This window comes from uncultured Bradyrhizobium sp., assembly GCF_947648125.1.
Classification (GTDB): domain Bacteria; phylum Pseudomonadota; class Alphaproteobacteria; order Rhizobiales; family Xanthobacteraceae; genus Bradyrhizobium.
The window spans coordinates 56278-113948 of the sequence record NZ_CANSMR010000015.1 but is presented as its reverse complement, the minus strand read 5'-3'; the positions used below and the strand labels follow the sequence as shown (position 1 = coordinate 113948).

Genomic DNA, 57671 nt, shown 5'->3' with positions numbered 1-57671 from the left:
CCGCAGCCGCATTCCAAATTATTTCTTGGTGGCGCTACGGGGCTTGATGGAGAGGCCAAGGCGCATCGCCATCTTTTTGATTCGCTCCGGTGAACGGCCGGTCGCCTTCACGACCTCCTCCAGCGACTTGGAGGAGCGCGCCAATTCCATCAGTCGTCGGTCCTCCTTGAACGACCACCGCGGCTTTCGGGCCATCTTGTTGGTATCCTTGTGCACTGCTGGGCAACAAAGCCGCCAGGCGGGGACGCCTGACGGCCTTGCCGGTGTGGGCCCGGACCTTGGGGAAATGTCCGGTGGATAAGCAATACTGCTTCCGGATAAGGTCGCAATTGAAACCGGAATTTAACCTAACCTATCAAGGTTACTTGCAAGATTTACTTGGATAGAGCGTGGCAGGAGGCCTTATGCGCAAGGTCGCCATTTTGAGTGCCGCAGCATTTTTACTGTCCGGTTGCTGGTCCGACCCGGAGGTCACGGGATCGACCAACAGCTGCGCGGCCAATCTTTATAGTCAGTACAATCCCAAGGTCATGGATCAGTGCGTCAACGCCTGCATCAAGTGTGACCACGGCAACGTCACGACCTGCACGACCTCCTGCACGCTGAAGGGCGCGCGGTAATCGATCACTGACGCGAACGGGGCCAGGCGGGTCGTATGCTCGCTCGCGTGGATCGCGTGGCGTCGCGATCTTGGCGCGCCTTGCGCGGCGTCGTGAACGCCGTTATCGCGTCTGGTCAGCGGCGCCATCGCAGCGCCGGAAACCAAGAGCGTGGAACAGAGCGCGATGAGCGGGCCTTCCTATGTCGCGGTCGATTGGGGCACCAGCAGCTTCCGGCTCTGGCTGATGGGCGCCGGCGGCGAGGTGTTCGGCGAACGCCGCAGCGACGAGGGCATGACGGGGGCCGCCAGGACCGGCTTTGCGCCCGTGCTGCAATCGCATCTCAACGCACTCGGCGCTGCGGCCAGCCTGCCGGTCGTGATCTGCGGCATGGCGGGCGCGCGGCAGGGCTGGATCGAGACCGGCTATGTCGACACGCCGGCGCATCTCTCCGAGATCCTCAAAGGCGCCGTCGTGGTCAGCGGGCAGCCGCGCGATATCCGCATCCTGCCCGGGATTGCGCAGCGCGATGCTGCTGCACCCGATGTGATGCGTGGCGAGGAAACCCTGTTGCTCGGCGCGCTCGGCCTGGATGCGCCGGGTGAGGCCCTCGTTTGCATGCCGGGAACGCATTCCAAATGGGTGCGCCTGCGCGGTGGAACCGTCGAACGCTTTGCGACCTTCATGACCGGCGAGTTGTTCAGCGTGGTTGCGCGCGACACCATCCTTTCACACGCCGTCGCCGGTGCGGAGGAGGCCGTTGATGCCGATGCGTTTCGCTTGGCCGTAGCTGAGGCGTTCGCCGTGCCGGCTCTATCCGCCAATTTGCTGTTTCGGGTGCGATCCCGGCAGTTGCTGTTCGGCGGCAGCGCGCAGGCGGCGCGTGAGACGATCTCGGGCACGTTGATCGGTGCCGAACTGGCGGCCGGCCTTGCAGAGCGGGAGCGCGCAACGCCGGTTACGCTGATTGCATCGGGTCGCCTGCAACGGCTCTACCAGATCGCGCTCGAAGGCCTTTCGATTCCGCTCAACGTGATGGATGCGGAGGAGGCGGTTCGCCGTGGCCTCGCGGGCGCCGCGGCGGCGATCTGGAACAATTGAGGGATCAACGCATGAGCATTCCGTTTCCTCCGATGAAGCGTCCGCTGGTCGCGATCCTGCGCGGCATCAAGCCGGACGAGGCCTTGAGCATCGTGAGCGCGCTGCTCGAGGCTGATATGACCGCGATCGAGATTCCGCTGAACTCCCCCGAGCCGTTCCGTTCGATCGAGATCGCGGCGAAGCGCGCGCCGACTGATGTCCTGATCGGCGCCGGCACGGTGCTGACCCCGGCAGACGTCGATCGTCTCCATGACGTCGGCGGGCGCCTGATGGTGTCGCCGAACGTCGATGTCGACGTGCTGGCGCGCGCCCGGCACCACGCGATGATCACGATGCCCGGTGTGTTCTCGCCGACGGAAGCGCTGCTCGCCGCACGCGCGGGCGCCTCGAGCCTGAAGTTCTTTCCGGCAAGCGTGCTCGGCGCTTCCGGCATCTCGGCGATCCGCGCCGTGCTGCCGCCGGATGTGATGCTCGCCGCCGTCGGCGGCGTCTCGGACCAGAATTTCGCGGAGTATGTGAAGGTGGGCATTCGCGCCTTCGGTCTCGGCAGCAGCCTCTACAAGCCGGGCATGACGGCCGCGGATGTTGCGGTCCGCGCCAAGGTGACAATCGAGGCGTATGACAGGGCCGTGCAGGGCGCGAGCTAGGCTCGGTCCGCAATTCCTGACCGTGGGCTAGTCGTCCCGCTTGCCGCCGTCGATCACTCTGAACAGCGGGGCTGCCTCGCGAGGATTCTCGAGCAGCTCTTCGACCATGGCGATCGCAGCCGCGACGTATTTCCCGGTCGCGGCGTCCAGCGGCCGTTCGGCTTCGTCTGCCAGCGCGAGCTTGGCGCCTTCGAGCAGCTTGCGGGTGCGGACGGCGGACTCGTCGCCGGAGGTGAGGGCGGCGCGCGCGATCGATCGCAGCACGAACAGCTCGCCCTCCAGCCGCAGCAGGCGGTCGTTCAGCTTGCTCAGCACAGTATTCAGGTTCCGCATGTCGTCCTCTCCGGGCGTTGGACCCGTCTTCCATACACGGTCATTCCTGACGAAATTCTTGTGCCGGCCGCACACCATTTGGTTCGTTGAACGGCGTCGCTGGTCTCTGCATGGTCCCGGCGACCCTGGCAGGCGCTGTCGTCCGGCGGAGCGATTTGTGGATCGCGGCGAAGAGCCCTAGTAGAATGGTGCCTGGGCCGGGCGCCATGCGCCCATCCGCTTCATTCAAGGAACGACGAAGGAACGCATATGAGGATTGCCGTCGAAACGATCGTTGTCGCGCCGATCGCCGATGTCTGGCGCGCCTACACCACGCCCGACGACATCAAGCAATGGAATGCGGCGTCCGACGATTGGCACACCACGGCCGCGACCGTGGACCTGCGCGCCGGTGGTGCATTCTCGTCGCGGATGGAAGCTAAGGACGGCAGCATGGGGTTCGATTTCGCCGGCACCTACACCAAGGTCGAGGCGCCCCGCCTGCTCGAATATTCGTTCGGCGACCGCAGCGCGCAGGTTGCGTTCACGCCCGAGGCCGGCGGCGTCAAGGTGCAGGTCAGCTTCGACGGCGAGGATACCCATTCGGTCGAGCAGCAGCGCGGCGGCTGGCAGGCGATCCTGGATAATTTCAAGCGCTACGTCGAGGCAAAGCGGCGGTCCTGATCCGGCTACTGGAGACGACGTAATCGATGTAGCAAAGGTCTGGCAGCTTGGCGTGATCGTTCTCTCGGCGCGGTCGCGATGGTCGTCAGGAGCAAATGCGATGCGTTGTGTCTTGGCACTTGGCCTGTTGGTCATCCTGTGCGTGTCTGCGAACGCCGCAACACGGCGTCACTCCCACACGCGCCAGCCCGCAACTGTTCGTTCACCCGCGGCTGCAACGCCGGCCGCGCGCTTCGCCGTTCCCGGCTGGAGCGACGAGTCGACGCGCCAATGGCTCGACCGTGCCTCGTCCTATGTGGGCCTGGGCGGTTAGTCGAGCAGGCGGCAGCGCCAAACTCAATCGTCGTCCGCTTCTTCAGTTCCCCGTGCGTTCGAAGCCGAGCGGCCACCGTACTGCCGGGGAACGCCCGCGGTCCTTCTCGTGCTCACGTCTTCGCTTTCGCGCAGTTCCTTGCGTGCGCGCCGCGCCGTTCGCATCGCGCGCTTGATGTTTGAATCATGCGAGTCCTCGTCGAAGAAGAGGACGATCTCGCAGCTCGGGCACTGGCGCGAGTAACCGTTCTGCAGCCGCTTGGCGCGATCACGAAAGACGTTCTTGCAGCGAGTGCAACGGATCTGGACGGAATCTTCCATATCGATCCCAAAATATCGACGAACAATGAGAGTGCTGGCAATCTCATTGAGGAACCAGTTCCAGATTAAGAAATCACGAAGCGCGCCGCCGAAGATCGCTGCGAGAATCGGAACCTGCAACGTGACGAACAGAATACGCTCGGCGTCTCAAGCGCCGTCGGAACTTTGTTCACGCACGGAGAACTACGGAAGCGTTTCGTGCGCTGAATGATAAAGAACAAGATGCTCTCTCAGAGCAGACCGTGAACATCAAAAAAGAATGGCCTCAGCGCGTGGGCCACGCTGAGGCCAAGTTGACACTTTGGTCGTGAGGCACCGTCACCAGTACCTCGGTGCTTAGCCTACCTTCGTTTCTCTGCAGCCAAATAGCCCATATGGGCCATGATCGTTGGCACAAAACGTGCAGACTTGGAGCTGTCAGGATTTTGCATCACCTTCCTGGGGCTAGGAGCAACGCCGTCCGCGTATATTTCAAGCGGGCGGCGTTGTGCATTTCGGCAGCCGGTACGCGGCTTCGATCAGCATCAGCGATCCATCGGCCGAATTTCCAGGCTCTCGATTTTGACCGGCGGAGTCGAGAAAGCATCCTCGTTCAACGGATGCAGCGTGATCGGCGTATTCGTGCCGCCGGTGAGGACGTTGTCGCCCGCGCCGCTTTCATGGGTGTAACTGCCGGCGAGTTGATCGGGCGCGAGCCACGGCACTGGCGCCATCACCTTCCAGGCCAGTGCGACTTCCTCGTCGCCGATGAAAATGCCGAGGTTGGGAATGGCTGCGACGTAGTGACCGTCCGGTGCGCTATCGGCGTGCAGCACGCAATCGAGATTGGTTACCGGGCCCAGGATGAAACCGGCATCGGGGCCGCCGCGACACGCGAGCGTTCCGGCCTGCACCTGTTGTGCCTCGGCGGTTGCGATGGGCGTGGCAAGAGCTGCCGCGCCACACACCGCAACGACGACCCAATAACCCGTTGTACGCATGGCGCTGTACAACGCGAATGGACGCGCAATCGGTCCACGCTCTCGCGGGCGGCCTGCGCTGTTGGTTAAGGGATTCTTAGAATTGGGGTCGCCAAAGAAACTACGCCGCCGGGCTCGAAATGAATTGTCCCGACGGCGGCTTGTTTCAAACTGGGCCCGCAATCCCAGTCATGTTCTGTCTGTGAGACCGGCGCCAAGGTTCGAGTAACCCGTATTCATACGGGCGTCAGCGTCTCGCGACAGTCTGGGGGTAGCTGCTGACCCTCTCGTGCCCCGGCGGAGGTCCGATTGTGACCCAGACCATCGCGGCAATCACCACCGCCGTCAGGATGGCGCCGACCAGGGGCTGATCGTTGTCCATGCTCCGCGCCCGTTCAGATGTGATGCTCCAGCTTCCGCATTTCCTGCAGGCGAGCCAGGCAGAAATCCCGATACAATTCGTTGATGAAATCCCACATGACCGAATCCCCTTTTGGTCCAATGTTGGGACGCTACCAGCGGTCTGTTTCCGGCCGGCTTCGCGGCTTCCGGAAAATGGTTTCATTGAGGGGGAGTGGAGTGGCGATCCCGGCAGAAGGGCCAGAACCAAGCTCGGTCAACGGGTTAGAGCGGCTAACGGGCTTAACGGCACCCAGCACGGCTAAAGGACATCCGAGCGCAGTGGCTAACGCGCGCGGGCAGGGAGGTCCGCCGCCGATGCCAGTACGGGCGCCCCCCAATGACTTTCGGCACTTCCGCGCCATTGAGATCGTGGATGACGTTGGACGGCCAGCGCGGTGGTAAGCGCGGTCTCGGCCGCCCCATGACTACCCCAGGTCGGGACCGCGCCCCCATGGCCGCCTCTCAGACCATCATTTGCGTGGACGGATGATTTGCGAGCAAGGCAATTTACTCTTTCGTCTGAAGTAGACGAACGATGCCGCGACGGCGCCGAACTTCCAGTGCCGCCCCCTGATGAACGGCCGACAACAGGATGTTCAGCATGGCTTCAAGGCCGGCAATCTAGAACGTTGGCGCAATCCTCATAGGAGGCGACAATGTCGTCGTTTAAGAAAGTCCTTTTCGGTGGTCTCTCTGCGCTCGCGGTAGCGGCGACGCTGTTCGCCGGCTCCGCGCCAGCCCAGGCACATGATGGCCGAAACGGTGCGCTGATCGGCGGCCTGATCGTCGGTGGTCTTATTGGCGGCGCACTGGCATCCGAGGCGCAGGTCTATCCCTCGTATCGCGGTTATAGCGAATATCCGACATATCGCCGCTACTACAGCGGCTATGACAACGGCTACTACGCTCCTCGATACCGATATCGCAATTGCGACGACGATTATCGCAGCGTGTCGGGTTGGGACGATGACGACGATTAGGGTGGAGCAACCGCATCAACCGAAGCGGCAACCTGACGCTGCGATCTCCGGACACCTGCGTCTGTCCTCAAGCACTTGTTAACTGATCACCGCAACAGTGTGCTCAACGCAGCGGGGGTGCGTAGCGCAAAACGCCCGCAAGCTTCTGGAAACTCACTCGCATGAGAAGCCGTCGCGCCGATCCTCAACCCGGCGCGACGGCGCTTTTATATTAGTGCACTTTCGACACGAAGGATCATCATGAACATTCTAAAGATCGCTGCCGTCGGCATGGTGGCCCTTGGCACATCACTTGCCGGTTGCGCGCAAACCCCGCAAGATCAACGCACATTGGCTGGCGCGGGCCTGGGCGCGGCCAGTGGGGCGTTGATTGGTCAAGCCATCGGCCGAAACACCGCCGGCACAGTTCTCGGCGCGGGTGCGGGTGCATTGCTCGGTATCGCCGTTGCCAATTCGACGCAGCAGCAACAGCAGTACGCCGGCCGCACCATGTGCCGCTATCGCGCTCCGGACGGAAGCATCTATGTCGCCGAGTGCGATGAGCGCTACTATCGTCACCAGTACTGAGGCCGACCGATCGGGGAGACAGAGAGGCCCGCTCCGGCGCGCCTCTTTGATTTTTCCTGGGGGGGGCCAAAGCAGAGACGTTCTAGACCCCGCCGCATCTCCGGCAACATCGGCCGGATCATTGTCGACCAGATCGAGTTCGGCGGCATCACCCCGAGGCGGAACGACTTCGCGTACCGCGCCGATCACATACTGGTCCAGCCGTCGACGCTGAAGGTCTACGGCAGTGGAATGCTCCTCCTAAAGGGCTTGACCAAATGCACGCACATGATGGAGCTGCGGCGCGTGCGCCACATCTCTGATTGGCGGCTGGTCCTGCGAAGGCCAGCCGCGCGGATTGGTCTCCTTTGGGGAATGGCTAGAGTTTCACCTATTTGAATTTGGCAAATCGTCAACTGAAATACAGAAATTCACCAGGCTGGTGAAATCGCGCGCGGCGCAAGCACACCAGCCAGTGGCTAACGCCACAAGTGCGGTCGCTAACATCGGCGCAAGTGATTGAAAAATAAAGGGACGATTCGGATTTGGCGATCCCGGCAGGATTCGAACCTGCAACCCGCGGAGTAGAAATCCGCTACTCTATCCAGTTGAGCTACGGGACCGTGGCCGCCTTGTAGCATCCGCAATATGAAAAATCCGCCTTTCCGCCAAGTCCGTCCGAACCGATTTTTGTGATCGGACGACAAAGGCGAGCAGGGGTCCCGCCCTGTGTTGGCCAGACCAGCCCGCCGGGCCGGCATCACGCTGCCGCCGGGGCCGGTCGAAGGAATGTCGGCAATGCAATCTGCGACGTTTTCGTCCATTCATGTCAGCGCCTTCACTCGGTCACCTTTTCGCGCATTTTTTAACCCCAACGCGGCGGTCGACCGCGGGGCGTTCAGGAGCTCCATCATGATCGGATTGGTTCGTGCGGTCGCAGTTTGCGCCACGCTGGCGCTCGGCCTGGTGAGCGCCCAGGCCGCCGACAAGGCCTTCAAGCGCGACGATCTCGCCGATTCCGCGATCAAGCTGGAGGCCCAGATCAAGAGCGAGGCGGGCGCCGTCAACAAGTCGGCCGCGACCTTGCGCACCGACGCGGACGCAGCCTTCAAGCGCAATGATTTCCGGGGCGGGCTCACGATCCTCGGCCAGATCGCGGCAACCGCGCCCGAGGACGGCGCCAACTGGCTGCGGCTTGCCAAAACCGTCTTCCAGATCCGGTCGGCCAGCTCCAGCGAACAGACCTTCCTGATGGAGCGCGCCTCCACCGCCGCCTACATCGCCTATCAGCGAGCCGGCAATGCGGGCGAGGAGGCCGATTCGCTGGCCGTGCTCGGCAAGGCGCTCGCGGAGCGCAAGCTGTGGCGTCCGGCGCTCGACGCGCTGCGGCTGTCGCTCGACCTGCGCGAGGTGGCCGATGTGCGGGGCCAGTATGAGAAGATGCGCGACGAGCACGGCTTCCGGCTGCTCGATTATACCGTCGATTCCGATGCAGCCTCGCCGCGGGCCTGCTTCCAGTTCTCCGAGGAACTCGCCAAGCGCGTCGACTTCGCGCCGTATCTCGCGCTGGCCGGCACCGACAAGCCGGCTTTGTCGGCGGAAGGCCAGCAGCTCTGCGTCGACGGGTTGAAGCACGGCGAGCGCTACAACATCAATCTGCGCGCCGGCCTGCCATCGACCGTCAAGGAGACCCTGCCGAAATCAGCCGAGTTCAACATCTATGTCCGCGACCGCAAGCCGTTGGTGCGGTTCACCGGGCGCGCCTATGTGCTGCCGCGGACCGGCCAGCGCGGTATCCCGGTGGTCAGCGTCAACACGCCGGCGGTCACGGTCAACGTGTTCCGGATCGGCGACCGCAACCTCATCAACACCGTGATCGACAGCGACTTCCAGAGCACGCTGAGCCGCTATCAGCTCTCCGATCTCGGCGACCAGCGCGGCGTCAAGGTGTGGTCCGGCGAGCTCGCCACCGCCACCACGCTGAACCAGGACGTCGTGACCGCATTTCCGGTCGACCAGGCGCTCGGCGACCTGCAGCCGGGTGTCTACGTCATGACCGCTGCGGCCAAGGGGCCGGGCAGCGACGACGATGGCACGCTGGCGACGCAATGGTTCATCGTCTCCGACATGGGCCTGTCGGCGTTCTCCGGCAACGACGGTATCCACGTCTTCGTCAACTCGCTGGCCTCGACCGAAGCGGTCGCCAATGCCGAAGTGAAGCTGGTCGCCCGCAACAACGAGATCCTGGCCACCCGCAAGACCGATGCGGCAGGCCATGTGCTGTTCGAGCAGGGGCTGGCGCGCGGCGAGGGCGGATTGTCGCCCGCGCTGCTGACGGTGACGGGCGAGAAGGCCGACTACGCCTTCCTGAGCCTGAAGACCAACGCTTTCGACCTCACCGACCGCGGCGTCGCAGGGCGGGCGACCCCGGCCGGCGCGGACGCCTTCGTCTACGCCGAGCGCGGCGTCTACCGCTCCAACGAGACCGTCTATTTGACCGCGCTGCTGCGCGACGGACAGGGCAACGCCCTGACCGGGACGCCGCTGACCATGGTGATCGAGCGACCCGACGGCGTCGAATTCCGCCGCACCGTGCTGCCCGACCAGGGTGCCGGCGGCCGAATGCTGGCGGTGGCGCTGAACTCCGCGGTGCCGACGGGGACCTGGCGGGCGCGCGTCTTTACCGACCCCAAGGGCTCGTCGGTCGGCGAGACCACCTTCATGGTCGAGGATTACATCCCGGAACGGATCGAATTCGACCTGACCAGCAAGGAGAAAGTGATCAAAGCTGAAGTTCCAGTGGAACTTCAGGTCTCCGGCCATTTCCTCTATGGCGCGCCGGCCTCGGGCCTGCAGCTCGAAGGCGACATGCTGGTCGCACCTAGCGCAGCCGGCCGGCCCGGCTACGCCGGCTACCAGTTCGGCGTCGACGACGAGCAGACCGCGAGCAACGAGCGGACCCCGATCGAGGACCTGCCGGAGGCCGATGCCAATGGCGCGGCCAGCTTCCCGGTCAAGCTCAACAAGGTCCCGGCTTCGACCCGGCCGCAGGAAGCCCAGATCTTCATCCGCATGGCGGAGACCGGCGGCCGTTCGGTCGAGCGCAAGATCGTGCTGCCGGTGGCCCCAGCGGCCTCGCTGATCGGCGTCAAGCCGCTCTTCGGCGACAAGAGCGTGGCCGAGGGCGACAAGGCCGAGTTCGACGTTGTGTTCGTCGCGCCCGACGGCAAGCAGCTGTCGCGCAACGGGCTGCGCTACGAGCTGTTGAAGCTGGAGTCGCGCTATCAATGGTATCGCCAGAACTCGTCCTGGCAGTATGAGCCGGTCAAGTCGACCCGCCGCGTCGCTGATGGCGACGTCAACCTCGCGGCCGACAAGCCGATGCGCCTGACCTTCCAGCCGCAGCCCGGCCGCTACCGGCTCGATGTGAAATCGACCGACGCCGACGGTCCGGTGACCTCGGTGCAGTTCGATGTCGGCTGGTATTCCGACGGCAGCGCAGACACGCCCGATCTGCTCGAAACCTCGATCGACAAGCCGGAATACCAGTCCGGCGACACCATGACGGTGTCGGTCAACGCGCGCACGGCCGGCAAGCTCACGGTCTACGTGCTGGGCGACCGCCTGCTGACGACCCAAAGCTTCGACGTCAAGGAGGGCACCCAGCAGGTCAAGCTTCCGGTCGGCAAGGACTGGGGCACCGGTGCGTATGTCATGACGACGCTGCGCCGTCCGCTCGATGCCGCCGCCGGGCGCATGCCGGGCCGCGCGATCGGGCTGAAATGGTTCGGCATCGACAAGAAGGCACGCACGCTTGCCGTCGAGCTTTCGCCGCTCGCATTGGTGCGGCCGGGCACGACGCTGAAGATCCCGGTCAAGCTCGGCGGGCTCAATCCCGGTGAGGACGCCAAGGTGGTGCTGGCCGCGGTCGATGTCGGCATTCTCAATTTGACCAACTACAAGCCGCCGGCGCCAGATGACTATTATCTCGGTCAGCGCCGCCTGACCGCCGAGATCCGTGATCTCTACGGCCAACTGATCGACGGGATGCAGGGCACGCGCGGCCAGATCCGCAGCGGTGGTGACGCCGCCGGTGCCGAGCTGCAGGGCTCACCGCCGACGCAGAAGCCGCTGGCGCTCTATTCCGGTATCGTCACGGTCGGTCCTGACGGCACCGCCGAGGTGAGCTTCGACATCCCCGAGTTCGCCGGCACGGCGCGGGTGATGGCGGTGGCGTGGAGCGCCACCAAGCTCGGCCGCGCCAACATCGACGTGATCGTGCGCGATCCTGTGGTGGTGACCGCGACGTTGCCGCGCTTCCTGCTGACCGGTGACAAGGGCACCATCAGCATGGATATCGACAACGTCGAAGGCGCCGCCGGCGATTATGCCGTCCGCGTCAAGGCGAGTGGGCCGATCAAGGCCTCCGGCAATCCGACCACGACCGTGAAGCTCGCCGCCAAGCAGCGCACCTCGCTGTCACTCGGCCTCGAGGCCGGCGGCGCGGGGCGCGCCGATTTCGACGTCGACATTTCAGGGCCGAACGGGATGACGCTGGCGCGGCACTATGCGCTCGACGTCAAGCCGGCGACGCAGGTGCTCGCGCGCCGCTCGATCCGTACGCTGGCGAAGGGCGAGAGCTTGACGCTGACCTCGGACATGTTCTCCGATCTGGTGCCGGGCACCGGCAGCGTCTCGATCTCGGCGAGCCTGTCGACCGCGCTCGATGCCGCCAGCATCCTGAAGGCGCTGGACCGCTACCCCTATGGCTGCTCGGAGCAGATCACGAGCCGCGCGCTGCCGCTGCTCTATGTCAACGATCTCGCCGCCGGCGCCCATCTTGCGATGGACACCGCGGTCGACCAGCGCATCCGCGACGCGATCGAGCGTCTGCTGGCACGGCAAGGCTCGAACGGCTCGTTCGGCCTGTGGTCGGCCGGCGGCGACGACGCCTGGCTCGACGCCTACGTCACGGACTTCCTGACCCGCGCCCGCGAAAAGGGCTTTGCGGTGCCGGACGTGCTGTTCAAGAACGCTCTCGACCGCGTCAGGAACTCGGTGGTCAATGCCAACGAGCCGGAGAAGGATGGCGGCCGCGATCTGGCCTACGGCCTCTACGTGCTTGCGCGCAACGGCGCCGCGCCGATCGGCGATCTGCGCTATCTCGCCGATACCAAGCTGAACAACCTGGCGACGCCGATCTCCAAGGCGCAGCTTGCCGCGGCGCTGGCGCTGGTCGGCGACAAGGCGAGGGCCGAGCGGGTCTATGGTGCCGCGCTCGACGCGCTGAACCCCAAACCGGTGCTCGAGTTCGGCCGGGTCGATTACGGCTCGGCGCTGCGTGATGCAGCGGCGCTGGTTTCGCTCGCAGGCGAGGGCAATGCGCCGCGCACCACGCTGACGCAGGCCGTGTTGCGGGTCGAGGCGGCGCGGGGGCTGTCACCCTACACCTCGACGCAGGAGAACGCCTGGATGGTGCTGGCGGCCCGCGCGCTCGCCAGGGAGACGCTGGCGCTCGACATCAACGGCCAGCCGGTCAAGACCGCGGTCTATCGCAGCTACAAGGCCGAGGAGATGACTGGCCAGCCGCTCAAGATCACCAACACCGGCGATGCGCCGGTGCAGGCGGTGGTCTCGGTGTCGGGCTCGCCGGTGACGCCGGAGCCCGCGGCCTCCAACGGCTTCAAGATCGAGCGCAGCTATTTCACGCTCGACGGCAAGCCGGCCGACGTCACCAAGGCGAAACAGAACGACCGCTTCGCGGTTGTCCTGAAGGTGACGGAATCCAAGCCGGAATTCGGTCACATCATGGTCGCCGACTATCTGCCGGCCGGGCTTGAGATCGACAACCCGAACCTAGTGTCGTCGGGCGATTCCGGCACGCTCGAGTGGATCGAGGATGGCGTCGAGCCGAAGAACACCGAGTTCCGCGATGACCGCTTCACCGCGGCGATCGACCGGGGTGCCAACGACAAATCGGTGTTCACCGTCGCCTATGTCGTGCGCGCGGTGTCGCCGGGCAAATACGTGTTGCCGCAGGCCTATGTCGAGGACATGTACAACCCCTCGCGCTACGGTCGCAGCGGCACCGGTGCGGTCGAGGTGAAGCCGGCGAAATGAGTGAGCGGGGGAACCAGCAACAGTCGTCATGCCCGGGCTTGTCCCGGGCATCCACGTCTGCGGCTGCCGCGAAGAAAGACGTGGATGGCCGGGACAAGCCCGGCCATGACGGGCGTGGCAAGCAGCTGGCCCTTCGCATCGTTGCCGCGATGGCCGTCGTACTCGTCGCGATCATCGGTGTGTTCGCCGCCTGGGTCGTGTCGCTCGGGCCTCTGCCACTCGATGGGGCACGGCAGGTCTCCACCACGGTGATCGACCGAAACGGAAAACTGTTGCGGGCCTATGCGATGGCGGATGGACGCTGGCGGCTACCGGTCGATGCGAAGACGTCGGTCGATCCCGGCTATCTGAAGCTGTTGTTCGCCTACGAGGACAAGCGCTTCTACGCCCATCACGGCGTCGATCCGCTAGCGCTGTCGCGTGCCGGCTTCCAGCTCCTCACAAGCGGCCATATCGTCTCGGGCGGTTCGACGATCACGATGCAGCTGGCGCGGCTGATCGAGCCGCGGCAGCAGCGCTCGGTCTACGCCAAGCTGCGGCAGATGGTGCGCGCGGTTGAACTGGAGCGGCAGCTTTCGAAAGACCAGATTCTCGATCTCTACCTCGCGCTGGCGCCGTTCGGCGGCAATCTTGAGGGCGTGCGCGCCGCCTCGATTGCCTATTTCGGCAAGGAGCCGAAGCGGCTCTCGCTCGCCGAAGCCGCATTGCTGGTGGCGTTGCCGCAGTCGCCGGAGCGGCGGCGGCTCGATCGTTATCCGGAAGCTGCGCACGCCGCGCGCGACCGTGTGCTCGACCGCATGGTCGAGGACGGCGCGGTGTCGAAGGACGACGCCGCGCAGGCCCGGGCAACGCCCGTGCCGAAGCTGCGCAAGCAGATCCCGATCCTGGCGCCGCATTCGTCCGATCAGGCGATCGCGACGATGAAGGATGCGCCGGTCATCAAGCTGACGCTGGATGCCACGCTGCAACGGAACCTGGAGGCGCTGGCGCGCGATCGCGCCATCGCGCAGGGGCCTGACGTCTCGGTCGCGATCGTCGTGGTCGACAACGAGACGGGCGACGTGCTCGCGCGCGTCGGCTCGGCGGATTATTTCGACGAGCGGCGCGCCGGGCAGGTCGACATGACGCGCGCGGTGCGCTCGCCGGGCTCGACGCTGAAGCCGTTCATCTATGGCCTCGCCTTCGAGGATGGTTTTGTTCATCCCGACAGCCTGATCGAGGATCGGCCGATCCGGTTCGGCTCCTACGCGCCGGAAAATTTCGACATGACGTTCCAGGGCACGGTGCCGATCCGCAAGGCGCTGCAATTGTCGCTGAACGTGCCGGCGATCGCGCTGCTCGACCGGGTCGGCGCGAGCCGGCTGTCGTCGCGGCTGAAACAGGCCGGCACCAACCTCGTGCTGCCGAAGGACGAGGCACCGGGCCTTGCGATGGGCCTCGGCGGCGTCGGCGTCACGCTGCAGGATCTCGCCCAGCTCTATTCGGGTCTGGCGCGGCTCGGTGCGACAAAGCCGCTGCGCGAGATCATGCAAGCCAATGACAGCCGCGACACGATGCGGCTGATGGATCAGGCCGCGGCCTGGCAGGTCGGCAACGCCCTGCTCGGCACGCCGCCGCCGGAGAACGGCGTGCACAACCGGATCGCGTTCAAGACCGGCACCAGCTACGGCTATCGCGATGCTTGGTCGGTCGGCTTCGACGGCCGCATCACCATCGGGGTCTGGGTCGGCCGCCCGGATGGCGCACCGGTGCCGGGCCTGGTTGGACGCACGGCGGCGGCACCGATCCTGTTCGACGCCTTTGCGCGCACCGGCAAGATCCCGGCGGCGTTGCCGAAGCCGCCGCGGGGCGTGCTGGTCGCCTCCAACGCAAAACTGCCGCCGCCGCTGCGCCGGTTCCGGCCGCTCGGCGAACTGGTCCGCAGCGGCTACGATCAGGCGCCGCACATCCAGTTTCCGCTGAACGGCTCACGCATCGACGTCGATCAATCCGAGGGCGGTCATGCAGCGATGCCGGTCAAGGTCGCCGGCGGGGTGCTGCCGCTGACGGTACTCGTGAACGGTGTGTCAGCCGGGGACATCGACAGCCGGCGGCAGCGCCTGATCGACCCGCCCGGGCCGGGCTTCGCGCGGCTCACCGTCATCGACGCCACGGGGGCAGCGGATACCGTTGTGATCCGCGTGCAATGATCGCGCGGGAAAGCGGAACAGCACGGTTGTTTGCGCTGCGGTTTCATCGTATGCGAAACCCATGGTGGATAGCCTCCAACCCCGGCGCTTCGGAGCAGGGCAACAGTCTGTAAAACCTGCGCATTCGAGCCGCAGGCTGTTCATGGCGTTCGAGTTCGCGACGTCCAGCCAATGGCGTTCGATCCTGTTCCTGACGCTGACTTGCCTGGTGCTGTTCCTGCCGGGCTTCTTCACTATCCCCCCGATCGACCGCGATGAGGTGCGCTTTGCCCAGGCGACCAAGCAGATGGTCGAGAGCGGCGACTTCGTCGACATCCGCTTCCAGGACGACGTCCGCTACAAGAAGCCGGTCGGTATCTATTGGATGCAGGCGGCGGCGCTGAAGACCATCTCAGCGTTCGGTGTGCCGCGCGCCCAGGTCCGCATCTGGGTCTACCGCCTGCCGTCCCTGATCGGCGCCATCGGCGCCGTTTTGCTGACCTATTGGACGGCGCTTGCCTTCGTGACGCGACAGGGGGCGGTGCTGGCTGCCTTGATGATGGCAAGCTGTGTGCTGCTTGGCGTCGAAGCACGGCTCGCCAAGACCGACGCCATGCTGCTGCTGACGGTCGCCGCGGCGATGGGCGCGATGGCGCGGGTGTATCTGTCCTGGCAACGCGGTGAGGACCCGGCGCATCCATCATGGACTCCGCCTGCGATCTTCTGGACGGCGCTGGCGGTCGGCATCCTGCTCAAGGGCCCGTTGATCCTGATGTTCGTCGGCCTTGCCATGGCCGGGCTTGCGATCCTCGATCGATCGGCGGCCTGGTTCTGGCGCATGCGCCCGGTCTGGGGCCTGATGTGGACTCTGGTGCTGGTGCTGCCGTGGTTCGTGTTGATCTTCCTGCGCGCCGGCGAAACCTTCTTTGCCGACTCCGTCGGCGGTGACATGCTGAGCAAGCTCGGCGCACAGGAATCCCACGGCGCGCCGCCCGGGCTCTATCTGCTGCTCTTCTGGATCACGTTCTGGCCCGGCGCGCCCTTGGCCGGCTTGGCGGCGCCAGCGGTATGGCGCGCACGGCGCGAGCCGGGCGCGCAGTTCCTGCTGGCTTGGTTGATCCCGTCCTGGATCGTGTTCGAGGCGGTGCTGACCAAGCTGCCGCATTACGTGCTGCCGCTCTATCCGGCGATCGCGATCCTGACCGTCGGCGCGCTGGAGCGGCGTGTGCTGTCGCGTTCCCCATGGCTGTTGCGCGGCGCCGCCTGGTGGTTCGCCATCCCCGCGTTCGGCGCGGTGCTCGTGATCGTCGGCGCCATCAAGGCAATCCATCAGCCGGTGTTTCCGGCCTGGCCGCTGTTCGCCGTGGCGATGGTGTTCGGCCTGATCGCGTGGTGGATGTTCGAGGATAGCCGCGCCGAGCGCTCGCTGCTCAATGCGGTGATCGCCGCGGCGCTGATGGCAGGTGCCACCTATGGCGTGGTGCTGCCGCGGCTTACCACCGTGTTTCCGAGCCAGGAGGTCGCGCGCGCACTGCGCAACGTGACCTGCGTCGGCCCGAAGGCGGCGGCTGCCGGCTTCCACGAGCCGAGCCTCGTGTTCATGACCGATACATCGACGCTGCTCACCGACGGATCGGGCGCCGCGGATTTCCTGGGGCAGGGCTCCTGCCGCTTCGCGCTGGTCGAACAGCGCTCCGAGCGCGCCTTCGTGCAACGCGCCGAGGCGATCGGCCTGCGCTACAACGCGCCGGTGCGGATCGACGGCTACAACATCTCGCAGGGCAAGGCGGTTTCGATTGCGATCTTCCGTTCCGAAGGGACGGAGTGACATGCCGGCGCCGCCGGCCACCGCGGAGTCCGCCAGCTATTTCGGACGATTGCTGACGCTGGCCTGGCTGTCCTTTGCCCAGCTCGTACGTGCACCGTCGCATTCGCGCCGGTCCGAGGCGGCGCGACGCTCCGCGCGCCACGCGCTCTTGCTCGTCGTCGTCACTGGTGCCGTGATCATCACGCTGATGTATGCGGTCGATGTCGCCGAGATCAGCCTGATGCCGCCACGCGGCACGCCGGGTCTCTGGTGGGTGAAGATACTCACCGATTTCGGCAAGGACGAGTATGTGCTGAGCACGCTTGGCGTGCTGCTGATTGCGGTCGCGGTGGCTGCGCCTGCGCTGCGCGGTGTGCCGCGCGCGACCTTGCTCGGCCTCGGAACGAGGCTGCAATACCTGTTCCTGTCGGTCATGCTGTCGGTGGCGGTGGGCGAACTGATCAAGTGGATCGTCGGCCGCGGGCGACCGTTCGTCGGCGGCAAGGCCAATGCTTTCAACTTCCAGCATTTCGCCGGCACCGAGGCCTATTCGAGCTTTCCGTCGGGACATTCGATCACGGCATTTGCGCTGGCCTTCGCCGTGTCGGCGGTATGGCCACGTGCACGGGGCGTGATGCTGGTCTATGCGCTGATCATCATCGCGACGCGGCTTGTGCTGCTGGCCCATCATCCGAGCGACGTGGTGGCCGGCGCGCTGGTCGGCGTGATCGGCGCAATGGCGGTGCGCTACTGGTTCGCCGCCCGCCGCCTTGGTTTCGCCATTGATCGCGATGGCACCGTGTTGGCGCTGTCAGGACCGTCGGAAGGGCGCCTCAAAAGGGTTGCGAGGAACGCCTTCGCCCCATAAAAGCGGTCGCCCGATGGCCGGATCGGGCGGGTTCCAGCCCCTGCTAACACCAACCAAGAGTGCCGATTTGCCTGCTTCCGACCAGACGCCGGTCGCCGTTTCCATCGTCGTGCCTGTGCGCAACGAGGCCGACAATATCGCGCCGCTGATCGCAGAGATCGCGGCGGCGCTCGACGGACGCTGGGCTTACGAGATCGTCTACGTAAATGACGGCTCGACTGACACAACCGGCGAACGGTTGAGCGCGATCATGGCGCAGCGGCCCAATCTCCGGCAACTCCGCCACACCGTCTCGTCGGGCCAGTCGGCCGCTGTGCGGAGCGGCGTGCGTGCCGCGCGCGGGGCGATCGTGGCAACGCTTGACGGGGACGGCCAGAACGATCCCGCCTTCCTGCCCAACCTGATCGCGGCGATCGAGAGCGGCAATGGCCGGGTCGGCCTCGCCGCGGGCCAGCGCGTCGGACGCAAGGACACCGGCTTCAAGAAGCTGCAATCGCGGATCGCCAACGCCGTCCGCGGCATCATCCTGCGCGACGGCACGCGCGACACCGGGTGTGGCCTGAAGGCGTTTCCGCGCGAGGTGTTTCTGGCGATGCCCTATTTCGACGGGCTGCATCGCTTCCTTCCGGCGCTGGTCCGTCGCGAGGGGCTGGCGATCGCCTATGTCGATGTCGTCGACCGCCCGCGGCATTCCGGCGTGTCGAACTATGGATTCTTCGACCGGCTCTGGATCGGGATCATGGATCTCGGTGGCGTGTGGTGGCTGATCCGCCGAAAGAAGCCGACGCCGGTCGTCACTGAAGTGACCGAGGTGAAGTGATGCTGATTCAGTTCGGCCAGGCGCTGAGCGCCTATTTCTACGACGTGTTCATCGCCAAGTTCGACTTCTGGCTGGCGTTCGGCCTGATCGCGCAATTGTTCTTCACCGCGCGCTTCCTGGTGCAGTGGATTTCCAGCGAGCGCGCCGGCCAGAGCGTGGTGCCGATGGCGTTCTGGTTCTTCTCGATGGGCGGCGGTCTGATGACGCTGATCTACGGGCTCGCCAAGCGCGAGCCTGTCATCATCATCGGGCAGGGCCTCGCGACGCTGATCTACATCCGTAACATCATGCTGATCGTGAAGAACCGCGGCAAGGCGTCGAAGACGCTCGACAGCTGATCCGCGTGGTCGTCAGTGCGACGAGCGGTATGCTGGGCCTCCTCGGCAGTCTCGGCGGATTGCAGCATCGGGCGCCGCTCGGCATCGATTGTGATCGAAACTAAACGACGGTCAAACATTCGCCTCAAGGCGTATGGCATCTACGCTTCGTTGTGGGCGTGGCTGCATCCCGAGACCATGCGCCAAGGGATGCGGGGCGTTGATGACGAGCCGTGGCGAACCGACCAGAGCGCGTAGTTATCCATCGAGCGTCCGTGATGTCCCGATGCTCGACTTGCCGCCGCTGACCGGCGAGCGCGGCCTGCCGGACCGGCGTGCAGTCAGTATCCGCTGGATGGCGGGGACGATTCTGATCGGGGCCGCGGCCGTCGCGCTCCTTGGTGGCGCGCTGCGCGGTGCATTTGGCTATCGCACGCGATTCGCAGCATCGCCGGTCGTTTCTCTTCCGCGCTTCACGGGGCAGGTGGTCGACGAGGCGCGGCGCGGCGATCGTCTGGATCGGAGACCAGGCTCGCAAGGCAGTCCCTCGGCGCTCAAGATCGAGCAGCTGAGCGATGCGGGCTCGGTCCGTCGATTTACCCGCGTGTCGGCGCGGCTCGCGGAGATCGATCCCGAACCACAACAGGACCATCGTTGCGAAGCACCGGCAGACGGCAAGGACGAGCAGCGAGCCAACCCGCAACTACTCTCAGAGTTGCCAGCCATCATCCGGACAGGTCCATCACGCCGCGGGTTGCCGGGCCGCGCCAGTTCCTATGCTGACAGTGAAGATCGGCCGCAGCCGCATTCCCCGATCGGGGAAGCTGTCAACGTAACCAACCTTCCGAAGTCACCTTCCTCGTCTCCTCACCATCGGCATGTCATTATCGCGAGGAGCGGTGACACGCTGTCCGCCATTCTACGAGCGTTGGCCGCGGCAGCGGAGGACGCTCCGGCGATCCTTGCCGCTTTCCCTTCGCCTGGCGGTCAAGAGACGCTGTCCGGTGGCGAGAAGATCACGATCATCGAACAGGGCGGAGACACCGGGTCGCCGCGCGGCCATGTCGCGAAAGTGTCGATCGAACGGCCAGACTCCGGAGTGTCCGCCGTCGGTCGCACCGACAGCGGCCAGTACCAGGCGATCGTGCCAGAACAGCCGGATGTCGCCACGTCGAACGGGAAATTGTTGCTCCAGTCGATCGACACCCACTCGGTCCCCGGCGAGACGCTACGTGACGGCCTCAACGCGCTTGCACGCTCCAATCACGTCGACGAGGGGATCGTTGCAGAACTCATGCGGCTTTGCGGCCGCGATTTCGATCTCGACGAGCCTCTCGGCGCCGCCGACGTCGCCAACATCATCTATGCCCCCAACGACATTGGCCAGCCCGAGCTGGTCTTCATCGACTTGACGGCCGGCGGGCAGGCGCGCCGCTACTATCGCTTCACGGCCCCGGACGACGGCAGCTCCGATTTCTACGATGAGGATGGTCAGTCCATCACCAAATTCCTGTTGCGCAAACCGGTGGTCAGCGGGCGCCTCGGCGACGGCTTTGGCTGGCGCATTCATCCGATCCTCGGCGACCGCCGCTTCCATGAGGGCGTCGATTTTGCGGCGCCCTATGGTTCGCCGATTGCGGCTGCGGGCGCCGGCGTCGTCGAGACCGAAGGCTACGAGCACGGCTACGGGAAATATATCCGCGTGCTGCACGATCGCGGCTATGAGACCACCTACGCCCACGTCGCAAGCTTCCCGCCCGGGCTGAAGATCGGAGATCGCGTTCGTCAGGGCGAGACGATTGCCTATGTCGGATCGACGGGGCTCTCGACGGGGCCGCATCTGTACTATGAGGTGCGGATCAACGGCCGTAACGTCGATCCGCTGCGGATGAAATTGTCAGGCGGCCGGCTGCTGCAAGGCGATCTCCTTGGGGCTTTCGACCGCCAGCGGGACAGCATCAACCAGCTCGCCGCTGCCTCGGCGTTTCCGCATCCGCAGCCTGGCTCCGAACGCCGGCCGCCGACGTAGCCTTGAAAGCAAGTTTGATCATGGCCGCCCGGGCGCCGGAAGTTCGGCCGCATCGACCGCATTCTCGCGATCGGCGGCGGTCTCGCCGGCGGCGTCGAGCACGGGATAGGCGACCGAGCAGATGTGCGAATGGATGCGGCGAAGGTCACGCAGCACGTCGAGATGTAGCGAGGTGGTCTCGATGGTCTCGGGCCGGCCTTCGCGCAGGCGCTCCAGATGGCGCTCGACGGCGGCCAGTTCGGCCGCGCGCAGCGCCGCCTTCTCGGTGAGCAATTTGCGCGCCTCAGCGGCGTCGCCCGACATGAACACGCCGAACGCGAGCCGCAGCGAGTCGATCGCGCGCTTGTGGAATGCCGACAGCTCCTCGGCGCCTTCGGCCGAGAATTGCAGGCGATGCTTGATCTTCTTGGTCGCGAGCTCGCTCAGATTCTTGTCGATAATGTCGCCGATATGCTCGAGATTGATCGCGAATGCGACGATCTCCATGGCGCGCTGACCTTCGCGCTCGTCCAGGCTGCCCCGAGTGAGCTTCGTCACGTAAAGCTTGATCGCCTCGTTCAGCCGGTCGACGGTGTTGTCCATCTTCGACACCTGGTCGACCAGCGCGCGATCGTTGGTCAGCATCGCCGCCATCACCTTGCGCAACATCGCCTCGGTGTGGTCGCCCATATGCAGCACCTCGCGCGCGGCATCGGCCAGTGCGAGCGAAGGCGTCTCCAGCGCGCTCTCGTCGAGATAGCGTGGCCGCGACGGATCGGTTTCCTGCGCCCGCTTGGGCAACAGGCGCTCGAGCAGACGCGCCAGGTGGTCGAGCACGCCGATGAACAGCAGCGCGGTCGCAACGTTGAAGGCAACGTGGAACAGCGCGGTCGCCTTGGCGAGATCCGGCTGCCAGGCGTAGATTTGCTCGGTGATCGGGCGCAGGAACGGCACCACCAGCAGGATGCCGACGACACGGTTGATGAGGTTGCCGACCGGCAGCCGGTAGCTCGCCGGATTGTCGCGCCGCGCACCCTCCATCAGCGGATTGATGGCGCTGCCGAGATTGGCGCCGAGCACGAGCGCGAATGCGGCATAGGGCGAGATGAATTGCGAATAGGCCAGCGACATCACCAGCAGCACGCTGGCGACGCTGGAATGGACCAGCCAGGTCACGACTGCGCCGATCAGGATGCAGAGCACGGGATCGCCGGTGATCGCGTTCAGGAACACGCGCACGCCCGGGGCATTCTCCGCCGGCGCCATCGTATCGAGAAGGATATGCAGCGCGAGCAGCATCAGGCCGAGGCCGATCGAGACGCGGCCGAGATCCTTGATCCGGGAGCGCGGCCCGCTGCGGAATGCGACGAGGCCGGCGATGAACAGCACCGGCGCCACGGCTGCGACGTTGAACGACAGCACCTGCACGATCAGCGTGGTGCCGATATTGGCGCCGAGCATGATCGCAAGCGCCGGCACCAGGCTGACGATCTCCTCGGCAGCGAAGGAACTGGTGATCAGGGCGGTCGCGGTCGAGCTCTGCAGCAGGGCAGTCAGGCCGAGGCCGGCGCCAAGGGCGGTGAAGCGGTTGTTCAGCGCCCGGGCCAGCAACAGCCGCAAATCGGGCCCGAAGGCCCGCAGAATCCCACTGTGGACCATGTGCAGGCCCCACAGCAGGAGCGCAACGCCCCCCATCAGATCAAGCAGAACAAGACTTCCCATACTTCCTGGATATCCCGGCAAATTCGAGTCGAAGGGGTCACGCTATCGCCAAATGACCTGGGATCAACCCCTTTTTGTTCACGTTTGGAACCGGCTGGTGGAAAGAGCCCGTCATGAGAGCGGCCGCCAATTGGGGCGCTGGGGTCAACGGAAACCTGGGGCCGGCCTCACGGTTCAACGGTGACGAGACGCGCCCGGTAAACGAATCTCGAACATGACCGCTCAATTGCGATTGGTTCCGCTAGGCAGTTTCCAATCTTTCCCGGTTATGACGGTGGGAACGAGAAAGTTGTCCAGCCGAGAAGCTATCCAGAAAAGGGCTTGGGGATCAGGATGTTTGTCAATCGCCGCAAGAGCGAACGCCGTGAGTGCCGGAGCGTCGCCAAAATTCAGTTGGGCACAGGGTCGTTGCCACGCGACTGCATGATCACCGATATCTCGGCCGGCGGCGTCAAGGTGATCGCTGAATATCTGGAGATTCCGCCGGAATTCACCATCATTCTGTCGAGCGGCAGTCCGCGTCAGTGCCGCCTGGCCTGGCGGATCGGGCACGAATTCGGCGCCCAGTTCGTCGATTGATCCAGCCGCCAGGCTGGCGGTTCGCGCCGCATCCGGCACCGCTTCTGGGCCGGATGACGGCGAGATGATGGCATCCTTAACCGGAACTTAGGGTTAAGCTGTGAGCATCCCGGAACCTTCGCTGTTCCGAGTCTCATTGATGTCTGACAAGCTACCTCGACCTTCAGGCCGCATGCACCGTCTCGCCGGCTCGGCATCTGCCGCGCTCCTGCTGATCGGGCTGTCCGCCTGTCAGACCTCGGGGCCGTCGGATATCACTGGGTCATTGGGCGACACGGCGGAGTCCACGCCGGCCCCAGCCGACCCGCGGCGCGACATCGCGACCTACCACGAACGTGTTCGCGCCAACCCGAAGGACACCGACGCCGCGCTGAAATACGCCCGGGCGCTGCGCGCCACCGGCCAGCGAGCGCAGGCGGTCGCGGTCATGGAGCAGGCGGTGCTGGCGCAACCCAGCAACAAGGCGCTGCTCGCCGGCTACGGACGGGCGCTCGCCGACAACGGTAATTTCCAGCAGGCATTCGACGTGCTCGGGCGCGCGCACACCCCGGAGGACCCGGACTGGCGCATCCTGTCGGCGCAGGGTGCCGTGCTTGATCAGCTCGAGCGCCACGACGAGGCCCGCCAATATTACGCAAGCGCCCTGAAGATCGTGCCCGATGATCCGTCGGTGCTCTCCAATCTCGGCCTGTCCTATCTGCTGTCGAAAGACCTGCCGAAGGCCGAGGAGACGCTGCGCCGGGCTCGGGACCGCGCACCCGACGACATGCGGGTGCGCACCAATCTTGCCGTCGTGGTCGGCCTGCAGGGCCGCCAGGCTGAAGCTGAAACCATCATGAAGGCCGATCTGCCGCCCGATCAGGGCTCAGCCAATGTCGCCGCACTGAAGCGGCTGTTGGCGCGCAGGGACGCGAGTCGCACCGATACGGACAAGATTCCGGTCGCGGCCAGCCGCCGCGACTAGATCCATCAGCACCTCAAATCAGGGCTGCTAGCCGGCAGCGCGGCGTCCATCGTTCCGGCGCGACTGTAGCTTCCGGAGGATCGGCGACAGGAACGATTCGCGCGTCTCGGCGAGATCGGGGCGGCCGGTCAGACGTTGCGCGATCCGCAGGAACGTCCTTGTGGTGCGGTGACGCGCGGAGACTTCCGCGATCATCTGACCGTTGTTGGCGGCTTCGCCGAACAACCTGCAATCGAACGGGATGGTCGCGATCGGCTGGCTCTCGATGGTCTTGGCGAAGTCCTTGACCTCGATCTCGGGGCGCTTCGACATGCCGACCTGGTTCAGGCAATAGAGCGGCGGACGGTCGTTCGGACGCGCGGTCCGCAACAGGTTCATCATGTTCTTGGTATTGCGCATGTTGGCGAGGTCGGGCTCGGCGACGATCAGGATATCGTCGGCGCCGACCAGCACGCGCTTGGTCCAGGCGGTCCATTGATGCGGAACGTCAAGCACGATGCAGGACGTGGTCATGCGCATCGTGTCGAAGATGGCATCGAATGCTTCGGCGCCGAAATCGTAGACCTGGTCGAGCGTGGCCGGTGCCGCCAGCAGGCTGAGGTGATCGCCGCATTTTGCCAGCAGGCGCTCCATGAAGGCACTGTCCGGGCGCTCGGGCGAGAAAACGGCGCTGGCGATACCCTGTGTCGGATCCTGGTTGTAGTCGAGGCCGGCGGTGCCGAAGGCGAGGTCGAGATCGACAACGACCGAATCCAGCCCGAGGTCGCGCGCGATAGTCCAGGCGACGTTGTGAGCAATGGTCGAGGCGCCGACGCCGCCCTTGGCGCCCGCGACCGCGATCAGACGGCCCACAGAGACTGCCTCCGAGGACGAGAACAGACCGCAGATCGAGCGCACGACGTCGAGCACCTTGACCGGCCCGATGACGTAGTCGTTGACACCGCGCCGGACCAATTCGCGATACGGTGCAGTCTCGCCGGGCGTGCCGAGCACGACGACGCGGGTGCCGGGATCGCAGACCGTGGCGAGCTCGTCGAGACCGGCGAGCAAATCAATGTCCGGCTCGGTCTCCAGCATGATGACGTTGGGCGTCGGCGCCTTGTGATAGGCGTCGATGGCGGCGGCGATGCCGCCCATATGGACGGAGAGGTGAGCCTTGGCGAGCCGGCGGTCCTCGGCGGCGGCGCGCGCCGTCGTGGCGGTCGCGACGCTGGCGCAGAACGCCTGCACGGAAATCCGTGGCGCCGGCGCGATGTGGTCGTTGGCGTGCTGTGGCTCGTCTTGTTGTTCGGTCATTTCCCGGCGTCGCTCAGCTTGGCTCTATCGGCTTCAGGGTAGGTGGTCGCGGTCGACTCACCCTTGCCGTACTTCTGGAACGCGACCGACCGGCGCGGCGTGTAGGCTGCGGTTTCGGTCCGCGGCTGCACGAGGTCGGACGGATTGGCGACCATCGCGGCCAAATTGCTCTGCGTGGCGCAGCCGAAATTCTCCCACTGCTTGTTCTCGTTGTAGCTGGGATTGTAGATCGACGGACCAAGATCGGTCGGCCACACGCCGCAGGGCCCGGCGACCGCGGCCATCTTCGGATAGCTGATGCGAATGGTCGGCAGCGCGCGTGGATCGTCGACGCGATAGGAACGCCGCGTGATCGCGTGGGCGGGCACGCCCATCGACGCCAGCACGCCGCGGATCTCCTGATACACCGCCTGCGCCGAGCGCGCGTTCGAGGTGTCGGCCGGGACTTCGATCGCGATCGCGCCGGTGCCTTCGCGGCGCCAGGTGCGGGCTAGTCCCATGACGTCGTCGCGCTGCGTTTCGGTGAGATTGCCACGGGCGCGGCCCACGAACACGACGATCGACTGCTCCCCCTCGGTGACCGCGATCGGATGCCGTTGCCGGTAGTCGTCGGGCACAGAGCCGGTGGCAATATTATCGCCGGTCAGATTGCAGCCGCCAAGCGCGATCGCGGTGGCGAGAACGGCGCCGGCCAGCGACAGCGTCCTCGCATGGCCGGCTCGTGTGTTGCGTGTCATCATGGCATCCCCCAACCCTTCAGCGCCTTAGTCGATGATGAAGCCGAAATTGACCGGCGTGGCGCCGATCGGCTCGGCACGGGCGGCAACGCCGTAGATGCGATTGACGCGCGCCAAGAGCGCCGACTGCGCGTCGGAGGCCGGGGCGAACCCGTCATCGGGACGCGACAATTCCTTCTGTGCAACCGCACGCACCACATAGGGCGTCACGATGACCATGAGCTCGGTCTCGTTGTTGACGAAGTCCTGGCTCCTGAACAGCTGTCCGAGCACCGGGATCTGATCGACGCCGGGCATTCCGTTGATGGCCTGCTTGGTCTGCTCCTGGATCAGTCCGGCCATCGCGATCGAGCCGCCGGAGGGCACTTCCAGCGTGGTGTCGGCGCGGCGGGTCTTGATCGAGGGAATGGTCGTGCCGCCCTGGCCGCCGGTCAACGCGTTTTCCATCGAGACTTCGGAAACCTCGGTCATCACCTTCAGGCTGATGCGCCCCTCGGACAGCACCACCGGGGTGAAGTTGAGCGAGATGCCGAATTTCTTGAAGCTGACGGTCTGGACGCAATTGCCGATCGTGCCCGACGTCGTCGTCTGACAGGTGACGCCGGTCGGAATTGGAAACTCGCCGCCCGACACGAAGGTCGCGGACTCGCCGGAGATCGCCGTGAGATTGGGCTCGGCCAGCGTCTTCACCACGCCCGCGGTCTCCATCGCGCGCAGCGTCGCGGTGACGGTCGGCACACCGAGCTTGTTCAGGGCCGCGCCGGTCAGCACGTTGTTGGCGAGCGGTCCGTTGTTGGCGGTGAAGGCGTTGGTGTTGTTGAAGACGACCGCGGCGGTACCGTAGTTCATGTTGGCGCTCAGATCGACGCCGAGCTGCTTGACGACATCGCGCCGCACTTCGGCGACGGTGACCTTGAGCATCACCTGGTCGCGGCCGCGCACCACGATGGAGTTGACGACCTTGTCGGGGCCGCCGACCAGCTTGGCGGCGATGTCGCCGGCCTGCTGGGCCTCGACCGGGCTTGCCACCGTGCCGGTCAGCACCACGCTCTCGCCGACGCCCTCGATCTGGACGCCCGGCAGCATCTGCTTCAGCGCGGCACGCATGCCGTTGAGGTCGCGCTTGATCGCGATGTCGTAGGAGGCGACCTGGTTGCCGTCGGCGTCGAAGAACACGACGTTGGTCTGGCCGACCGCCGCGCCGATGATATAGGCGCGCTGCGCCGAGCGGATCACGGCGTTGGCGATCTTGGGATCGGCGACCAGAACGTCCTTGGCTTCGCGGGGCAGGTCGACCACCACCGACTTGCCGACGCCGAGCGAGACGAAGCGCGTCTTGGCGGCGATGCTGCTCGTCACCGCGACGTCCGCGTTCTTGTCGGGATCGGTCGCGCTGGCGAGGGCAGGGATCAGCATCAGGGCGGTGACCGCCGAGAATGACAGCGAGCGGACCAGTGTGGTCCGCGTCGCCAGTTGTTTTACACCAATTGTCATATCGAAGCCCCCATCACTTCTGTGTCGTCTGAGAGCTCGGGATGCCGAAACGCACCACCCGGATGCTCTCACCCCGCTTCGGGGCCTGGTCTCTGGTCTCGTCGGTCTTCTCGTTGACGTCGGCGATGCTGCGCAGCGCCAGCGCCAGCGTGCCGCTCTGCCGGGCCCGCGCGAGCGTCTCGGCCTGTTCGGGCTTGAGCTCGAGGGTCACGGTCTTGCCGATGAGCGAGTTGTTGCCGTCCTTCTCTTTCGGCGCCTGGTCGATCGCCAGCACGCGGACGTTGGACAGCAGGATTTCGGTGGTGATGATGTCGCGGCTGCCCTGTTGCTGGTCGGGGATCTTGTCGCGTCGCGACAGGATCACGTCGACGCGGTCGTTCGGCAGGATGAAGCCGCCGGCGCCGGTCTCCGGCGAGATTTCCGTCGAGATCGCGCGCATGCCGGAGGGCAGGATCGCGGCCATGAAGCCGCTGCCATTGGCCTTGACCAGTTTTTGCTCGCGGATCGGCTCGCCGACGATGAAGGGAGCGCGTGCGATCGAGCCGATGACGTCGTTCATGGCGTCGGCATTGGTGTCGTGGCGGATGAACGCGCTGCTCGCAGTCTCGGCCGGCCAGCGCTGCCATTGCACGTCTTCAGGCTTGACCGACTGACCGAGCCCGATGTCGGACTTCGCCACCAGCACCTCGACGGTCGGCAGTTGTGCCACTGGCGGCGCGACCGGCGCCGGTTTGCGATCGCCAATGCTCGCGAGATACATGGCCGCGAGGCCTGCGACGCCGGCGATGCCGAGGACCACGATGCGTGCCGTCTTCATGCGATTGTCTGAATGCCCTTAACGCAGGGCAGTCACGTCCTTACGGCACTGACAGCCCTTCCCGGGAGCATCAGTACGACCGCAAAAGTATAAGGGAACTTGATGGAAGGTCCGGACAATTAAGGGATTGGTGGGGATGGTGAACGGCGAGTTATCGGCGCCGTCGCTTCTCCGCAGAATCCCGGAGATTGCGCGTGCGCGACGCGTGCGACGTTGGTCGCAACGCGGTGGCGGCGGCGTCCTGGCCGGTTGGTCGTGGTTAATGTCGCCTAACGCGCAAGCCGGCGCGGAAGGATCAGAGCGCAGCCTTCAACGCGGCAAAACCGCGATCGAGATCGGCCTTGAGGTCGTCGAGATTTTCGAGCCCGATATGCAGCCGCAGTGTCGGCCCGCCCGGCGACCATTTGGTCGCGCTGCGATAGTCGCTGCAGTCGAACGGGATGGCGAGGCTTTCGAAGCCGCCCCAGGAAAAGCCCATGCCGAACAGCGTGAGTGCGTTGAGCATCGCATCGACCGCACTCTGCGGCACGGGCTTCAGCACGATGCTGAACAGGCCGGAGGCGCCGGTGAAGTCGCGCTTCCAGATCGCGTGCCCAGGGTCGGTCTCCAGGCCAGGGTGCAGCACACGATCGACCTCGGGCCGCGCAGCAAGCCAGCGCGCGATCTCGAGCCCGGAGCGGTGGTGCTGCGCAAGCCGCACCGACAGCGTCCGGACCCCGCGCAGCGCGAGATAGACGTCGTCCGGGCCGGCGCAAACGCCGAGCAGGCGGATCGCCTCCTGAACCAGCGGCCAGGCCTTTGCGTTGGCCGCGATGGTGCCGAACATGATGTCGGAATGGCCGCCGATATACTTGGTGCCGGCCTGCATGCTGATGTCGACGCCCTGGTCGAGCGAGCGGTGATAGAGCGCCGTCGCCCAGGTGTTGTCGTCGATCATGAGCGCGCCGCGGCCATGCGCCACGGCCGAGATCGCGCGGACGTCGGGCATCTCGAAGGATTGCGAGCCGGGCGCCTCGATCAGCACCGCGCGGGTATTCGGCTTGAACAGCGTCTTGATGCCGGCACCGACCAGCGGATCGAAATAGCTGGTCTCGATGCCGTAGCGCGTCAGCATGTTGTCGCAGAAATTGCGCGTCGGCCGATAGGCGTTGTCGCACACCAGCAGGTGATCGCCGGCCTTCAGCACGGCAAGCAGCGTGGTGCTGATCGCAGCCAATCCCGACGGGGCGAGGCCGACGCCGGCGCATTGCGGGCCTTCCATCGCCATTAGCACGTCCTGCAGCGCCCGCGTGGTCGGGCTGCCGTGGCGGCCATAGGTAAACTCGGCGCGATGGGCGTGGAGGTCCTCGGCGGTCGGGTAGAGCACGGTGGAGCCGTGGAAGACCGGCGGATTGACGAAGCCCTTCTGGGCCTTGGTGTCGCGGCCGGCTGTGACCAGGCTGGTCGCGGCGTCTTGCGGGCGGGAGGACGTGGTGCCGTCGGAGGAGGTCATGGTTTGCTGCCGTTAGACTTTAGATTTTTTGCCGCAGCCGTGCCGCGTCGGGAAGACAGGGCCAAGCCGGGAGGTGTTACTAACAAGAGGTAGAAGACGTGCGTCAACCCCTTGACCCGGCTCGTCAGTCGCTATGTGATGCGCCGCAACTACCAGTCGCCGCACGTTGAGGGGCCTGCCGCGACCTACGATCCGTTGCCTGGCCGGTTTGCGCGTCAAACTGACTGTCAGATCAGCATCTTTTGCTGCAGGGGATCATTGGGATGGCCCGTGAACGCGAGGCGATCACAAAGCAAAACGTCCAACGGACGACCCTGAAAGGCCTACCCATGAAACGCGTATCCCTGGCTGTCCTCATCGCCGCTGCCGCTGCCTTGTCGGTCCAGTCCGCCTCGGCGCAAACCCTCAAGACGGTCAAGGACCGGGGCCAGCTGTCCTGCGGCGTCAGCCAGGGCCTGCCTGGCTTTTCATCACCGGACGACAAAGGGAACTGGACCGGGATCGACGTCGACGTTTGCCGGGCCATTGCTGCCGTGGTGCTCGACGACCCGACCAAGGTCAAGTTCGTGCCGCTGTCGGCCAAGGATCGTTTCACGGCGCTGCAATCCGGCGAGATCGACGTGCTGTCGCGCAACACCACCTGGACGGTGTCGCGCGATACCTCGCTCGGCGCCAATTTCACCGGCGTGACCTATTATGACGGGCAGGGCTTCATGGTGAAGAAGTCGCTCAAGGTCAATTCGGCGCTCGAACTGAACAGCGCGTCGGTCTGCGTGCAGACCGGCACCACGACGGAGCAGAACCTCGCCGACTTCTTCAAGGGCAACAACATGAAGTACGAGGTGATCGCGTTCGGCAGCATCGACGAAGCGGTCAAAGCCTATGAATCCGGGCGCTGCGACGTCTTCACCGACGACGCCTCCGGGCTCTATGCCAGCCGTCTGAAGCTCGCGAACCCCGCCGATCACATCGTGCTCCCGGAAATCATTTCCAAGGAGCCGCTAGGGCCGATGGTGCGCCACGGCGACGACCAGTGGTTCGACATCGTGAAGTGGACGCTGTTTGCGATGATCAATGCCGAGGAGCTCGGCATCACCCAGAAGAACGTCGACGCGATGCTCAAATCGGACAAGCCGGAGATGAAGCGGGTGCTCGGCACCGACGGCAATCTGGGCGAACAGCTCGGCCTCACCAAGGACTGGGTCGTGCGCATCGTCAAGGCGGTCGGCAATTACGGCGAGACCTTCGAGCGCAATGTCGGCGCTGGCTCGCCGCTCGGCATCGCCCGCGGCGTCAACAATCTCTGGAACAAGGGCGGGATCCAGTACGCGCCGCCGATCCGCTGATCGGTCCGGCCAACGGCTGCCGCGATGAGCATCGCGCCCCGCAAACCACCGCTGCAATTTGCCCTCAGGCTGAAGCGTGCGCTTGGCGGCAAGACCGGCTGGAACGGGTTGGCCGCCCAGATTGGCTTCGCCGCGATCCTGGCCTGGATCGCCTATGAGATCGTGGCGAATGCGCGGACGAACCTGGAGACCCAGCACATTGCGTCGGGCTTCGGCTTCCTCAATTACAATGCGGGCTTTGACGTCAATCAGAGCCTGATCGCCTACAACAATTCCGACACCTACTGGCGGGTGTTCTTCGTCGGCTTGTTGAACACGATCCTGGTCTCGGTGATCGGCATCGTCTTCGCCACCGTGATCGGCTTCGTCGTGGCGCTGTGCCGGTTGTCGCCGAACTGGCTGCTGTCGCGGATCGGCGGCATCTATGTCGAGATCGTCAGGAACTTGCCGGTCTTGTTCCAGATCCTGTTCTGGTACCTCGCAGTGCTCGCGGCGCTGCCGGCGCCGCGGCAGAGCATCTCGATTTTCAGTACGTTCTTCCTCAACAATCGCGGCCTGATCGTGCCGCTGCCGGTCAGCGAGCCGGGGCTCTATCCGTTCCTGGCCGCGCTCGCGGTCGGTATCGTCGTGGCGCTGGGCTTGCGGCACCACGCGCGGCGGGCCCTGTTTCAGCGCGGGCAGATGATCAGGATCTGGCCCTATCTGCTGGGTTGCCTGATCGGTCTGCCGCTGGTCTCGATGCTGATCTTCGGCGGGCCGTTGAAGTTCGAGCTGCCGCAGTTGAAAGGCTTCAACTTCGCCGGCGGCGCGCGGATCATTCCCGAATTCGTTGCGCTAACGGTCGCGTTGTCGACCTACACGGCGGCCTTCATCGCCGAGATCGTCCGCGCCGGCGTCATGTCGGTCCACAAGGGACAGATGGAGGCGGGCTCCTCGCTCGGCCTCAGCCGCGCCGCGACGCTGCGGCTGATCGTGGTGCCGCAGGCGATGCGGGTCATCGTGCCGCCGCTGACCAGCCAGTACCTCAATCTCACCAAGAATTCGTCGCTGGCGGTGGCGATCGGCTATCCGGACCTTGTCTCGGTGTTCGCCGGCACCGCGGTGAGCCAGACCGGGCAGGCGATCGAGATCATCGCCATGACGATGGGGGTCTACCTGCTGCTCTCGCTGACGACGAGCGCGCTGATGAGCGTCTATGGCTGGCGCATCAACCGGAGCATGGCGGCATGACCGATCTGTCCGCCTCATCCTTTGTCCGGCAGGATCTGGTCGCCGAGCGTGCGGCGCCGGCCAAGACCACAGGCTTCATCGGCTTCCTGCGCACGCGGCTGCTCAATTCGCCGGGCAACATCCTGCTCACGGTCCTCGGGCTATTGCTCGCCTGGTACATCGTTGTCCCGACGATCAAGTTCCTGCTGGTCGACGCGGTCTGGGCCGGCAAGGATCGCACCGCTTGCCTCGCCGAAAGGGCAGGACACGAGGTCGGCGCCTGCTGGCCCTATATTCAGGCCAAGCTGACGCAGCTCATCTATGGCTTCTATCCGGAAGCCCAGCGCTGGCGGGTCAATCTGACCTATGGGCTCGGCGCCGCGCTGTTGCTGCCGCTGCTGGTGCCGCGCCTGCCGGCCAAGGGCATCAACTCCGGCCTGTTCTTCTTCGCATTTCCGGTGGTGGCGTTCTTCCTGCTGCACGGGGGCGGCATCGCGGGCTTCGGCGTGAGCTGGACCGCAGGCGTGTTGCAGCTGTTCGAGCAGAGCATTGGCGGCGCCGGCGATCTCTTGGTCAATCTCAGCAAGAGTTCGGCGATCGCTCCGCTGCCGTGGGCACTGGGCAAGGTGCTCGTCCTGGTCGGCCTTCTGATCCATTCGCTGATCTTCCCGATGACCTGGCTGCGTGACCAGTTGCAGCTCTCGTCGCTGCCGGTCTGGGGCGATTTCCTGGTCACTGCCGTGATCGTCTCTGCCGTGCTGTTTGTGCTCGGAGGCGGCATGCGGACCGGCGGCAGAGCGCTGATCGGCAGCCTGCTGACGTTTGCCGGGATCGCCGTCGGCATCAAGCTGATGGGGCTCGATCGCGGCGGCTTTCCCATCGTCGATACGCGACTGTGGGGCGGGCTCCTGGTGACGCTGGTGATAGCGATCACCGGCATCGTTGCCTCGATGCCGATCGGGATTGCGCTCGCGCTCGGCCGTCGCTCGAGCATCCCGCTGATCCGGATATTCTCGATCGCCTTCATCGAATTCTGGCGCGGCGTGCCGCTGATCACGGTGCTGTTCTTCGCGACCTACATGCTGCCGCTGTTCGTGCCGGGCAATTTCGCCGTCGACGGCCTGTTGCGTGCCCTGATCGGCGTGGCGATCTTTACCGGCGCCTATATGGCCGAGGTGATCAGGGGCGGGTTAGCTGCGGTGGCGCGCGGGCAGGCGGAGGCCGCATCGGCGCTCGGCCTGTCCTGGTGGAAGACGACGTCGCTGATCGTGTTGCCGCAGGCGCTGCGCTACGTCATTCCGGGCATCGTCAACAGCTTCATCTCGCTGTTCAAGGATACCTCGCTGGTGTCGATCGTGGCGCTGTTCGACCTGTTGGGTTCCCTGCGGGCATCGTTCTCCGACCCGAACTGGTCGACGCCGACGACGGCCTTTACCGGTTTCGCCTTTGCAGGAATGATCTATTTCGTGTTCTGCTTTGGAATGTCGCGCTACTCGCTGTTCGTCGAACATCGGCTCAACGCTCACCGCCGCCACTGAACAAGGTCACCATGTCCACAACCCCGATCGTCAACATTTCCACGCTCAACAAATGGTACGGCGACTTCCACGTGTTGCGCGACATCAACCTTGAGGTCGGCAAGGGCGAGCGTATCGTGATCTGCGGCCCGTCCGGCTCCGGCAAGTCCACCCTTATCCGCTGCATCAACGCGCTGGAGGAATTCCAGGAGGGCGAGATCGTGGTCGACGGCATCGAGCTCGGCCCGAACCTGCGCCGGGTCGACGAGGTGCGGCGCGAGGTCGGCATGGTGTTCCAGAGCTTCAACCTGTTCCCGCATCTCACCGTGCTCGACAATTGCACGCTGGCGCCGATCTGGGTGCGCAACATCCCGAAGAAGGATGCCGAGGCGACCGCGATGAAGTTCCTCGAGCGGGTCAAGATCCCGCATCAGGCCAACAAGTTTCCCGGCCAGATGTCGGGCGGTCAGCAGCAGCGCGTCGCGATCGCCCGCGCCCTGACCATGAACCCGAAGGTGATGCTGTTCGACGAGCCGACCTCGGCGCTCGACCCGGAAATGGTCAAGGAGGTGCTCGACACCATGGTCGATCTCGCCAGGGAAGGCATGACCATGCTGGTCGTGACCCACGAAATGGGCTTCGCCCGCGAGGTCGCCAACCGCGTCGTGTTCATGGACGCCGGTCAGATCATCGAGTCGAACACGCCACAGGAATTCTTCGCCAACCCGCAGCATGCGCGGTCGAAGCTGTTTCTGAGCCAGATATTGCGGTGATTGTTGCAGTCGTTCCGGGGCGATGCGTAAGCATCGAACCCGGAAGCTCGAGATTCCCCGATGCGCAATTGCGCATCTGAGGTCTAGTGCCGACGCACCATCCCGGAATGACGTGCCTCATTCACACCTCAGACGAACGGCAGCTCGATCTTGCTCCGCTTTTCCAGCCATTCCGGGACCGGCAGGTTCTTCGACCGCATGAAGGCCGGATTGAACAGCTTGGACTGATAGCGGTTGCCGGAGTCGCAGAGAATGGTGACGATGGTCTTGCCGGGGCCGAGCTGCTTGGCGAGCTGGATCGCACCCGCGATGTTGACGCCGGTCGACCCGCCGAGGCACAGGCCTTCGTGCTCCAGCAGTTCATAGATGATGGTCACGGCTTCCTCGTCGGAGACCAGGAACGCATCGTCCACGTTTGCTGTCTCGATCACCGGTGTCTTGCGTCCGAGGCCGATGCCTTCGGTGATCGAGTCACCCGGCGTCGATTTGACCTGGCCGTTCTTGAACAGTTCGTACATCGCGAAGCCGTGCGGATCGGCGCAAGCGGTGACGATGTCCTTGTTCTTTTCCTTCAGGTAGCGGCTGACGCCGGCGAGCGTGCCGCCGGTGCCGACCGAGCAGATGAAGCCATCCATCTTGCCGTTGGTCTGCTGCCAGATCTCCGGTCCGGTCGAGTCGTAATGCGCCTTGGGATTGTCGAGGTTGTTCCACTGGTCGGCGAACAGCACGCCGTTCGGCTCGGTCTTGCGCAGCTGCTCGGCGAGACGCCTGCCGAGATGCTGATAGTTGTTCGGATTGGAGTAAGGCAGCGCCGGCGCCTCGACGAGCTCGGCCCCGCACAGCCGCAACATGTCCTTTTTTTCCTGGCTCTGCGTCTCCGGAATGACGATCAGGGTGCGATAGCCCCGCGCGCTCGCCACGACCGCAAGTCCGATGCCGGTATTGCCCGCGGTCGATTCGACCACGAGCCCGCCGGGCTTCAGATCGCCACGCTTTTCAGCCTCCAGGATCATCCCCTTGCCGGCGCGATCCTTCACCGACTGGCCGGGATTCATGAATTCGGCCTTGCCGAGAATGGTACAGCCGGTCAGTTCGGATGCGTGTTTCAGCTTGATGAGCGGCGTGTTGCCGATCGCTTCAATGACGTCTTTGTTGAATGCCATGTCGGGGAATTTCTTTGCCAGTCTGTGTCTTGCTTGCGGCGAACCTAGTGTGCTGATCGAAAAAGGGAAGGGCTTTTGCACTGCGGCAAATGGCGGGTTCACCAAGCTGAACCCGATTGGCGCGCACCATATGGGCATTGCCGAGGAGGCTGTTTTGCAGCGGCCGGGTTATTTAGCAGAATCGTTCTGCGGTCAGCGCTTTTGCGTCAGTTGCGCACGATCGACCAAGTCAAGGCCTGACGAGGCGGGGGTGAGATCGTTGTCGCTCCGGCGCATCTTGCGGATTCGGAGCAACAGGGCCGAGAAATCCCCATGAAATCTTTGTTAGAATCCGATCGCCCAGATACTGCTTCGGGTGCGCGGAAATGCCGTAAAAATAGGGAAAACTCGTTCGCCTGGGTGGCGGCGAATCACAGTGGGTGCGACGTCGCGCGATCGCGACAGGGCTGTCCGCCCTATCGTCCCAAGGGTAGGATGGGACAGCCAGGTTCCATTGGAAGCATTACCCCGTGCACGTCACCCAGACCATCGCCGACCGCGTTATTCGTGCGCCATGGGCGAAGTCTGGCTTCGGCGGAGAATGGGTGTGACCCAGCCCGCGTCCGTGATGGTGCCTGGAGGCCGGTTCGGCCTCGCCGTCCGCATGCGACGGCTCGCCGGACGCTCGCTTGTCGCGCTCGGCCTCGTCGTGGGCTCGGCTGGCTGCATTCTGACCCAGGACATCCCCGATCCCGCGCTCGACGTGCCGCAGGGCTACAAGGCCGCGCGGCTTGGCCGGCCGGGCGACGCGCTTCCGACGCTCGACTGGTGGCGGGGCTTCCGCTCCAAGGAGCTGACGCAGTTGATGGAGGAGGCGCAGACCGTCAACCTCGACATCGCCGCGGCCGTGGCGCGTTTCCGGCAGGCCGACGCGCTGGCGCGGCAGGCGGGCGCGGCGCTGCTGCCGACTGTCAATCTCAACGGGTCTGAAACCTATTCGCGCACCTCCGGCTCCAGCGCCAGCGGTCTGACCAACGGCGGGCGCGAGGTGGTGAACTACAGCGCCTCGCTCAGCGCCAGCTACCAGCTCGATTTCTGGGGCCAGAATCGCGACGCCGCGCAGGCGGCGGAGGAGACCGCTGTCGCCAACCGGTTCGACCGCGAGGTGGTGGCGCTGACGACGCTCGCCAGCGTCGCCAACGCCTATTTCACGGTGCTTGCCACCCAGGACCGGCTCCGGACTGCACAGCGCAACATCGCCAGCGCCGAGCGCATCCTCAATGCGATCCGGGATCGCTTCAAGGCCGGCACCGGCTCCGATCTCGACGTCGCGCAGCAGGAGAGTGTGGTCGCGAACCAGCGCGCGCTGGTGCCGCCTTTGCGGCAGACGCTCGAGCAGAACATCAACGCGCTCGCGGTGCTGGTGTCGCGGCCACCGGAGAGCGTGCGCGTCGCCGGCGGCTCACTCAACTCCGTTGCGATCCCGCGCGTCACGCCGGGGCTGCCGTCCGAATTGCTCACCCAGCGTCCCGATATCCGCAGGCAGGAGGCGCAGCTCGCATCCGCCACCGCCAATGTCGGCAGCGCGCGGGCGCAATTCTTTCCGAGCATTCAGCTGACCGGGACGGGCGGCTACCAGAGCCAGGCGCTGGTCTCGCTGTTCCAGCCGCATGCGGCCTTCTTCAACCTGGTCGGCGGCATGACCCAGCCGATCTTCGACGGCGGTCGGATCCTCGGCAATTTCGAGAACGCGAAGGCGCGGCAGGATGAGCTGCTGCAGACCTATCGCAAGACGGTCGTGCAATCGTTCACCGATGTCGACAACGCGCTGGTCGCGATCCGCGAGACCACGCGGCGGCTGCAGCTGCAGCGCGACGTGCTGTCGTCGTCGCGACGCGCCTTCGACCTGGCCGAGCAGCAGCTCAAGGCCGGCACCGCCGACATCGTAACTGTGCTAAACACGCAGCTGACCCTGTTCCAGGCGGAAGACGCTTATTCCCAGGCCCAGCTGGCCCGGCTATTGGCGATCGTGAGCCTGTATCAGGCCTTGGGGGGCGGCTGGGAACCGAAGATGGAAAGACCGGTCGATGCTCTTTAAGCCCGACTCGACGGACGACAAGAAAAGCTCGGCCCCACGCAAGCGGAGTCTGGTCTCGCGCCTGCTTGGACGCATGGTGTCGCTGCTCATCACGCTGGTCATCCTCGGTGGCCTCGGCTATCTCGGTTGGCTTGCTTTCCAGCCCAAGCAAAATGGCGGCGGCGGGCGCGGCGCGGGCGCACGGCCCGATCTGCCGGTGCCGGTGCTTGCTGCCACGCCGCGTGTGCAGGATGTGCCGGTCTATCTCGACGGCGTCGGCTCGGTGAAGGCGCTCAACACCGTCACGGTGCGCTCGCAGGTCGACGGCAAGCTGCTCAAGGTGAACTTCGTCGAGGGCCAGGACGTCAAGAAGGACGACGTGCTGGGCGAGATTGATCCTGCGATCTATCAGGCACAGCACGACCAGGCGGTGGCCACGAAGGCCAAGGACGAAGCGCTGCTCGCCAACCAGAAGCTCGACCTCGCCCGCTATGAGCAACTCGCCGCCACCAACGCGGGCTCCAAGCAGCAGGCCGACACCCAGCGTGCGCTGGTCGCGCAGCAGGAGGCCATCATCAAGGCCGACCAGGCCCAGATCGACAATGCGCGCGCCACGCTCGGCTACACCAAGATCGTCGCGCCGATCTCCGGCCGCGCCGGCCTGCGTCAGGTTGACCAGGGCAACATCATCCACGCATCCGACACCATCGGGCTCGTGATCCTGACCCAGCTGCAACCGATTGCGGTGTGGTTCAGCCTGCCGCAGCAGCAGATCATGCGGGTCAACGCCGCGGCCGCAAAGGGCCAGCTTGCGGTCGATGTGTTCGGCAATGACGGCGTCACCGTGATCGATACCGGCAAGCTGACCGGCATCGACAACCAGGTCGATCCGACCACCGGCACGCTGAAGTTGAAAGCCGAACTGCCGAATGCCAGCTACCAGCTCTGGCCCGGGCAGTTCGTCAATGTACGCCTCAAGGTCGAGACCCTGCCGCAGGCGATCGTGGTGCCGACCTCGGCCGTGCAGCGCGGTCCCGCAGGGACCTTCAGCTATGTGATCGGCGCGGACAACATCGTCACCGCCAAGCCGGTCACGGTCACGCAGCAGAACGAGCATGAAGCGGTCATCGCCAGCGGCCTGACCACGTCGGACCGCGTCGTGACGACGGGCTTTGCCAATCTCGCCGATGGCTCAAAGGTCGTGGTCGGCAAGGACGACGGGCCGCCGGCGGCCGATCTCGCGCCGCGCAAACGCAGCCGCACTCCGGACGGCAAGCGCGGGGCGCAAGGCGAGGGCCAGAGCAAGGACCAAGGCAAGGACGCCAAGCAGGACGGGCAGGGCGGCGAGCATCGCGGCCAGCACGAGCACAGCGATGGCGATCAGAAGGGGCAGACCCGACCGGCGCCCGCGCCGGCGGCAGGGGGCGAACAGTCGGGCGGCGCGCCGAAGGCGCAGCCATGACTGACATCCTGACCTCGTAATGTCCGACCCAACAGCGAGCACGCAACCATGAGCGTCTCCGAACCGTTCATCCGCCGGCCGATCGCCACCTCGCTGCTCGGCATCGCCCTGATGATCGGCGGCGCGCTGGGCTATTGGGCGTTGCCGGTCTCGGCGTTGCCGCAGGTCGACTTCCCGACTGTGCAGGTGTCGACGCAACTGCCGGGCGCGAGCCCCGACGTGGTGGCATCGCTGATCACGGCGCCGCTAGAGCGGCAGCTCGGCCAGATTCCGTCGCTGTCGTCGATGAACTCGACCAGTTCGTTCGGCGTCAGCCAGATCTCGCTGCAGTTCGACCTCAACCGCGACATCGACGGTGCCACCCAGGACGTCCAGGCCGCGATCAATGCCGCCGCCGGCATCCTGCCGAAGACGCTGCCGTACCCACCTGTCTATGCCAAGGTGAACCCGGCCGACGCGCCGGTCATGACCCTGGCGTTGACCTCGGACACGATCTCGCTGCGGGCGATGAGCGATCTTGCCGATACCATCCTCGGACAACGGCTGAGCCAGATTTCCGGCGTCGGCCGGGTCTCGATCCTCGGCGGATTGAAGCCCGCGGTGCGGGTGCAGGCCGACCTGGCGCGGCTTGCGGCCTATGGCATCGCGATGGAAGATCTGCGCAACGCGATCGCCGGCGCCAATGTGTCGGGGCCGAAGGGCTCGCTCGACGGCGCCCAGCAATCCTACACCATCGCCGCCAACGACCAGATCGCAGCCGCCGATGCCTACCGGCCGATCATCATCGCCTATCGCAACGGCTCGCCGGTCACGATCGGCGACGTCGCGCAGATCGTCGACGGGCTCGAGAACGACCGTACCGGAGGTTGGTACCAGGGCACGCCGGCCGTCATCATCGATATCCAGCGCCAGCCCGGCGCCAACGTCATCGACGTCGTCAAGCAGATCCGCGATGAGATCCCGCGGCTCCAGCGGGCAGTCCCGGCCGGCGTCAAGCTGACCATCGTCTCCGACCGCACCGTGACGATCCGCGCCTCGGTCCACGACGTGCAGTTCACGCTGATCCTGAGCGTCGTGCTGGTGACGCTGGTGGTGCTGTTGTTCCTGCGATCGCTGCGCGCGACCCTGATCGCCGGCGTCGCCTTGCCGCTGTCGCTGATCACGAGCTTCGGCATCATGTATTTCGCCGGCTTCAGCCTCGACAATCTGTCGCTGATGGCCCTGACCATCGGAACCGGCTTCGTGGTCGACGACGCCATCGTGATGATCGAGAACATCGTTCGCCACATGGAAGGCGGCGAGACGGTGATGGAGGCCTCGCTGAAGGGCGCCAGCGAAATCGGTTTCACCGTGATCTCGCTGACGGTGTCGCTGATCGCGGTGTTCATTCCGCTGTTGTTCATGTCCGGCCTGGTCGGCCGCATGTTCCGCGAATTCGCGCTGACCCTGACGATCGCGGTCGTGACCTCGGCGATCGTCTCGCTGACCTTGACGCCGATGATGTGCTCGCGGCTGCTCAAGAACATCCATGAGGAGATGGCGGTCCCGGGCCTGGCCGCGGTCAGCCGCTTCATCGACCGGATGGTGGAGTTCTATCATCGGACGCTGCTCTGGGTGCTGCGGCGCCAGCGCGCGACGCTGCTGGTGACGTTCGCGACCATCGCGCTGACGCTCATCATGTATGTGCTGGCGCCGAAGGGCTTCCTGCCGCTGCAGGACACGTCCTCGATCACGGCGGTGACCGAGGCCGGCCCCGACGTCTCGTTCGCCGAGATGCAGCGCCGCCAGAGCGCGGTCTCCGACCTCATCAAGGCTGACCTCGATGTGGTCGGCGTGGTCTCGGTCATCGGCGCCGGCTCGGTCAATCCGACCACTAATGTCGGCCGCCTGGTGATGACGCTGAAGCCGCTCGACCAGCGGCGCGACGGCGTCGTCAAGGTGATCGAACGGCTGAAGCAGAAGATCGCGACGGTCCCCGGCATGACCGTATACTTCCAGCCGGTGCAGGACGTGCAGATCTCGACCCAGTCGAGCCGCTCGCAATACCAGTACACGCTGACCGCGACCGATGCCGCCGAGGTCTCGCAATGGGCGCAGAAGCTCGTCGCCGAGATGCGGCGCGACCCGATCTTCCGCGACGTGTCGTCCGAGGCGCAGGATGGCGGCCTGCGCGCGGCGCTCAACATCAACCGCCAGCGCGCCGGCCAGCTCGGCGTCAATCTGCAGGGCGTCACCGACACGCTGAACGATGCCTTCGCGCAGCGGCAGATCTCGACGATCTACGGCCAAGCCAACCAGTACCGCGTGGTGCTCGAGGCGCTACCGATGTATCAGCGCGACCCATCGATCCTCGACAAGCTCTATCTGCCGGGCGCCAACGGGGCACAGGTGCCGCTGTCGGCGGTGGCGACGCTGGTCCGCACCACGGCGCCGCTCGCGATCTCGCACCAGGCGCAATTCCCGTCGGTTTCGCTAAGCTTCAACCTCGCGCCGGGCGAGGCGCTCGGCGACGCGGTCGAGGCGGTGAAGGCGATCGAGAGCAGGATCGGAATGCCCGGCAGCATCGTCGGGATCTATTCCGGCGACGCCGCCGAATTCGCGCGCTCGCTGGCCGGACAGCCCTGGCTGATCCTGGCGGCGATCATCACGATCTACATCGTGCTCGGCGTGCTCTACGAGAGCTACATCCACCCGATCACCATCCTGTCGACGCTGCCGTCGGCCGGCGTCGGCGCCATCCTGGCCTTGATGCTGTGCGGGCAGGACCTCTCGGTGATCGGCCTGATCGGCATCATCCTCTTGATGGGCATCGTCAAGAAGAACGCGATCATGATGATCGACTTCGCGCTGGAGGCCGAGCGGCACCAGGGCATGTCGTCCTATGACGCCATCGTGCAGGCCTGCCTGTTGCGGTTCCGGCCGATCATGATGACGACGCTGGCGGCGCTGTTCGGCGCGCTGCCGCTCGCGATCGAAAGCGGCACCGGCGCCGAGTTGCGTTTCCCGCTCGGCATCTCGATCATCGGCGGCCTGCTGCTGAGCCAGCTGCTGACGCTCTACACCACGCCGGTGATCTATCTCGCGCTCGACCGGCTCAACCGCCGGATCGAGCGAGCCGTGCCGGAGGCAGGCCCCAGCGGCCCACCGATCGCCGGCGCCACCGAGGGCATGCAGTGATCTCGATCTCGGAGCCCTTCATCCGCCGGCCGGTGGGCACCACCTTGCTGGCGATCGGGCTGTTCCTGGTCGGGATCGTCGCCTACGAATTCCTGCCGGTGTCGTCGGTTCCGAATGTCGACTTCCCGACCATCCGGGTGTCGGCGTCGCGGCCCGGCGCCGATCCTTCGGTGATGGCCGCGACCGTCGCAGCGCCGCTGGAGCGCAAGCTCGGCACCATTTCGGGCGTCGACCAGATCACCTCGACGAGTTCGCTCGGCACCACCAGCATCCAGGTGCAGTTCTCGATCGGCCGCAACATCGACCGCGCCGCGCGCGACGTGCAGGCCGCGATCAACGCCTCGCTCGCCGACCTGCCGAGCGACCTGCCGTCGCTGCCGAAATTCCGCAAGGCCAATCCGGCCGCAGCACCGGTGTTCGTGCTGGCGCTGACCTCGAAGACGATCTCGACCAGCGCGATGTACGACGTCGCCGACACCGTGCTGGCGCAGCGCATCTCGCAGGTGCCGGGGGTCGGCGAGGTGACGGTCAGTGGCGCCGACCAGCCGGCGGTGCGCATCGCGCTCAATCCGGTGTCGTTGGCCAACGCCGGGATCGCGACTGACGACGTCCGGCTTGCGATCATCAATGCCAATCCGCTTGGCCCGGTCGGCATCTTCAACGGCGACCGGCTGAGCGAGACGCTTTCGATCAACAAGCAGATGCGCACCGCGGCCGAGTTCCGCGACATCGTCATCAAGAGCTCGAACGGCAATTTCGTCCGTCTCTCGGATGTCGCCGAGGTCGAGGATTCCGTGCGCAACTCGCGCTCGATCGCCTGGTTCAACAAGCAGCCGGCGGTGCTGATCCAGATCACCAAGCAGGGCGACGCCAATGTCATCGACACCGTCGATGGCGTTCGCAGGATGCTGCCGGAACTGAAGCAGTGGATCCCGGCCGGTGTCGAGATCGCGACGCTGGTCGATCGCACCGGAACGATCCGAGCCAGCGTCGAGGACATGCAGTTCACGCTGCTGGCGACCGCCATGCTCGTGATGGTCGTGGTGTTCGTGTTCCTGCGCAGGATCGTACCGACGATCGCCGCCGGCGTCTCGGTGCCGCTGGCGCTGGCCGGCACCTGCGCCGGGATGTGGCTCGCCGGCTTCTCGATCGACAATCTGTCGCTGATGGCGCTCGCGATCTCCGTCGGCTTCGTGGTCGACGACGCCATCGTGATGATCGAGAACATGTACCGCAATCTCGAGCAGGGCATGGCGCCCTATCCGGCCGCGGTCGAAGGCGCCAAGCAGATCGGCTTCACGGTGCTGTCGATCTCGCTGTCGCTGATCGCGGCCTTCACGCCGCTGATCTTCATGGACGGGATCGTCGGCCGCCTGCTGCGCGAGTTCTCGCTGACCCTGACGTTTGCCATCATCGTGTCGACCCTGGTGTCGGTGACGATCACGCCGATGATCTGCGCGCACTACATCAAGGAGGCGACCTCGGATCGCGCCACCTGGTACGACCGTGCCATCGAGGGCACGCTCTCGCGGGTCGTGGCGTTCTATGCGTCGACCCTGCGCATCGTGCTCGGTTATCCCTTTCTGACCTTGGTGGTGTTCTTCGCCACCGTCGCGCTGACGGTGGTGCTGTACGTCAAGACGCCGAAGGCCTATTTCCCGACCGACGACAGCGGCTTCGTGATCGGGGCGACCCGCGCTTCCGCCGATATCTCGTTCCAGTCGATGCTCGGTCTGCAGCAGCGGCTCGCCGACATCGTGATGGCCGACCCCGCGGTCGCCGGCATCGGCTCGTCGGTCGGCTCCGGCGGCGGCCCGGGCGGCGCCACCTCCAACCGCGGCACCATGTTCATCAGCCTGAAGCCGCCGGAGGAGCGGGGAGGCCTGTCGACCGCGCAGGTGATCGACCGGCTGCGCCGCAACCTGTTCATGGTGCCGGGCATCCGCCTGTTCATGTTCGCTGCCCAGGACATCCGCACCGGCGGCCGGCAGAGCGATTCCGACTACCAGTACACGCTCGCCTCGACCGATCTCGATCTGTTGCAGAAATGGGCGCCGCTCGTCGCCAAGCGCATGGAGACGGTGGAGGGCATCACCGATGTCTCCGCCGACCGCGACCCCGGCGGCCTGCAGCTCAACCTCGTGATTGATCGCAAGATCGCCTCCAGCCTCGGCGTCCGGGTGCAGGACATCGACAACGCGCTCAACAACGCGTTCTCGCAGCGGCAGATCTCGTACATCTACACCCAGCGCAACCAGTACGTGGTGGTGCTCGAGATCGATCCGAAATTCCAGAGCGACCCGTCGAACCTCGAGCGCATCTACGTCGCCGGCGCCAACGACGTGCAGGTACCGCTGTCGGCGCTCGTGCACTACCAGCGCGGACTGTCGGCGCTCGCGGTCTATCACTCCGGAGGCTTCCCCTCGACCACAGTGTCGTTCAACCTGCTGCCGGACGTGCCGCTGGAGGTCGCGACCACGAACATCCAGCAGGCGGTCAACGAGCTGCATATGCCCGAGGGCATTCGCGGCAGCTTCGACGGCAATGCCGGCGACTTCAACAAGACCAGCGGACGGCAGCCGCTTTTGATCCTCGGCGCGCTGGTTGCGATGTATATCGTGCTTGGCGTGCTCTATGAGAGCCTGGCGCATCCGATCACGATCATCTCGACACTGCCGTCGGCCGGCCTCGGCGCCTTGCTGGCGTTGCAGGTCACCAACACGCCGCTGACGGTGATCGCCTTTGTCGGCATCATCCTGTTGATCGGCATCGTCAAGAAGAACGGCATCATGATGGTCGACTTCGCGCTCGAGGCCGAGCGGCATCAGGGCCTGTCGTCACGGGATGCGATCTTCGAGGCCTGCCGGGCGCGCTTCCGCCCGATCCTGATGACGACCATGGCCGCGCTGTTCGCCGGCATTCCGCTGGTCATCGCGACCGGCCCGGGCACCGAGTTGCGCCGGCCGCTCGGCATCACCATCATCGGCGGCCTGTTCGTGTCGCAGATCCTGACGCTCTACACCACGCCGGTGATCTATCTGTTGATCGACCGGTTGCGCCAGCGCCCGGCGCCGTCAGGCGTGCATGCTCCGGCGGAATAGGTTGGATTGAACGGCTCCGCACGCGTATAGCGAAGCGATGGCTGAACCGACCGAAACAAAGACCGACCTTGTCACCGAGATTCCGGAGTGCCCGCATTGCGGCAAGCCGATGCCACTGTGCATCTGCGACAGCGTCACGCCGATCAAAAGCCGGATCCAGCTCCTGATCCTGATCCATCCGCAGGAGCAGGACAGGGCGCTGGGCACCGCGCGGCTGTTGGCGCGGCATTTCGAGAACGCCGTGGTCCGGATCGGGCTGTCCTGGCCCAGCCTCTCCAAGGCGCTGGGCCGGCCGGTGCCCGACCCGTCGCGCTGGGCGGTGCTCTATCTCGGCTCGGCCAAGGCCGAGGATCTCGATACCGACGCCGAGATCGTCGCGATCAATCGTAAGGGTGAGTTGGAGCCGCACCAGCGCGCGATCCTCTCCGACATCGAGGGCATCGTGCTGCTCGACGGCACCTGGAGCCAGGCCAAGGCGCTGTGGTGGCGCAATGCCTGGATGCTGAAGTGCCAGCGGGTGATTCTCGGACCGAAACGGCCCTCGTTGTACGGCAAACTGCGCCGGGAACCGCGGCGCGACGGCCTGTCCACCATCGAGGCAGCCGCGATCCTGCTGGCAGGGCTGGAGAAGCGGCCGGATATCGCCACAACGTTAACTGATAGTTTCGAGCGGATGCTGGCGAGATTCAGCGAAGTGCAGGCCGAAATGCCGGAATTGGCGCCAAAACCGAAGAAGCGGGACTTCCGGAAGCGCCGACGCTAGCTGTCCGGCTTAGTTGCCTATCGCAGAGAGGGCGTATATGAAGTGCGCCGCAAGGGGCCACGTGGCGGAGTGGTTACGCAACGGTCTGCAAAACCGTGTACACCAGTTCAATTCTGGTCGTGGCCTCCACTCATCTCATCAATGGCTTGCAGCCAATAAGTGAGAAGCCGCATTAGCTCGCGGCGTACCAGCCTTCAGGAAACGGAATCAGCGGCCACTGCACCTGGTTGTCATTGGCGGCGCGCGGCGGCGGCTGAATGCGGGGCGTCGGCTGAGCCACGAAATCCTCCTGAGCAATAGGCGCGATCGCCGTTCGCACGGCGTCCAGCAGCAGATCAAATTCGACTTCGCTCATCGCGCTCTCCGAGGTTCGAGAGCGCCATGGTCGCAAAACTGTCTTCGGTCCGGATTGAGCGATTCGTTCGAATTTTATGAAAAGAACGATGGCGCCCGCTTTGGTTAATAAAACGCTGATGACCCTTCGGGGAACCTAGGTCGGCAAGGCCGCACCTCGTGTGAGACAGATCACTTGTTGCGAAAAACTCTTGGACTTCCCGGCAATATTCATAGCCGTCCAATATCGCAGGAATTTTAGGGAGACGTGACAGTGTAGGCAAGCCGGGCAAATTCCCGGCGTCTGCGCGATCGTGGTCATGCCAGCCCGGCGAGGTCACCCGGCAGCATGGTCTTGAATTGCGTCAGCACCTGCCGCGCTTTGCGCGGCGGCAGCGTGATCGCGTGACGCACGGCGGCCGCGATCAGTGTCATCGTCAGTCCCGAGAAGGTGGCGAGAGTGGCGGCCGGCATGCCGGGCGCAACCCGCCTGACCGCGTCGGACAACAGGCCGGAGAGCACGGCCATGTCGTCCGCATCGAGCTTTTGCAGGGCGCGGTCGGCCTGGGTCGCCTGCCAGATGTCGCGCATCACAGGCTCGCGCATGAACATCTCGTAGTAACTGTCGACGATCCGGCATAGCGCCGGGTGGAGGTCGCGCGCGGACGAGACAGTGGCCAGATCGCGCCTGACGCAATCGCGGCCGACGGCGTTATGCCGTTCCGCCAGCGTGCCGATGATCGCGGCCTTGTCGGGGAAATATTGGTAGAGCGAGCCGAATGCGACGCCGCTGCGCTCGACGATGTCGCTCATGCGGAAGGCCTCGCTGCCTTTCTCCGCCATGATCTCGGTCGCGCAGGCGAGGATGCGCTCGAACCGCTCGCGGCTGCGCTGTTGCGTCGGAGCAAGCCGCGCCAGCCCGGGCAGGGGCGCTTCCACCCCGGGCGCGGCCCTTGCCGCTGTCGCTGCCTTTGGCACTAACGCGGGCGCGGCCTTTCGTCTCGCCATCTCTCTCTTCCGCAATCGGGGTTGACGCCTCTAATACGAGAGTTTATCGCATTTTACAAATGCGAGTATCCCTCGCTTTTGGAGGTGGAGCAGTGCGCAATATCCTGACCTCGGGCTTGCTGTGGTTTTCTGCGCTCGGCTGCGGCCTGCTTGCCGGAGTCTATTTCGCGTTCTCGGCGTTCGTCATGACCGCGCTCGGCCGCATCGATCAAGCCGCCGGCATCCCGGCGATGAACGCGATCAATGTCGACATCGTGCGCTCGCTGTTCATGCCGCTCTTCCTCGGCACCACGCTGACTTGCGCCGTGCTGGTCCTGCTCGGCGGGCTGCGATGGCAGGAGCCGGGCGCGCTTGCGATGATCTGCGGTGGCGGCCTCTATGTCGTCGGGATGTTCGTCGTCACTGTCGTCTTCAACGTGCCGCTGAACGATCAGCTTGCGGTCACAGATCCCGCGAGCACCGCGGCCGCGCCGGTCTGGGCGCGATATCTGACCGACTGGACCTTCTGGAACCACGTGCGGACCATCGCCTCGCTTTCGGCGACGGCGCTGTTCATTGCCGCCATCTCAGCGCGATAGAGCGTTCGTTGAGCGAAGCGCTTCGCATTTTGTGCACGATTTGTACTCGTGCAGCACGATCGCTAAGGAGGTGACGCCGCACACCGATGTGCGGCTGACTGCCAGGGGATTTTCAATGAAGTCTATTTGCCGGCACTGCTTGTGGTGGGACTGGCATTGATCGCGTCGCCCGCGTCGGCCGCCGATAACCGCAACGTCTCGGTGGTCAACGAGACCGGATACGCCATCAAGATTCTCGGTTTCGACGGGCCCTGATGGCGGCCTCGACGAGTGGGAGAACGAGCTCGAGGGCACATTGAAGAATCAGGACACCGCTTACGTCGAGTTCGGCAACGACGACGAAGGCTGCGTCCGGAACATCAAGGTCGACTGGGCCAACTACAATGAATCGGTGCTGTGGAAGAACGTCAATCTCTGCAAGCTCAACGTCCTGCGGCTGCGCTCCGACCCCGGTACCAAGACCACCTCGTTCATCGCGGAGTGAGGTCAGGGGCCGGGCGAGCCCGTGGAAGAATCGGCGGCACGTCGAATTGGCCGCGCCGGCGGTGTTTCCAGGCGCCCGCAGCGCCGATAGCGGGACAGCCGGGGCAGACCTGCATCACCCTGGAACGCCGGCAAAGCCTTGCACCGCAGAGGTTTACCGTCCCTCGCTAAAGTTTCGCCGGAGGCCCATTTGGTTCTTTGCAAGGCCGAAAGGCTTTGTTATACGCTGCCCGCTCGCGAACGTTTTGTTCGCTTATTCCTCGGTAGCTCAGCGGTAGAGCATTCGACTGTTAATCGAATGGTCGCTGGTTCGAATCCAGCCCGGGGAGCCAGTTCTGGCCCCATCAAGACCCTTCAATCGCCCATCACAAGCCTGTGGTCCGTTACGGCCAGACAAGAAACGTCGTCAAATCGACTCAATAACCGCCGACACTTCGTCCCGCCGGGTCTTGAGAGGTGATTCTGATGGCCATAACCCTGATCGACCTGTCGATGCCGCAGCCGACGCTTGTTCCGAGCGATGCTCCGGACATCAGCGACGATGAGTGTGTCCGCCGGCTCGCTAGGGCCGTCGAGGAGCATGATTCCGAGCATCTCGATGAAGTGGCCCGCCTGATCGGCCGGCTTGCCGTCACGATCGAATAGAGCGCATTGCGGAGCGCGTTTTGCTCGCCAACGGCGTGTTGCGTTTTGGCGAAGCTTGTTCCAAAAGATGGCCCTGTTCTAGCTTCTCCAGCGGCAATGCCGCGACTTGCAGGGTCCCGCCAATGACCGGTTTTTCGACCGCGCGCCAGTACATGGTGGATGGTCAGGTGCGTCCGAGCGACGTGACCGATGATCGTATTCTCGAAGCCATGCTGACCGTGCCGCGCGAGGTGTTCGTGCCGGCCAGCAAGCGGGCGCTGGCCTATCTGGACCTCGATCTCGACGTCACCGAGGGCGCGGCCAGGCGCTGCCTGATCACGCCGGCGTTGCTCGCCAAGATGCTGCAAGCCGCCGAGATCAAGGCGACCGACCGCGTCCTGGTCGTCGGTTGCGCGACCGGCTACGCCGCCGCCATCGTGGCCCGCTTTGCCGCCCAGGTCAGCGCAACCGAGAGCGACCCGGCGCTTGCCGGGAAGGCCACCGCAGCGTTCGCCCAGCTCGGCATCCAGAATGTGACCGTCAAGACCGCCGCGGCTGCCGACGGTGATGCCGCTGGCGCACCGTATGACGTCATCGTCCTCAACGGTGCGACCGAGATTATCCCGACCGGGCTATTCGGCCAGCTCAAGGAGGGGGGCCGGCTGGTCGGGGTGTTCGGCCTGACGCCGCCGCCGCGCGCCACCATCGTGACGCACTCCCACGGGGATTTCGGGCATCGCGAGCTGTTCGACGCCACGGCCCCCGTGCTGCCCGGGCTCGAGCGGGTTCCCGCCTTCGTCTTCTGACCGCCACCGCACTGCGCCACCTGATAAAATCCCGTTCCGAATCAGAAGTGTGGCCCGTTTGCCCCATGTGAAGAGTTTCCGCCGTGTTCCGTTGCGGGGTAGTTCCGTTGCCCTTAGCTGCGGACTAAGGTGAGGCGGGACTCACTTCGTCTGAAGCGACCGCCGGAACTGACTTGCGTGTGGGAGACGGCGACTACAATGATTGGATTACCGGGGATGCGTGGGGTGAAAGCTATCACCGCGGCTGCGACTGCCGTCCTTCTGTTGGCGGAGATGGGCCCCGTGCCCGCGCTCGCCGATACTATCGAGGCCGCGCTGGTGCGGTCCTACCAGAACAACCCCCAGCTGAATGCGCAGCGCGCGCTGGTGAGGGCAACTGACGAAAACGTTCCCCAGGCGCTCTCAGGCTATCGTCCGAGAGCCGCGCTGACCGTGAGCGGCGGATATCAGTACACCGACCAGCAGCCGACAGGCATCAAGGACGCGATCCACGGCACCCAAAATCCGGCCAGCGCCGGTCTGACGGTGAACCAGTCGCTGTACAACGCGCAGACCCCGCATAAGGTGCGCGCGGCCGAAAGCCAGGTGTCGTCGGCACGCGAAGGTCTGCGAGTGCTCGAGCAGACCGTCATTCTGAGCGCCGCCACCATCTACATGGATTATCTGCGCGATGCGGCGATCGTCGAGGTCCAGCGCAGCAACACGCGCGTGCTGGAGCAGACGCTGAAGCAGACCCAGGATCGCTTCAACGTAGGTGAGGTAACACGGACGGACGTCGCGCAATCCGAGGCGCAACTTGCGGCCGGCAAGACGCAGCAGCTCACCGCAGAATCGAACCTGACGACCACGCGGTCGAACTTCCGCCGCATCATCGGCAACGAGCCGCAGAATCTCGCGCCCGGCTCGCCGGTCGATCGCTTCTTGCCGGCGACGCTTGCGGCCGCCGTCGAGCTCAGCCTGACCCAGAATCCGAACGTGACGTCCGCGATGTACGGCGTCGACGTCAACTTCCTGCAGACCAAGGTTGCCGAAGGCGCGCTGCTGCCGACGGTCGGGTTGCAGGCGTCGGTGACCGAAGGCTACCAGCAGCAATTGTCGGTGAACCGGCTGTTCAATGCGGCGGCGCAGGTTCAGGTGTCGGTGCCGATCTATCAGGGCGGCGCTGAGTATTCGCTGATCCGGCAGTCGAAGGAATCGCTGGCGCAGCAGCGTCTGGTCCTGGAACAGACCAGGGATCAGGCGCGCGCCAACGTCGTTACCGCATGGGGCCAGCTGGTCGCCGGCAAGTCGCAGGTCGCGTCTGCGCAGGCGCAGGTGACCGCGTCCGAGATCGCGCTGAACGGCGTGCGCGAAGAGGCCAAGGCCGGTCAGCGCACCACGCTCGACGTGCTCAACGCGCAGCAAGCGCTGGTCAATGCGCGCAACGCACTCGTCACTGCGCAACACGATCGCGTCGTTGCATCCTACAACGTGCTGAGCGCGATTGGCCGGCTGTCACCGCAGGTGATGGGCCTTTCGACCAACGTCTATGATGCCACCGTGCATTACCAGCAGGTGCGTGACAACTGGGCCGGCGTGCGCACGCCCGACGGCCGCTAAACACCTTCACTTCATCGTCGCTTGTCGCGCCATGTTTGTGGTTCTGAGTTAATCAGGACCACAAACTGGCGCGTTTGCTTGCAATCGATAATTGGCCTGACATACCGTTTTATCGGGCAGCAAGGCGATTCGCGGCGAGCCGGCGTTGCGTGATGACAGGTGCGACGCCACCTGTGATCACGCTGCATTGGGCGACACGAGCTTGCACAAAGCCTCGGGCGGGCTTGATCTGGGGACAAGTCGGGCGGGAGCGATGAAAATCTCCGCCCACTTCATCGGAACCGGCGAATCCTCTCGGGCTTGATGTAAAATAAGTTTCGATGTGGAGTCGGAGATGACGCAACCTGCGAAGGTCCAAGAGCCCTCGATGGAGGAGATTCTGGCGTCGATCCGTCGCATCATTGCCGACGACGAGGCAAAGCCGGCCGCGGCCGAGAAACCTGCTTCTGCCGCTGCACCGCCGCCGAAGGTCGAGCCGCCGCCACCAGCCGCCAAGCCAGCGATGAAGAGTCCGCCGCCCGCAGCGCCTCCGCCCGCAGCACCACCGGCCGCGAAGCCCGCCGCGTCAGCGCCGAAATCACTGCCGCCTGCGCCAGCGCCGGTCAGCAACAGTCAGGACGACATCGACTCGCTGCTCGCCAGCCTCGACGAGGCGACGCCTGCGGCCGAGATCAGGCCGTCGCCGCAGCCCGAAGCCGACGTATTCGAGCTCACCGACGACATGGCGCTGCCGGAGCCGGCGGCCACGCCGTCGTTCCGCAAGGTCGAGCCGCAGGACGACGTCGAGTTCACGGAAGCCCGCACACGGGCGCCGGAGCCGATGCGAGAACCGGTTCGAGAGCGAGAACCGCCGGCAATCGAAACCGCGCCGATGCAGCAGATCATCTCGGGAACCACGATGCGGGCGGTCGAATCTGCCTTCAACTCGCTGGCCAACACCGTGCTGAGCAACAATGCTCGGACGCTGGAGGATCTGGTCAAGGAGATGCTGCGGCCGATGCTGAAGTCCTGGCTGGACGATAATCTGCCGGGGCTGGTCGAGCGGATCGTCAAGGCCGAGATCGAGCGGGTCTCCCGCGGGCGTTAGCTCCGCCGCGGGCGTTAGCTCCTGCCGCAGGGCCGCAGGGGGCTTGGCAGCCCTCATTCAGCCCCTAAATGCCCCGGAGTTTCGGTTCTGATAGGATCCGAACCGAAACGCCAGTTCCCTGTTTTGACGCGTTTTCTTCACGCGAGCCGGTGTCCACTTCGCTCGAAAACGTTCTCAACGCCGTTTTGACGTGCCGGTCCGGTTGACTTGGTGCGTTCTGGCGGCTTTCTACCCTTTCCCCATGGTCCACAGCGCATTGTCATGATCGAGAAAAACTACCAGCCTGCCGATATCGAACTCCGGATGGCCCAGCTCTGGGAGGAGAGCGGTGCGTTCAAGGCCGGCCGGCCCGAGCGCAAGGACGCCGCGCCTTTCACTATCGTGATCCCGCCGCCGAACGTGACCGGCTCGCTGCACATGGGCCATGCGCTCAACAACACGCTGCAAGACATCCTGTGCCGCTTCGAGCGGATGCGCGGCCGTGACGTGCTCTGGCAGCCCGGCACCGACCATGCCGGCATCGCCACCCAGATGGTGGTCGAGCGACAGTTGATGGAACGGCAGGAGCCGGGCCGGCGCGACATGGGCCGCGCCAAGTTCCTCGAGCGGGTCTGGCAGTGGAAGGCCGAGAGCGGCGGCACCATCGTCAACCAACTCAAGCGCCTCGGCGCCTCCTGTGACTGGTCGCGCGAGCGCTTCACCATGGACGAGGGCCTGTCGCGCGCCGTCGTCAAGGTGTTCGTCGAGCTGCACCGCCAGGGCCTGATCTACAAGGACAAGCGCCTGGTCAATTGGGACCCGAAGCTGCTCACCGCGATCTCCGATCTCGAAGTGCAGCAGGTCGAGGTCAAGGGCCATCTCTGGTACCTGCGCTATCCGATCGAGGGCCGCAGCTTCAGTCCCGACGATCCCAAATCGTTCATCGTGGTCGCGACGACGCGTCCGGAGACGATGCTCGGCGACACCGCGGTCGCGGTGCATCCGGACGATGAGCGCTACACCGATCTGGTCGGCCAGCATGTGATCCTGCCGCTGGTCGGCCGCAAGATTCCGATCGTCGCCGACGACTATTCCGATCCGGAGAAGGGCTCGGGTGCCGTCAAGGTGACGCCGGCGCACGACTTCAACGACTTCGAGATCGGCAAGCGCCACGGCCTGCCGCAGATCAGCGTGCTCGACCAGGAAGGCTGCCTCAGCCTCACCGGCAACGAGGACTATCTGCGCGGCCTGCCGACGGGCGCCGACGAGTTCGCGGCAGAGTTTCACGGCATCGAGCGCTTCGCGGCGCGCAAGAAGATCGTGGCGCGGCTGGAAGAATTCGGCTTCCTCGAGCGAATCGAGCCCAACACCCACATGGTGCCGCATGGCGACCGCTCCAACGTCGTGATCGAGCCGTACCTCACCGACCAGTGGTATGTCGACGCCAAGACGCTGGCGCAGCCGGCGATGGCGGCGGTGCGCTCGGGCGAGACTACGTTCGTGCCGAAGAACTGGGAAAAGACCTATTTCGAGTGGATGGAGAACATCCAGCCCTGGTGCATCTCGCGCCAGCTCTGGTGGGGCCATCAGATCCCCGCGTGGTACGGGCCGGACGGCAAGGTGTTCGTTGCCGAGACCGAGGAAGAGGCGGTCGGCAACGCGCTCGGCTATTACGTCGAGCAGGAAGTCATCACGCCGGAGCAGGGCCATGACATGGCGGTCGACCCCGCCAAGCGCGAGGGCTTCATCACGCGCGACGAGGACGTGCTCGATACCTGGTTCTCCTCGGCACTGTGGCCGTTCTCGACGCTGGGCTGGCCGGACGATACGCCGGAGGTCGCGCGCTACTATCCGACCAACACGCTGGTCACGGGCTTCGACATCATCTTCTTCTGGGTCGCCCGCATGATGATGATGGGCCTTCATTTCATGAAGGAGGCACCGTTCTCGACCGTCTACATCCACCGTCTCGTCCGTGACGAGAAGGGCGCGAAGATGTCGAAGTCGAAGGGCAACGTCATCGACCCGCTGGGCGTGATCGACGATTTCGGCGCCGACGCGCTGCGCTTCGCGCTGACCCGCGAGGCGGCGCAGGGCCACGACATCCGCCTGTCGCCGCATCTGGTCGAGACCAACCGCAACTTCGCGACCAAGTTCTGGAACGCCTGCCGTTTCGCCGAGATGAACGAGTGCGTGAAGCCGGACGGCTTCGATCCGAACGGCGCCAAGGAGACGCTGAACCGCTGGATCGCGCACGAGACCTCGCGCGTCACCCGCGAGGTGACCGAGACGATCGAGGATCATCGCTTCAACGATGCGGCCGGCGCGATCTATCGCTTCGTCTGGAACGTGTTCTGCGACTGGTATCTCGAGCTCGCAAAGCCGGTGCTGATGGGCGAGGAGGGCGCGGCCAAGGCCGAGACCCGCGCCATGATCGCCTGGACCCGCGACGAGATCCTCAAGCTGCTGCATCCGTTCATGCCCTTCATCACGGAGGAGCTGTGGGCCGTGACGGCGAAGCGCGATCAATTGCTTGTCCTCGCGGACTGGCCGCTCAAGCCGGCCGGCCCGCTGCCGGAGAATCTCGCTGCTGTCGTTGCTCCGGAGCCCAGCAATCTGGAAATCGCCGCAGTTCTGCAGGGCTTCGCGAAATCTCAGGATTTCAGCGATCCCGCGGCCGAGGCCGAGATCGGCTGGGTGGTCGACCTCGTCACCACGATGCGGTCGGTGAAGGCCGAAATGAACATCCCGCCGTCGACGCTGACGCCGCTGGTGATCGTGACCACCTCCGATGAGACGCGGGACCGCGCCCAGCGCTGGAACGACACCATCAAGCGTCTCGCGCGGTTGTCGGAGATTTCCTTCGCGGACGCGGCCCCCGAAGGCGCCATGCAGCTGCTGGTGCGCGGCGAAGTCGTCGCGCTGCCGCTCAAGGGCGTGATCGATCTTGCGGCCGAACGGGCGCGACTGGAGAAGGAGCTCGGCAAGGCCGATGCCGACATCAAGCGGGTCGACGCAAAACTCTCCAACGAGAAGTTCGTCGCCAATGCGCCGGAAGAGCTCGTCGAGGAAGAGAAGGAAAAGCGCGCGGCAGCGCAGGAGCGCCGCGCCAAGATCCTCGAGGCGATCGAGCTGCTGAAGAAGGCGTCATAGCTGATAACGCCGTGACGCTCAGAACCGCTTGCTGAGGAATTTCGATCCCTTCAGCCCGTAGCGCCAGGGCAGATCGACGGCCTTGGTGATGCCGATCCGCAATCCGGTGACGATGTCGGGCGTCTCCAGCCGCGCGTGGAGCGCGATCGGCGGCCGGTCGAGCGGCAGTTCGCTGTGCGCGATCGTGATGCCGAGCGCCTCGCAGAGTTTGCCGGGCCCGGAGCACAAGGCGCGCTCGTCCTCCAGCCCGCGCCGCCGGCGCATCGCGGCGAGGCCATGGGTCGGCTCGAGCGCGCGGATCAGCACGGCGCTGGCCGAGCCCACTTCCTCGCAGACGAAGTTGACGCACCAGTGGATGCCGTAGGAGCGGTAGACATAGGAGAAGCCCGGCGGGCCGAACATCACCTGGTTGCGCGGGGTCGGTCCGTTGAACGAGTGGGCTGCCGGTTCGGTGTGGTGGTAGGCCTCGACCTCGGTGATGATCCCGCCGACGCCGGCGACCAGGAAGGTCGCGCCGATCAGGTCGGGCGCGACCTCGTGGACGCTGCGATCGAAGAACGAGCGTTTCAGAGCTTTGCCGAGGCGCGGCGCGGTCGCCATGGTCGGTCGGGGTTTTTGAGCCATTTTGAGGTGGGAATCGGGACGGAACGAACCTCGACACTGCCAATATATTGGCTGGTCTGCTAGGGTCGCATAGGCCGGGTTGCGAGCCGTGCCAACACGGACTAGCTAAGGTCTCTCGCGACTTGCAGGCATCCATGGTCACCATCGTCGACACCATCTCCACCACTCAGCTCCGCCCGCGTCACCCCGAAAAGGTGAACCGGCCGGATGCCGTGTCGCCGCCGAAGCCGGACTGGATCCGTGTTCGCGCGCCGAACACGCGCGGCTATGCAGATACGCGCCGGATCGTGAAGGAGAACGGCCTCGTCACGGTGTGCGAGGAGGCGGGCTGCCCCAACATCGGTGAGTGCTGGGACAAGAAGCACGCCACCTTCATGATCATGGGTGACACCTGCACCCGCGCCTGCGCGTTCTGCAACGTCAAGACCGGCATGCCCGGCGCGCTCGATGCCCATGAGCCCGAATATGTCGCCGAGGCGGTCTCGAAGCTCGGACTGACCCATGTCGTGATCACGTCGGTCGATCGCGACGATCTCGCGGACGGCGGCGCCGAGCATTTTGCCGAGACGATCCGCGCGATCCGCGCGCGCTGCCCGACCACCACAATCGAGATCCTGACGCCGGACTTCCTGCGCAAGGACGGCGCGCTCGAGCGCGTGGTCGCGGCCAAGCCCGACGTCTTCAACCACAATCTGGAAACCGTGCCGTCGCGCTATCTGACGGTCCGTCCCGGCGCGCGCTATTTCCATTCGATCCGG

General features: G+C 64.9%; 47 protein-coding genes and 3 tRNA genes (1 of these 50 running past the window's edge). 35 read left to right on the top strand and 15 right to left on the bottom strand.

Going from position 1 to position 57671, the window contains the following annotated elements:
* Window positions 1-18: 18 nt before the first annotated feature.
* Window positions 19-195 carry a hypothetical protein gene (locus tag Q0030_RS24665; RefSeq protein ID WP_198964853.1) on the bottom strand — a complete coding sequence of 59 codons (177 nt, stop codon included), beginning with the start codon at window positions 193-195 and terminating at the stop codon, window positions 19-21.
* Window positions 196-404: 209 nt separating this feature from the next.
* Between Q0030_RS24665 and Q0030_RS24660 the strand changes: the two genes are divergently transcribed.
* From Q0030_RS24660 to Q0030_RS24650, 3 genes are all read left to right on the top strand, one after another.
* Window positions 405-620 (top strand): hypothetical protein, encoded by a 216-nt coding sequence (locus Q0030_RS24660; protein WP_050402491.1) that lies wholly within the window; start codon window positions 405-407, stop codon window positions 618-620.
* A gap of 165 nt (window positions 621-785) precedes the next feature.
* Complete coding sequence (locus tag Q0030_RS24655; protein WP_298372694.1) at window positions 786-1700, top strand: 2-dehydro-3-deoxygalactonokinase; 915 nt, start codon at window positions 786-788, stop codon at window positions 1698-1700.
* Between the two features lie 11 nt (window positions 1701-1711).
* Complete coding sequence (locus Q0030_RS24650) at window positions 1712-2347, top strand: 2-dehydro-3-deoxy-6-phosphogalactonate aldolase (RefSeq protein ID WP_298372691.1); 636 nt, start codon at window positions 1712-1714, stop codon at window positions 2345-2347.
* 27 nt (window positions 2348-2374) lie between these two features.
* Here the strand turns inward: Q0030_RS24650 and Q0030_RS24645 are convergent, their stop codons facing one another.
* On the bottom strand, window positions 2375-2680 hold the full coding sequence (locus Q0030_RS24645; RefSeq protein ID WP_173642894.1) for a hypothetical protein: 306 nt from the start codon (window positions 2678-2680) through the stop codon (window positions 2375-2377).
* A gap of 249 nt (window positions 2681-2929) precedes the next feature.
* On the opposite strand from Q0030_RS24645, the gene Q0030_RS24640 reads away from it, so the two are divergent.
* Window positions 2930-3343, top strand: a complete 414-nt coding sequence (locus tag Q0030_RS24640; RefSeq protein ID WP_298372684.1) for an SRPBCC family protein — start codon at window positions 2930-2932, stop codon at window positions 3341-3343.
* Between the two features lie 336 nt (window positions 3344-3679).
* Here the strand turns inward: Q0030_RS24640 and Q0030_RS24635 are convergent, their stop codons facing one another.
* Entirely contained in the window at window positions 3680-4096 is a 417-nt protein-coding gene (locus tag Q0030_RS24635) for a hypothetical protein (protein ID WP_363323484.1), read from the bottom strand.
* 404 nt (window positions 4097-4500) lie between these two features.
* The gene (locus Q0030_RS24630; RefSeq protein WP_298372682.1) at window positions 4501-4968 is read right to left on the bottom strand and encodes a DUF992 domain-containing protein; all 468 of its coding nucleotides are present in this window, start codon (window positions 4966-4968) and stop codon (window positions 4501-4503) included.
* 1025 nt (window positions 4969-5993) lie between these two features.
* Here Q0030_RS24630 and Q0030_RS24625 point away from each other — a divergent pair.
* Both Q0030_RS24625 and Q0030_RS24620 read left to right on the top strand, forming a co-directional pair.
* On the top strand, window positions 5994-6317 hold the full coding sequence (locus tag Q0030_RS24625) for a hypothetical protein (protein WP_298372680.1): 324 nt from the start codon (window positions 5994-5996) through the stop codon (window positions 6315-6317).
* 240 nt (window positions 6318-6557) lie between these two features.
* Window positions 6558-6884 carry a YMGG-like glycine zipper-containing protein gene (locus Q0030_RS24620; RefSeq protein WP_298372677.1) on the top strand — a complete coding sequence of 109 codons (327 nt, stop codon included), beginning with the start codon at window positions 6558-6560 and terminating at the stop codon, window positions 6882-6884.
* 525 nt (window positions 6885-7409) lie between these two features.
* Here the strand turns inward: Q0030_RS24620 and Q0030_RS24615 are convergent.
* A tRNA-Arg gene (locus Q0030_RS24615) sits at window positions 7410-7486 on the bottom strand.
* 289 nt (window positions 7487-7775) lie between these two features.
* Here Q0030_RS24615 and Q0030_RS24610 point away from each other — a divergent pair.
* From Q0030_RS24610 to Q0030_RS24580, 7 genes are all read left to right on the top strand, one after another.
* Complete coding sequence (locus Q0030_RS24610; protein ID WP_298372674.1) at window positions 7776-12983, top strand: alpha-2-macroglobulin; 5208 nt, start codon at window positions 7776-7778, stop codon at window positions 12981-12983.
* A gap of 80 nt (window positions 12984-13063) precedes the next feature.
* Window positions 13064-15172, top strand: coding sequence for a penicillin-binding protein 1C (gene pbpC, locus Q0030_RS24605; RefSeq protein WP_298372672.1), 2109 nt, complete (start codon window positions 13064-13066; stop codon window positions 15170-15172).
* A 61-nt stretch (window positions 15173-15233) separates the two neighbouring features.
* The gene (locus Q0030_RS24600; protein ID WP_298372670.1) at window positions 15234-16979 is read left to right on the top strand and encodes a glycosyltransferase family 39 protein; all 1746 of its coding nucleotides are present in this window, start codon (window positions 15234-15236) and stop codon (window positions 16977-16979) included.
* 1 nt (window position 16980) lies between these two features.
* A complete protein-coding gene (locus Q0030_RS24595; protein ID WP_298372667.1) occupies window positions 16981-17826 on the top strand; it encodes a phosphatase PAP2 family protein in 846 nt (281 codons plus the stop codon).
* A gap of 40 nt (window positions 17827-17866) precedes the next feature.
* On the top strand, window positions 17867-18646 hold the full coding sequence (locus Q0030_RS24590) for a glycosyltransferase family 2 protein (protein WP_298372957.1): 780 nt from the start codon (window positions 17867-17869) through the stop codon (window positions 18644-18646).
* Window positions 18646-18984 (top strand): lipid-A-disaccharide synthase N-terminal domain-containing protein, encoded by a 339-nt coding sequence (locus Q0030_RS24585; protein ID WP_298372665.1) that lies wholly within the window; start codon window positions 18646-18648, stop codon window positions 18982-18984. The genes Q0030_RS24590 and Q0030_RS24585 overlap by 1 nt, the downstream gene beginning before the upstream one ends.
* Before the next feature lie 265 nt (window positions 18985-19249).
* Entirely contained in the window at window positions 19250-20992 is a 1743-nt protein-coding gene (locus Q0030_RS24580; protein WP_298372662.1) for a M23 family metallopeptidase, read from the top strand.
* Between the two features lie 18 nt (window positions 20993-21010).
* Here the strand turns inward: Q0030_RS24580 and Q0030_RS24575 are convergent, their stop codons facing one another.
* The gene (locus Q0030_RS24575; protein WP_298372659.1) at window positions 21011-22693 is read right to left on the bottom strand and encodes a Na/Pi cotransporter family protein; all 1683 of its coding nucleotides are present in this window, start codon (window positions 22691-22693) and stop codon (window positions 21011-21013) included.
* Window positions 22694-23026: 333 nt separating this feature from the next.
* Here Q0030_RS24575 and Q0030_RS24570 point away from each other — a divergent pair, with 333 nt between their 5' ends.
* Together Q0030_RS24570 and Q0030_RS24565 are read left to right on the top strand one after the other, a co-directional pair.
* Window positions 23027-23272, top strand: a complete 246-nt coding sequence (locus tag Q0030_RS24570; protein ID WP_021079298.1) for a PilZ domain-containing protein — start codon at window positions 23027-23029, stop codon at window positions 23270-23272.
* Window positions 23273-23411: 139 nt separating this feature from the next.
* Complete coding sequence (locus tag Q0030_RS24565) at window positions 23412-24236, top strand: tetratricopeptide repeat protein (RefSeq protein ID WP_298372656.1); 825 nt, start codon at window positions 23412-23414, stop codon at window positions 24234-24236.
* A 27-nt stretch (window positions 24237-24263) separates the two neighbouring features.
* On the opposite strand, the gene Q0030_RS24560 is transcribed toward Q0030_RS24565, so the two are convergent.
* The 5 genes from Q0030_RS24560 to metC all read right to left on the bottom strand — a co-directional run bounded on the left by Q0030_RS24560 (window position 24264) and on the right by metC (window position 30072).
* Entirely contained in the window at window positions 24264-25532 is a 1269-nt protein-coding gene (locus tag Q0030_RS24560; protein WP_298372654.1) for an AAA family ATPase, read from the bottom strand.
* A complete protein-coding gene (locus Q0030_RS24555) occupies window positions 25529-26269 on the bottom strand; it encodes a CpaD family pilus assembly protein (RefSeq protein WP_298372651.1) in 741 nt (246 codons plus the stop codon). The genes Q0030_RS24560 and Q0030_RS24555 overlap by 4 nt, the downstream gene beginning before the upstream one ends.
* Window positions 26270-26296: 27 nt before the next feature.
* The gene (locus tag Q0030_RS24550; protein WP_298372954.1) at window positions 26297-27685 is read right to left on the bottom strand and encodes a type II and III secretion system protein family protein; all 1389 of its coding nucleotides are present in this window, start codon (window positions 27683-27685) and stop codon (window positions 26297-26299) included.
* A 91-nt stretch (window positions 27686-27776) separates the two neighbouring features.
* A complete protein-coding gene (cpaB, locus tag Q0030_RS24545; RefSeq protein ID WP_298372649.1) occupies window positions 27777-28580 on the bottom strand; it encodes a Flp pilus assembly protein CpaB in 804 nt (267 codons plus the stop codon).
* A gap of 295 nt (window positions 28581-28875) precedes the next feature.
* Window positions 28876-30072, bottom strand: coding sequence for a cystathionine beta-lyase (metC, locus tag Q0030_RS24540; RefSeq protein ID WP_298372647.1), 1197 nt, complete (start codon window positions 30070-30072; stop codon window positions 28876-28878).
* Window positions 30073-30401: 329 nt separating this feature from the next.
* Between metC and Q0030_RS24535 the strand changes: the two genes are divergently transcribed.
* From Q0030_RS24535 to Q0030_RS24520, 4 genes are read left to right on the top strand one after another with little or no spacing between them, the layout of a single operon-like run.
* The gene (locus Q0030_RS24535; protein WP_298372644.1) at window positions 30402-31418 is read left to right on the top strand and encodes an amino acid ABC transporter substrate-binding protein; all 1017 of its coding nucleotides are present in this window, start codon (window positions 30402-30404) and stop codon (window positions 31416-31418) included.
* Window positions 31419-31442: 24 nt separating this feature from the next.
* A complete protein-coding gene (locus Q0030_RS24530; RefSeq protein ID WP_298372641.1) occupies window positions 31443-32648 on the top strand; it encodes an ABC transporter permease subunit in 1206 nt (401 codons plus the stop codon).
* A complete protein-coding gene (locus Q0030_RS24525) occupies window positions 32645-34165 on the top strand; it encodes an amino acid ABC transporter permease (RefSeq protein WP_298372638.1) in 1521 nt (506 codons plus the stop codon). Before Q0030_RS24530 ends, Q0030_RS24525 begins: the two co-directional genes overlap by 4 nt.
* 11 nt (window positions 34166-34176) lie before the next feature.
* Window positions 34177-34917 (top strand): amino acid ABC transporter ATP-binding protein, encoded by a 741-nt coding sequence (locus tag Q0030_RS24520; RefSeq protein WP_050419681.1) that lies wholly within the window; start codon window positions 34177-34179, stop codon window positions 34915-34917.
* 128 nt (window positions 34918-35045) lie between these two features.
* Here Q0030_RS24520 and Q0030_RS24515 read toward each other — a convergent pair whose 3' ends face one another.
* Window positions 35046-36080, bottom strand: a complete 1035-nt coding sequence (locus Q0030_RS24515; protein ID WP_298372630.1) for a cysteine synthase A — start codon at window positions 36078-36080, stop codon at window positions 35046-35048.
* 643 nt (window positions 36081-36723) lie between these two features.
* Between Q0030_RS24515 and Q0030_RS24510 the strand changes: the two genes are divergently transcribed.
* The 6 genes from Q0030_RS24510 (at window position 36724) to Q0030_RS24485 (ending at window position 46768) form a co-directional block, all read left to right on the top strand.
* Window positions 36724-38157 (top strand): efflux transporter outer membrane subunit, encoded by a 1434-nt coding sequence (locus tag Q0030_RS24510; protein WP_298372952.1) that lies wholly within the window; start codon window positions 36724-36726, stop codon window positions 38155-38157.
* A complete protein-coding gene (locus tag Q0030_RS24505; protein ID WP_298372626.1) occupies window positions 38147-39598 on the top strand; it encodes an efflux RND transporter periplasmic adaptor subunit in 1452 nt (483 codons plus the stop codon). Before Q0030_RS24510 ends, Q0030_RS24505 begins: the two co-directional genes overlap by 11 nt.
* Before the next feature lie 48 nt (window positions 39599-39646).
* Window positions 39647-42775 carry an efflux RND transporter permease subunit gene (locus tag Q0030_RS24500; protein ID WP_298372624.1) on the top strand — a complete coding sequence of 1043 codons (3129 nt, stop codon included), beginning with the start codon at window positions 39647-39649 and terminating at the stop codon, window positions 42773-42775.
* Window positions 42772-45876: an efflux RND transporter permease subunit gene (locus Q0030_RS24495; RefSeq protein WP_298372621.1), complete on the top strand. Its 3105-nt coding sequence runs from the start codon at window positions 42772-42774 to the stop codon at window positions 45874-45876. Before Q0030_RS24500 ends, Q0030_RS24495 begins: the two co-directional genes overlap by 4 nt.
* A 37-nt stretch (window positions 45877-45913) precedes the next feature.
* Window positions 45914-46639, top strand: coding sequence for a tRNA-uridine aminocarboxypropyltransferase (locus Q0030_RS24490; protein ID WP_298372619.1), 726 nt, complete (start codon window positions 45914-45916; stop codon window positions 46637-46639).
* A 55-nt stretch (window positions 46640-46694) separates the two neighbouring features.
* A tRNA-Cys gene (locus tag Q0030_RS24485) sits at window positions 46695-46768 on the top strand.
* A 43-nt stretch (window positions 46769-46811) separates the two neighbouring features.
* Here Q0030_RS24485 and Q0030_RS24480 read toward each other — a convergent pair.
* On the bottom strand, window positions 46812-46994 hold the full coding sequence (locus tag Q0030_RS24480; RefSeq protein ID WP_298372617.1) for a hypothetical protein: 183 nt from the start codon (window positions 46992-46994) through the stop codon (window positions 46812-46814).
* A 296-nt stretch (window positions 46995-47290) separates the two neighbouring features.
* Window positions 47291-47980, bottom strand: coding sequence for a TetR family transcriptional regulator (locus Q0030_RS24475; protein ID WP_298372615.1), 690 nt, complete (start codon window positions 47978-47980; stop codon window positions 47291-47293).
* A 92-nt stretch (window positions 47981-48072) separates the two neighbouring features.
* Between Q0030_RS24475 and Q0030_RS24470 the strand changes: the two genes are divergently transcribed.
* From Q0030_RS24470 to Q0030_RS24430, 9 genes are all read left to right on the top strand, one after another.
* Complete coding sequence (locus Q0030_RS24470) at window positions 48073-48558, top strand: anthrone oxygenase family protein (RefSeq protein ID WP_298372613.1); 486 nt, start codon at window positions 48073-48075, stop codon at window positions 48556-48558.
* 126 nt (window positions 48559-48684) lie between these two features.
* Complete coding sequence (locus tag Q0030_RS24465; protein ID WP_298372610.1) at window positions 48685-48813, top strand: hypothetical protein; 129 nt, start codon at window positions 48685-48687, stop codon at window positions 48811-48813.
* A gap of 40 nt (window positions 48814-48853) precedes the next feature.
* Window positions 48854-49042, top strand: coding sequence for a hypothetical protein (locus tag Q0030_RS24460; RefSeq protein WP_298372608.1), 189 nt, complete (start codon window positions 48854-48856; stop codon window positions 49040-49042).
* Between the two features lie 256 nt (window positions 49043-49298).
* Window positions 49299-49373: transfer RNA gene (locus tag Q0030_RS24455), tRNA-Asn, on the top strand.
* 133 nt (window positions 49374-49506) lie between these two features.
* Window positions 49507-49686 (top strand): hypothetical protein, encoded by a 180-nt coding sequence (locus Q0030_RS24450; protein WP_298372605.1) that lies wholly within the window; start codon window positions 49507-49509, stop codon window positions 49684-49686.
* Window positions 49687-49808: 122 nt separating this feature from the next.
* Window positions 49809-50471, top strand: coding sequence for a protein-L-isoaspartate O-methyltransferase (locus Q0030_RS24445; protein WP_298372603.1), 663 nt, complete (start codon window positions 49809-49811; stop codon window positions 50469-50471).
* 216 nt (window positions 50472-50687) lie between these two features.
* Window positions 50688-52070, top strand: a complete 1383-nt coding sequence (locus Q0030_RS24440) for a TolC family outer membrane protein (protein WP_298372601.1) — start codon at window positions 50688-50690, stop codon at window positions 52068-52070.
* A 334-nt stretch (window positions 52071-52404) separates the two neighbouring features.
* Window positions 52405-53157, top strand: coding sequence for a DUF2497 domain-containing protein (locus Q0030_RS24435; RefSeq protein WP_298372599.1), 753 nt, complete (start codon window positions 52405-52407; stop codon window positions 53155-53157).
* A 261-nt stretch (window positions 53158-53418) separates the two neighbouring features.
* On the top strand, window positions 53419-56289 hold the full coding sequence (locus Q0030_RS24430) for a valine--tRNA ligase (RefSeq protein WP_298372597.1): 2871 nt from the start codon (window positions 53419-53421) through the stop codon (window positions 56287-56289).
* 18 nt (window positions 56290-56307) lie between these two features.
* Here Q0030_RS24430 and Q0030_RS24425 read toward each other — a convergent pair whose 3' ends face one another.
* Entirely contained in the window at window positions 56308-56913 is a 606-nt protein-coding gene (locus tag Q0030_RS24425) for a DNA-3-methyladenine glycosylase (protein ID WP_298372596.1), read from the bottom strand.
* A 134-nt stretch (window positions 56914-57047) separates the two neighbouring features.
* Here Q0030_RS24425 and lipA point away from each other — a divergent pair, with 134 nt between their 5' ends.
* Window positions 57048-57671 carry the 5' portion of a lipoyl synthase gene (gene lipA, locus Q0030_RS24420; protein WP_298372592.1) on the top strand. It continues 336 nt past the right edge of the window, so 624 of the gene's 960 nt are visible here — the first part of the coding sequence; it begins with the start codon at window positions 57048-57050; its stop codon lies off the right edge, out of view.

What these genes read in the sequence shown, in the direction of transcription:
- Q0030_RS24665 (WP_198964853.1), bottom strand. Translation starts at nt 195, where the DNA reads ATGGCCCGAAAGCCGCGGTGGTCGTTCAAGGAGGACCGACGACTGATG.
- Q0030_RS24660 (WP_050402491.1), top strand. Translation starts at nt 405, where the DNA reads ATGCGCAAGGTCGCCATTTTGAGTGCCGCAGCATTTTTACTGTCCGGT.
- Q0030_RS24655 (WP_298372694.1), top strand. Translation starts at nt 786, where the DNA reads ATGAGCGGGCCTTCCTATGTCGCGGTCGATTGGGGCACCAGCAGCTTC.
- Q0030_RS24650 (WP_298372691.1), top strand. Translation starts at nt 1,712, where the DNA reads ATGAGCATTCCGTTTCCTCCGATGAAGCGTCCGCTGGTCGCGATCCTG.
- Q0030_RS24645 (WP_173642894.1), bottom strand. Translation starts at nt 2,680, where the DNA reads ATGCGGAACCTGAATACTGTGCTGAGCAAGCTGAACGACCGCCTGCTG.
- Q0030_RS24640 (WP_298372684.1), top strand. Translation starts at nt 2,930, where the DNA reads ATGAGGATTGCCGTCGAAACGATCGTTGTCGCGCCGATCGCCGATGTC.
- Q0030_RS24625 (WP_298372680.1), top strand. Translation starts at nt 5,994, where the DNA reads ATGTCGTCGTTTAAGAAAGTCCTTTTCGGTGGTCTCTCTGCGCTCGCG.
- Q0030_RS24620 (WP_298372677.1), top strand. Translation starts at nt 6,558, where the DNA reads ATGAACATTCTAAAGATCGCTGCCGTCGGCATGGTGGCCCTTGGCACA.
- Q0030_RS24610 (WP_298372674.1), top strand. Translation starts at nt 7,776, where the DNA reads ATGATCGGATTGGTTCGTGCGGTCGCAGTTTGCGCCACGCTGGCGCTC.
- Q0030_RS24600 (WP_298372670.1), top strand. Translation starts at nt 15,234, where the DNA reads ATGGTGGATAGCCTCCAACCCCGGCGCTTCGGAGCAGGGCAACAGTCT.
- Q0030_RS24595 (WP_298372667.1), top strand. Translation starts at nt 16,981, where the DNA reads ATGCCGGCGCCGCCGGCCACCGCGGAGTCCGCCAGCTATTTCGGACGA.
- Q0030_RS24585 (WP_298372665.1), top strand. Translation starts at nt 18,646, where the DNA reads ATGCTGATTCAGTTCGGCCAGGCGCTGAGCGCCTATTTCTACGACGTG.
- Q0030_RS24580 (WP_298372662.1), top strand. Translation starts at nt 19,250, where the DNA reads ATGCTCGACTTGCCGCCGCTGACCGGCGAGCGCGGCCTGCCGGACCGG.
- Q0030_RS24575 (WP_298372659.1), bottom strand. Translation starts at nt 22,693, where the DNA reads ATGGGAAGTCTTGTTCTGCTTGATCTGATGGGGGGCGTTGCGCTCCTG.
- Q0030_RS24570 (WP_021079298.1), top strand. Translation starts at nt 23,027, where the DNA reads ATGTTTGTCAATCGCCGCAAGAGCGAACGCCGTGAGTGCCGGAGCGTC.
- Q0030_RS24565 (WP_298372656.1), top strand. Translation starts at nt 23,412, where the DNA reads ATGTCTGACAAGCTACCTCGACCTTCAGGCCGCATGCACCGTCTCGCC.
- Q0030_RS24560 (WP_298372654.1), bottom strand. Translation starts at nt 25,532, where the DNA reads ATGACCGAACAACAAGACGAGCCACAGCACGCCAACGACCACATCGCG.
- Q0030_RS24555 (WP_298372651.1), bottom strand. Translation starts at nt 26,269, where the DNA reads ATGACACGCAACACACGAGCCGGCCATGCGAGGACGCTGTCGCTGGCC.
- Q0030_RS24550 (WP_298372954.1), bottom strand. Translation starts at nt 27,685, where the DNA reads ATGCTGATCCCTGCCCTCGCCAGCGCGACCGATCCCGACAAGAACGCG.
- cpaB (WP_298372649.1), bottom strand. Translation starts at nt 28,580, where the DNA reads ATGAAGACGGCACGCATCGTGGTCCTCGGCATCGCCGGCGTCGCAGGC.
- metC (WP_298372647.1), bottom strand. Translation starts at nt 30,072, where the DNA reads ATGACCTCCTCCGACGGCACCACGTCCTCCCGCCCGCAAGACGCCGCG.
- Q0030_RS24535 (WP_298372644.1), top strand. Translation starts at nt 30,402, where the DNA reads ATGAAACGCGTATCCCTGGCTGTCCTCATCGCCGCTGCCGCTGCCTTG.
- Q0030_RS24530 (WP_298372641.1), top strand. Translation starts at nt 31,443, where the DNA reads ATGAGCATCGCGCCCCGCAAACCACCGCTGCAATTTGCCCTCAGGCTG.
- Q0030_RS24525 (WP_298372638.1), top strand. Translation starts at nt 32,645, where the DNA reads ATGACCGATCTGTCCGCCTCATCCTTTGTCCGGCAGGATCTGGTCGCC.
- Q0030_RS24520 (WP_050419681.1), top strand. Translation starts at nt 34,177, where the DNA reads ATGTCCACAACCCCGATCGTCAACATTTCCACGCTCAACAAATGGTAC.
- Q0030_RS24515 (WP_298372630.1), bottom strand. Translation starts at nt 36,080, where the DNA reads ATGGCATTCAACAAAGACGTCATTGAAGCGATCGGCAACACGCCGCTC.
- Q0030_RS24510 (WP_298372952.1), top strand. Translation starts at nt 36,724, where the DNA reads ATGCGACGGCTCGCCGGACGCTCGCTTGTCGCGCTCGGCCTCGTCGTG.
- Q0030_RS24505 (WP_298372626.1), top strand. Translation starts at nt 38,147, where the DNA reads ATGCTCTTTAAGCCCGACTCGACGGACGACAAGAAAAGCTCGGCCCCA.
- Q0030_RS24500 (WP_298372624.1), top strand. Translation starts at nt 39,647, where the DNA reads ATGAGCGTCTCCGAACCGTTCATCCGCCGGCCGATCGCCACCTCGCTG.
- Q0030_RS24490 (WP_298372619.1), top strand. Translation starts at nt 45,914, where the DNA reads ATGGCTGAACCGACCGAAACAAAGACCGACCTTGTCACCGAGATTCCG.
- Q0030_RS24480 (WP_298372617.1), bottom strand. Translation starts at nt 46,994, where the DNA reads ATGAGCGAAGTCGAATTTGATCTGCTGCTGGACGCCGTGCGAACGGCG.
- Q0030_RS24475 (WP_298372615.1), bottom strand. Translation starts at nt 47,980, where the DNA reads ATGGCGAGACGAAAGGCCGCGCCCGCGTTAGTGCCAAAGGCAGCGACA.
- Q0030_RS24450 (WP_298372605.1), top strand. Translation starts at nt 49,507, where the DNA reads ATGGCCATAACCCTGATCGACCTGTCGATGCCGCAGCCGACGCTTGTT.
- Q0030_RS24445 (WP_298372603.1), top strand. Translation starts at nt 49,809, where the DNA reads ATGACCGGTTTTTCGACCGCGCGCCAGTACATGGTGGATGGTCAGGTG.
- Q0030_RS24440 (WP_298372601.1), top strand. Translation starts at nt 50,688, where the DNA reads ATGCGTGGGGTGAAAGCTATCACCGCGGCTGCGACTGCCGTCCTTCTG.
- Q0030_RS24435 (WP_298372599.1), top strand. Translation starts at nt 52,405, where the DNA reads ATGACGCAACCTGCGAAGGTCCAAGAGCCCTCGATGGAGGAGATTCTG.
- Q0030_RS24430 (WP_298372597.1), top strand. Translation starts at nt 53,419, where the DNA reads ATGATCGAGAAAAACTACCAGCCTGCCGATATCGAACTCCGGATGGCC.
- Q0030_RS24425 (WP_298372596.1), bottom strand. Translation starts at nt 56,913, where the DNA reads ATGGCTCAAAAACCCCGACCGACCATGGCGACCGCGCCGCGCCTCGGC.